Here is a 57,671-nt window from a genome sequence, read left to right on the forward strand (position 1 = left end):
CCTCATGGGATTGGCAAAGGTCATGTTCAACCTCCTCATGGGAGATTGAACATGACCTCTTCACATTCGAGAATTTGAGCCCAAACCAGCCTTTGAACAATGATCATGATTGCCGGCGGCAGGCCCTGGATGGCGGGCGGGCAGGCCCGCATGACGGTGCCCGAGGCTTTCCTGCGGGTGTTGAAGCCGGCGGCTTCACCTTTCCGTAACCCCCGGTCATGCCGAAGGATGACCGGGGGAGGGGTGCCCGCCACCCATCCGTCGACCCTGGAGGGGTCGTCCACCATCATCACGGCTGTCTTTGGGCGACCCTTCCAGGGTCGACACATCCCACCACAAACGTAAAAAGACCAAGACCTTCGGCCTAGATATCTCCACCGCCGACCAGGCAGGGTAGCTCGCTGCGCTCGCAACCCTGCTCTCCAAAAAAACCAACCGCCAAGGCGGTAGCAGGCGCAAGACAGGCAGTTGCAGGCAAAATATAGGCGGTAGCAAGCGAAATACAGCGCGGTTACATGCAAAATACAGGCGGTTGCATGAGCAAGACAGCGCAACAGCATGAGCAAGACCGGCGGTTTCCTGCGCAAGCCGCCATGCCCATGTTCCCATGAACCGATTTGGGTTGAAAAATCGGCGTGGAAAAGATTCAGAATATTCTTTACAAACACCCTCGAAAAACTGCCGTTATTTGAAAAAAGAAAAACGTTGGGCGCAAATAACGCCATTTTTCGCGCATTTCACAATGCGCTGATATCCAATAAATTGCGAAGACAAACGCAACATCCGGCCTCTTGCGGACGCCAACCGCCATGCTTTTGCGACACAAGAGCTGGCCTTTTACAACGCAACCCGCCTGCTTTCACAGCCCAATCCATGTGCACTTGAAGGCCCAAAGCCATGCTTCGAGGGGCGGAAAAGGGCGTTGTGGAAGCCCCAAAGGGCTGGAAACGAAGCGAAAGAGCGGATGAACACACCGTTTCAAGAGCTGTTTGCACGGCTGCGCAAGACCGTTTTTGAGTGAAAGAAAATTGACAAAACACACACCTTTGTCGAGCCCGTGAAGACGACAGGGCCACCATGTCCTCAAAAAAGCGGGCAAAGGTAGTAGGCCGGAAGCCCCGTGAACAGGCCGAAGGCCCACCATGCCCCCAAAGAAGCGGGCAAAGGGGAGCGACATCCGCCTTTCGGACCGTCGTTGAAGACAATCCGTTATGATTCGATAGTTATTTTTGTACTTTCAAAAAAATAATTAACAAAACACTTGCAAGTTTCGTTTATTTTAATCATATTTGCAAAGTGAAGACACCGTCAGCCTGCTTCCACCGCATTACGGAGCCCCACAGACCTTGCAAAACATACCATTTGACATCCCATTCAAACATCCTATAACTCATAAAAACACGCTTATGAAAAGACACGTTGCGCTGATAGGAGCGCTATTGCTATCATGCGGAGTATCAGGAAGTTACGCTTCTGTACCCCCCCCCACAGATTGTAACGGACAGCAAGACCACCGTTGCGGTTAAAGGAACGATTGTCGACGAGAACGGCGACCCCATCATGGGCGCCAGCATTGCCGAAATAGGTACAACCCGCGGCACAGTGTCGGACGCAAAAGGCAGTTTTGAACTGAAAACGGCCAACAACGCCAAACTCCGCATCTCTTTCCTGGGCTACAAGACCGTTGAATTGAAAGCCAAAAGCGGCATGCACGTCCAGATGACGCCCGACAACGCCCTGCTCGACGAGGTGGTTGTCGTGGGCTACGGCCAGCAGAAGAAGGTGAATCTCACCGGCGCCGTGGCCAACGTGGACATCGACAAGACGCTCGGGAGCCGACCGGAGCAGGACGTCAGCAAGGCCCTGCAAGGCGCGGTGCCCGGTCTGACGGTGCTCAGCAACAACGGCGACCTCAACGCCACGCCCTCCCTCTCCATCCGCGGCTTGGGCACGTTGTCCAACAAGCAGAAGTCCTCGCCGCTCATCGTCGTCGACGGCGTGCCCACCGACAACCTCACGATGATCAACGGCAACGACATCGCCTCCATCTCCGTGCTGAAAGACGCCGCGTCGTCGGCCGTCTACGGAGCCAGGGCGGCCTTCGGCGTGATTCTCATCACCACGAAGCAGGCCAAGAAGGGTGACCGCGTGACGGTGAAGTACAACGGCCAGCTGGCTTGGGACCAGGCCACGGTGCTGCCCGACTTCCCTACGGTGCCCGAACAGCTTGAGGCCGGACTCATCGGCAAGAAGCGGGCAGGCGAATCCACGCCCGAACTCTTCGGCATGTACTTCGACAAGTTGCTGCCGCTGGCCCAGGATTGGGAAAAACAATACGGCGGAAAGAAGGGCTACAGCCTGATGAGACCGTGGAAAAGCGACCAGGAAGTGGGCGACTACTCCTTCGAAGGCAGCCCCATGTACTATGCCAACTACGACATCCGCAAGATATGGTACGACAACGCCGCACCCTCGCAGACGCACGACGTCAGCATCTCGGGCTCGTCGGGCCGCACCACGTTCTACACGTCGCTCGGCTATGACTACAAGCAGGACATCATGAAGTTCAACCCGGCCAAGCGCAACCGCCACAACGCCACGGTGAACCTGCAGACCGACATCACCGACTGGCTCACGGCAGGCGTTCGGTTCAACTACACGCGCCGCCACTTCAGCAGGGCGGACACCTGGACCGACATCCACCAGTATCTGTGGCGATGGGGTTCCTACTTCATTCCGTCGGGAATCTACAAGGACGCCGACGGCACCGAGTACGACTACCGCATGATCGCCATGCAGAAGCAGGCCAGCCGCTACGTCATCGCGCACGACGTGCTGCGCATGAACGCCTTCGTGAAGGCCAACATCACCAAGGAGCTGACCCTCAACGCCGACTACACGTATCAGATAGACAACTTCAACTCGAAGACGGCCGACCACAGCGTACAAGGCATGAACTGGAGCGGCAAGAAGCCGACCTACTTCGTTACGTCGAGCAACACCAGCACCAACCGTTGGAACCGCAAGAACAACCGCTGGACGGCCAACGCCTACCTGAACTACGCCCACTCGTTCAACGACGAGCACAACCTCAACGTGATGGCCGGCGTCAACGGCGAGAGCTTCACGTCCGATTACTTCGGCGCCACCCGCAAACTGCTCTACGATGAGAATTATCCGGAGCTGAACCTGGCCTATGGCGAAATGAAGGACGCCACCATCGAGTCGGAGACCGCCGACCGCGCCTCGGCCGGCTACTTCGGACGAATCAACTACGACTACAAGGGCATTTACCTGCTCGAACTCAACGGCCGCTACGACGGTTCCAGCCGCTTCCGCAGCGGCGACCGCTGGGCCTTCTTCCCCAGCTTCTCATTGGGCTATCGCTTCAGTGAAGAGGCCTACTGGAAGAACTACCGCCACATCGTCTCCAACGGTAAGCTGCGCTTCTCCTACGGCGAAATCGGCAACGAGGCCATCGGCGACAACATGTTCCTCTCCACAATGACACCCTATCAGGTAGAACCCAACAGCAAGTTCATCTGGCTCAACGGCAGCGGCGCCAAGGTCAACGGCTTCACCATGCCCACATGGGTGAACCCATCACTCACCTGGGAGCGCATCCAGACGAAGAACCTGGGCCTCGACCTCGGCTTCCTCAACGACGAGTTCACGCTGACCGCCGAGGTTTATGAGCGCCTCACCAAGGACATGCTCGCGCCGGGCAACGCCATTCCGTCGGCCGTCGGTGCCGGAGCACCCTACACCAACGGCGGAGAACTCCAGGCACGAGGCTGGGAATTGTCGGTGGCATGGCGCAAACAGTTCAGCAAAGACTTCGGCCTCTACGCCAACTTCAGCATTGGCGACTCGAAAATCAAGGTGAAGAAGTGGAACAACGCCAACAAGATCATCGGCCACACCAACGACGTTTCCTACGCCTACGAAGGCCAGACATGGGGCGACATCTGGGGTTTCGAGACCGACCGCTACTTCACGGAGGACGACTTCGAGAGCCGCAATGCCGACGGAAGCTGGGTATATAAGAAAGGAATAGCCGACCAGACGGGCATTCAGACAGGCAACTTCGTCTACGGCCCCGGCGACATCAAGTTCAAAGACCTCAACCACGACGGAAAGATCGACGGCGGAAAGGGCACCTTGGAAGACCATGGCGACCTGAAAGTCATCGGCAACACGCTGCCCCGCTACGAATACAGCTTCCACATCGGCGGCACTTTCAAGGGCTTCGACCTCGACCTCTTCTTCCAAGGTGTGGGCAAACGCGACGTCTGGACGATATCGGCATTCAACTTCCCGCTCATGAGAAACGCCGACCTGACCCTCTACAAGCACCAGACGAAATACAATGTCTACACGTGGGACGCCGATCCGGATAAGAAAGTGGTGAACATCAAGCAGAGCAACGACTATCCGTGCCTGTGGCCTGGCAACGAGGCAGCCGGCAACGTGTCGGCATTGTCGGCATCCAAGGGCAGCCACAACTACTATCCGCAGAGCAGATACCTCACCCGCATGTCCTATTTGCGCCTGAAAAACATCACGTTGGGTTATACCTTGCCGAAAGAACTGACACGCAAGGCCTATATCCAGAACCTCAGGGTCTACGTCAGTGCCAACAACCTCTTCTTGCTCCACAAGGGCAACGGCGATTTGCCGGTCGATCCGGAAATCAACGAAGGCCAAGGTATCAAGTTTGGCGGTTGGGGACGCACGCAACCCATCACCCGCACCTTTGCCGTAGGCGTACAGGTTACACTATAAGCGACATCTAAACATCAAGCATCATGAAAAAGTCAATTCTATATATCCTTGCGACTGCAGCCCTGACACTAACGGGTTGCAACGATTTGCTGGACAAGAATCCGCGCGACACGTTCGTCAACGCTCCGGCGTTTTGGAGCAATGTCAACGAGGTGGAAAGCTACAGCAACGGTTTCTACTCCTTCTACGGCAGCGCCAGCAGCTTCTATTTCAACACCTTGAACGACGACCAGGCCAATCCTTCGTTCGCCAACTGGACTTACCGCACGATTCCCAACAAGGCCGCCGCGTGGTCGGGACGCTTCACCAAGATACGCCGGGTCAACTACATGCTCGACGGAATCAAGACTTCGAGCCTCTCCGACGCGCAGAAGGCCAGGTACGAAGCCATCGGCCGCCTCAACAGGGCATGGGTCTACTACGAGCTGGTGCAGATGTACGGTGACGTACAGTGGGAGGACAAGGTGATAGGCGACCCCAACGACGAGGCTGTCTATGGCCCGCGCGACGACCGCGACCAAGTGATGGACAAGGTGTTGGCCGACCTGGACTTTGCTATCGCCAATCTGCCCAGCAACACTTCCGACAAGACGACGTGGGGCAAGGAGATGGCGCTGGCCGCCAAAAGCGACATCTGCCTCTACGAAGGCACCTTCTGCAAGTATCGCACGCTGGCCGACAACGGCAAGGCACCCGACGGCGCCCGCGCCAAGAAATACTTGGAAGAATGCGTGAAAGCCTCGGAGGCACTGATGGACGGCAAGTTCGTGCTCAACGAGTGGACGCCCGGAGCAGGCGGCAAGATATACACGGTGTACAATTCGCTGAACCTGTCAAACAACAAAGAGGTCATCTTCTACGACAACTATGAGAAGGATGTCAAGGCACATGGCCTTTGCGACTACACCTCTGGCTCTACAACACAGAGCGGACTCACCAAGGACGCCATCGACGCCTTCCTTTTCAAGGACGGAAAGCCGTTGGCGACGACGACACTCGACAAGAACGACGCGGCGGCGGCCAATGCCAAAGGCGACTACTCCATCAGCCACCTGCTGGCCGTGAAGGACAAACGCCTCAGTTTGCTCGTCGACTCCATCATCTGTTTCAAGAGTCACGGCTGGATCCGCAACGAACCGTCGCCCGACGGACCGCTGCCGGCCGAGATGACAGCGGCAACGGGCTACACAATCTACAAGTATGACAACCCGCAGCTGGCGCTTCACTACCGCACCAATACGAATACCAACTACACCGACATCCCCTTGTTCTGGTATTCTGTCATCCTGCTGAACGAAGCGGAGGCCAAAGCAGAGTTGGGAACGCTGACCCAAGCCGATCTCGATAAGACTGTCAACTTGCTGCAAAAGCGTGCCGAGTTGCCCAATATGACACTCAATCCCGCCGCCGACCCCGCCAACAACATGGGCGTGAGCAACCTGTTGTGGGAGATACGCCGCGTGCGCCGCTGCGAACTGATGTGCGACATGGACTACCGCTACTGGGATCTCGTGCGCTGGCACCAGCTTGACAAGCTCGACAGCAACAAGTACACCGCCATCAACCGTGGAGCCAACATCGCCAACTTGCCCGACAAGAAGGGACAGAACGTCGACGGCAACTATCTCGTTGGAACGACGGCCACCCGTAAGTATGAAGCGAAATACTATCTGTACCCCGTTCCGAGCAACGAAATAGACCTGAACGCCGAAAAGGTGAAGCAGAATCCGGGCTGGTAACGATTCATGCCCATGCAACGAACAGACATAAATCGCTTGCATCATCCACTACCGGGACCTGTACACGCAGGCCCCGGTAGTTTAGTATATTTGTTATGAAAAGACTTTTTGCCTTATCCCTGGGGCTGGGGCTGTCCTTTTGCACGACAGCCCTCGGGCAAGGGACGGACGCCGTCGAACGCGTTCTGAACCAATTCACCGCCGGCGTCAACACCGGTCGTGTAAGCGTGGACTCCATCAAGGCCGACAGCGGCCGAACCCTCGTCTACGCGAGCACCAACTTCTCATACGTTTCCTTCAATCCCGATAAATGTCGGGACATCATCAGCCGCGTCAAGGCCGTTCTACCAGCCAATGACGCCGACAACGAGGTGCATGTCATCACGGGCGGCGTAGACATCCGCGACCTGATTCCCCGCCATCTGCGGCCGAAAGCCGACAAACCGGCCGTCTTCACGCAGGACAAGACGGTGCCGTTGGTGCGCAACCTGAGCCGTCCCTACACCCCGACGCGAGGACTTGAGGGCCGACATATCGCCATGTGGCAGAGCCATGGCCTCTACTTCGAGCCGGGACGGCAACGCTGGCAGTGGCAACGGGGGCGCATGTTCCAGACCGTCGAGGACAAGTACACGCAACAGTATGTGCTGCCCTACCTCATCCCCATGCTCGAAAAGGCGGGTGCCTATGTGCTGACACCCCGCGAACGCGACGCCAATCCTCATGAAGTAATCGTCGACAACGATGGCCAACTGGCCTCATCGCCCTACACGGAGACCGACGGCGACAAGCCCTGGACGACCGGCGACGGCCCCGGCTTCGCCTACATGCGGCAGGAATACAAGGAGTTTGAGAATCCTTTCCACGACGGCACCTACCGCATGGCGGAGACGACGACCAACAGCGGGCGTGCCGGCGAAATCAAGTGGAGTCCCCGGATAGCCGTCAGCCGCCCCTACGCGGTCTACGTGGCCTACCAGTCGCTGCCCAACAGCACCACGCAGGCACTCTACACGGTGCGTCACAAGGGCGGCAGCACCCGCTTCTCGGTCAACCAGCAGATGGGTGGCGGCACGTGGATCTACCTTGGCACCTTCGACTTTGACGCGGGAACGCAGGGCTGTGTCACGCTCACCAACTATTCAAAAGAGAAAGGAACCGTCGTGACGGCCGACGTCGTGCGCTTCGGTGGCGGCATGGGCAACATCGCCCGACGGGCCGACGGCGACAGTATCGCCTTCAACGGAAAGACCGACCGCCAGTCGGGTTACCATCCCCGCAACGCCTGGCAGCCCCGAATGGACTACCCATACGAGGTCAGCGGCTATCCCCGCTACCTGGAAGGAGCACGCTACTACATGCAGTGGGCCGGCATTCCCGACAGCGTTTACTCGCCTTCACACGGCAAGGACGACTACCGCGACGACTACAAGAACCGCGGGCCATGGGTCAACTACCTATTGGGAGGCACCAAAGCCTGGCCCGAAGGCAAGGGGCTCCGCATTCCCATCGACCTCTCCTTCGCCTTCCACAGCGACGCCGGCACGGTCTATGGCGATTCCATCATCGGCACCTTGGGCATTTACATGGTCAACCGCTACGGCGGCAAGTTCGCCGACGGCACCAGCCGGCAGATCAACCACGACCTTTGCGACCTCGTCCAGTCGCAGATCGTGAACGACATCCGCACCCTCTACGAACCCAAATGGACGCGGCGTGGCATGTGGAACCAGTCTTATTTCGAAGCATGGACGCCCCGTGTGCCGGCCATGTTGCTCGAACTGCTCTCGCATGAGAACTTCGCCGACATGCGCTACGGGGCCGACCCGCGCTTCCAGTTCACCGTTTCGCGCGCCATCTACAAGGGCATGCTCCGCTTCCTGTCCGACAACTACGGCACCGACTATGTGGTTCAGCCGCTGCCTGTCAAGGATTTTGCGCTCCAACTGGCCAAGGGCGACAAGGTGCTGCTCACGTGGCAACCGGTCGACGACCCGCTGGAAGCGACGGCCAAGGCCGAGAAATACATCGTCTACACGCGTCAGGGCGACGGCGATTGGGACAATGGCGTGGTGGTGAAGAAGCCGCAACACACAGTCACGATAGCCCCCGACCAGGTGGTGAGCTTCAAGGTGTGCGCCCTGAACAAGGGCGGCGAGAGCTTCCCGTCCGAAATATTGAGCGCGGGCATAGCCTCTGCGGCCACGGCCAAGCCCGTCCTGGTGGTCAACGGCTTCGACCGCATCAGCGCGCCCGACGACTTCCGCAGTGCCGACGACGAGCAGGCGGGCTTCCTGGCCGACGACGACAACGGCGTGCCCTATCGGGAAATGATCTCCTACACGGGCAAGATGAAAGAGTTCAGGCGGGCCATCCCCTGGACGGACGATGACGCTTCGGGCTACGGCGACAGCCAGAGCAACTACGAACGGATTGTGGTGAAGGGCAATACTTTCGACTACCCTGCGCTCCACGGGCGGTCTCTCCTGAAGGCAGGCTACAGCTTTGTGTCGGCCGGTCGTGACGCGGCCCTCGCCCTCCGGCTCTTCGACAGCGAACGTTTCTGTGCCGTCGACCTCATTCTGGGCAAGAACAAACAGACCAAGATGGGGCGAATCGGGGCTGTAAAGGGACTCGACTTCAAGACTTTCCCAAAACCGTTACAACAGGCCATCACGACCTATTGCCAAGCAGGCGGCCGCATCTTTGTCTCCGGTTCCTACGTGGGCACCGACCTTTGGCAGAACCCCATCGCCAAGGCCGACAAGGAAGACATCGCCTTCGCACGTAAAATACTGAAATACCAGTGGCGCAACGACAAGGCGTCGACCGAGGGTGAGATTACGACCGTGGTGTCGCCGCTGACCGACAGGCGGCTGCGGATGGAATATTTCAACCGCCCCAACGAGCAATCTTACGTCGTGGAGTCGCCCGACGCCATCGACCCGGCCGACCCCTGCGCCTACACGGCCTTCCGCTATCCCGAAAACAACAAAAGCGCGGGCGTCGTCTTCGGCGGCAACGAGACCGACCGATGGCGCACGGTGGTGCTCGGCTTCCCCTTCGAAGCGGTGAAGGGAGAGGCGCAACGCGATGAGTTGATGAAGATGGTGATGGAGTATTTGAGGAATAAAGAGTAGAAAATGCGCACGAATCACGTTATTTTAATATCTTTGCATCATGATATAGGAAAGGTAAAACTAAGATGAAGCATTTCATAACGAAACCTAAACAATGGTATCTACAAGCCGCCATCCTGTGGGCGCTTCTCCGCGTCTGCATGCCGGCACAGGCCGGTGAGCCTTTCCGCTTTGCCCTCCTCACCGACATCCACATCGACATCAACGCTCCGGGGCCCACACAAGACCTCCGCAACTCGGTCGACCAAATCAACGCGTCGGACTCCATCGACTTCATCCTCGTCACCGGAGACATCGCCGACAAAGGGGACGGGGCCTCGCTGCGGCTGGCCAAGCAGGAACTCGACCGACTGCAACGCCCCTACTACATTGTCCAAGGCAACCACGACCAGAAGTGGAGCGAGAGCGGATGTATGGATTTCAAGCGGATTTTCGGCTATGAACGTTTCAAGTTCGAGCACCGCGGCTACCTGTTCCTGGGCTTCCCGAGCGGCCCGCTCATGCGCATGGCCCTGGGACACGTGGCTCCCGAAGACATCGAATGGCTGAAAGAGGAGCTGAGGCACAACGGATTCGACAAGCCCGTGTTCCTTGTGAGCCACATGCCCATGCTCCCTGAAGACGTCGACAATTGTTTCGACGTGACCGACGCCGTGCGTCCCTACCCTGTCCAGGCCTTTCTCTGCGGCCATTACCACCACAACCTCTTCACGACATACGATGGCTTGCCGGGGTTCGTCAACATCACCAACCTCAGACAGAAAGGCCACACGGCCGGACAATACAACGAATATGACGTGACGGCCGACTCAATCATCGCCTATACTCATCCCTTCGGCTTGCCCCGCCACCGCTGGGCCGCCGTCGCGCTCGGCCAATCCCACGGCCCGGGTGCAGCGGCCACGTCGCCCTTGCGCCCCGACTTCAGCGTCAACCGGGACTATCCCATGGTGAAAGCTGCGTGGCAGGTAGCCTTGCGGGCCGGAATCTATTCGTCGCCGGCCATCGACAGGCGTCGAATCGTGGTGGCCGACAACCTCGGACGCGTTACCAGCTTCGACCATCAAGGCCGCCGGCAGTGGCAATACGCCACGGGTGCCCGCATCATCGGCACGCCCGCCATCGGCCGTGGCGTGGTGGTGGCCGGCTCGGCCGACGGTTTTATCTACGGCATTGACGCCCATAAGGGCACGTTGCGGTGGAAGGTGCGGACGCAAAGGCCCGTCGTGAGTGCCGTGACCATCCGTGGCGGCATAGCCTACGTGGGCAGCGGCGACCATATCTTCCGTGCCATCCGCGTCAAGGACGGCACCATCCGTTGGAGTCAGCAGGGCATTCGGGGCTACGTGGAGACCCGCCCGCTCGTCAACCGCCGCATGGTGGTATTCGGCGACTGGGCCAACACGCTCTACGCCCTGCGCCGCAAGGACGGCATACCCTTGTGGCAATGGACCACCGGACGTCAGGACATGCACTATTCGCCTTCCGGCGTGTGGCCCGTCACGGCCCACGGCAAGGTGTTCGTGGCCGATCCGCGCCGCGTGCTGACCGCCATCGACGCCCACGACGGCCATGAGGTCTACGCCACCAAGCAGAGTGTGGTGCGCGAATCCATCGGCATTTCCAAAGACCGGCGGCGCGTTTATGCCAAGACCATGCGCGACAGCGTGGTCTGCTACTCGGCTTTGGACAATCATCCACGGCAACTCTGGGCCTGCAACGTGGGCTTCGGCTACGAGCACGCCACCGTCATGCTGCCCGAAAAGGACGGCGTGGTCTTCTCTTCCACCAAGAATGGCCTCATCTTTGCCATCGAAGCGAAGACGGGACGCCTGCTTTGGAAGCACAAGGTGGGCAACACGCTCGTCAACACCGTGGTTCCCTTGAGCCGAGACGCCGTGCTCTACACCGACGAGGACGGCTATTTGGGAAAACTATCCATCGACAAATCATCACTGAAAATATAACAATCATGAAGAAAATGGTAGATTGCTTCCTACCCATGGCAGGGCGGGAAGAATTGAAAAGAACGCTCGAAGGCCTGCAAGGCCAGGACATCGTGAACCGTGTCATCATCCTCCAAGCCGGCGAACCGACGACCGTGGAAGGCGTCGACGGCGTTTTGGCCATCGACACGCTGAAGAGCAGCGACACCATGCGCAAGGTGGCCGAGGCTGCCGAGGCTCCTTACACCTTATTATATATGAAGGAGCAATATATGGAAATAGGCCTCTACGCGCTCGAACGCATGGTCGGCATTGCCCAATGCACCCATGCCGGCATGGTGTATGCCGACCATTACAAGATATCGGCCGAGGGAATACGCTCCGAGGCACCCGTCATCGACTACCAGAAAGGCAGCTTGCGCGACGACTTCGACTTCGGTTCGGTGCTCTTTTTCCGCACCGACGCCCTCAAGACGGCGGCCGGCAAGACGACCGCCCACTATCAGGCAGCAGGCTTCTACGACCTCCGACTGAAACTGTCGCAGTGCGAGGAACTCGTCCACATCAACGAAAACCTCTACAGCGAGGTGGAACTCGACAACCGAAAGACGGGCGAGAAGCTCTTCGACTACGTAGATCCACGCAACCGGGCCTCACAGATTGAGATGGAACAGGCCTGCACCGAGCACCTGAAAGCTATCGGCGGTTACCTTGCTCCGCAGTTCGAGTCGGTCGACTTCAACCAAGAAGCGTTCGAATACGAGGCCACCATCATGATACCTGTGCGCAATCGCATCCGCACCATTCGTGACGCAATCGACAGCGCGTTGAGCCAGAAGACCGATTTCAAGTACAATGTATTCGTTGTCGAGAACGGTCCGGAGTTCCATTCCACCGACGGCACCACCGAAGCCATTGAGGAATACAAGGCCGACGAGCGGCTGGTGCACCTCATCCCGACCCGCCGCGACATCGGCGTAGGTGGCGCCTGGAACATGGCCGCCCACCATCCCAAGTGCGGCCGCTTCATCGTTCAGCTCGACAGCGACGACGTCTATTCCGACGAAAACACGCTCCAGAAGTTTGTAGACGCCTTCCATGAGCAGCAATGCGCCATGGTCATCGGCTCCTACATGCTGACAGACATTGACAAGAACATGCTTCCCCCGGGCAAGATAGACCACCGCGAGTGGACACCCGACAACGGACGCAACAACGCTTTGCGCATCAATGGACTCGGCGCGCCGCGCGGTTTCTTCACGCCCGTGGTGCGGGCCATCAACCTGCCCAACGTAAACTACGGCGAAGACTACGCCTTGGGCCTGGCCATCTCACGTCGTTATCAGATCGGTCGCATCTATGACGTGCTGTATTGCTGCCGCCGTTGGGACGACAACTCCGACGCCGCGCTCAGCATTGAGAAGGAAAATCGCAACAACACGTACAAGGATCGCGTCCGCACATGGGAGCTGCAGGCCCGCATCGCCATGAACAAATAACGACCATCGCTGTCAACAATACGCTAAAAATCAATGAAAAGCAACATAAAATCTCCATGGCTGTGGGTGCCTACGCTGTATTTTGCCGAGGGTGTGCCCTATTTTGTCGTGAATAACATCTCTGTTATGATGTTCACAAAGATGGGTGTACCCAACGGCGATATGGCTTTCTTCACGACACTGCTGTATTTTCCGTGGCTGCTCAAGGGCCTGTGGAGCCCTTTGGTGGACGTCATCAAGACCAAACGCTGGTGGATCGTGGCCATGCAGATAATCATGACCGCGTTTCTGGTGCTGCTGACACTCACGCTGCCCAGTCCTTCGCCGGCCGTCATCGCCGGCGGACAGACCCCCATCAGCATGTTCACGCTGACACTCATCCTGTTCATCATCGCCGCTTTCGCCTCGGCCACGCACGACATCGCCGCCGACGGCTACTATATGCTGGCCCACGGGCCGAGCAGTCAGGCCGCCTTCATCGGCATTCGCAGCACCTTCTACCGCATCGCCTCGGTGTTCGGCCAAGGTGTACTGGTCTTCATTGCCGGCAGTATCGAGAATGAAACGGGCAACATCCCCCATTCCTGGAAGGTAACCCTGGGCGTGAGTGCGGTTGTCTTCTTCCTCATCACGCTCTACCACACCTTCTTCCTGCCCCATTCGGCCGAAGACAAGCCGCGTGTCGACGACAGTGTCGACGACAAGGAGGCCGCCAATTTGAAGCGGAAGGAACTCGTCAACTCGTTCGTCACGTTCCTCAAGAAGCCGCATGTGCTCTGGGCCATCGCCTTCATGCTGCTCTATCGGCTGCCCGAAGGTTTCCTCATCAAGATGTGCCAGCCCTTCCTCGTCCACAGCACGGCCAGCGGCGGCCTGGGACTGAGCACCGACATGGTCGGCCTCATCTATGGAACCTTCGGTGTGATGGCCCTCTTGGGCGGTGGCATCGTGGGCGGAATCTTCGCCTCGCGCATCGGTCTGAAGCGGTCGCTGTGGCTCATGGCCGGCTTCATGACGCTACCCTGCCTCACCTTCGTCTACCTGGCCGTCTACCAACCCACCGACATCACCGTCATCAGCATAGCCCTCTGCATCGAACAGTTCGGCTACGGCTTCGGCTTCACGGCCTACATGCTCTACATGATGTACTTCTCCGAAGGCGAGTTCAAGACCTCTCACTACGCCATCTGCACCGCCTTCATGGCCCTGAGCATGATGCTCCCGGGCTTCGTGGCGGGCTATATCCAGGAAGCCATCGGCTACGTGAACTTCTTCTGGATGGTCATGCTGTGCTGCGTGGCCACCGTCGGCGTGACGTTTGTCATCAGAAAACAGATTGACGAGAACTATGGACGCAAATAAACACGATGCAATGAAAAGATTAGCGATAATCTGCTGCGCCCTGGGACTTGTCTTCGGCAGTGTCGCGGCACAGAAAGTGAAGACGGGCATAGAGGTTTTGAAGAAGCAGAACTTCAAGATGTTGGAAGGCTTGCGGGTCGGTCTGGTCACCAACCCTACGGGCGTGGACAACGACCTGCGGTCGGACGTCGACATTCTGCACGCCGCCAAGAACGTGAATCTCGTGGCCTTGTTCGGTCCGGAGCACGGTGTCAGGGGCAACGCGCATGCCGGCGACGCCGTGACCGACGACTCCGATCCGGCTACGGGATTGCCCGTTTATTCGCTCTATGGCAAATATCGCACGCCTTCTGACGAGATGTTGAAGAATATCGATGTGCTCGTCTACGACATTCAGGACATCGGTTGCCGCTCGTTCACTTACATCAGCACCTTGGCCAACATCATGAAAGCCGCTGCCCGCAACCATATCAAAGTGGTGGTGCTCGATCGTCCCCAATCCGTTGGGCGGCCAAAAGGTGGAAGGCTGCGTCACGGAAGACGACTGCATCTCGTTCGTCAGCCAGTTCAAAGTGCCCTATGTCTACGGCCTGACGCCCGGCGAACTGGCCCGACTGCTCAACGACGAGGGCCTGCTGGGCGCGAAATGCGACCTGGAAGTAGTGAAGATGAAAGGCTGGCGCCGCTCGATGACCTACGCCGACACGGGCCTGAAGTGGGTGCTTTCGTCGCCCCACATCCCCGAAGCCTCGTCGGCGCCGTTCTATGCCGTGTCGGGCATCGTGGGCGAACTCGACAGCATCAACATCGGCGTGGGCTACACGGTGCCTTTCCAGACCTTCGCCGCGCCTTGGATTGAAGCGACCGAACTGGCCGGGCGCATGAACGCGCTGCAACTGCCGGGCTATACGTTCCGCCCCATCTACTATTCGCCCTTCTACAGCAAGTACAAGGGCCGGCAACTGCAAGGCGTCCAGGTGTATTTCACGGACTATCGCAAGGCCCGCCTGTGCGACGTGCAGTTCTATCTCTTGCAAGAACTCCACCAACTCTACCCCGACCACGACATCCTGGCCGAAGCGGGACAGCGCGCCGGCATGTTCGACAAGGTATGCGGAAGCAAGAAAATACGGGAGCTTTTCCTACGACGACACCGCTGGAGCGACGCCAAGGCCTATTGGGACAAGGACGTCGACAAGTTCAAAAGGCTGTCCCGACAATATCATCTCTACAAATAAGTTTTATGACAGAAGTAAAAAGCAGCCGCATCCAGGCCATCGACATCCTGCGCGGCATGACCATCGCCGGCATGATCCTGGTCAACAACCCCGGCGGCGAACCCGTTTATACGCCTTTGGAACATGCCGAATGGCTGGGACTGACGCCCACCGACCTGGTGTTTCCTTTCTTTATGTTCATCATGGGAATCACGACCTACCTCTCATTGCGCAAGTTCAACTTTGAATGGTCATGGCCCTGTGCCCGCAAAATCCTGAAGAGAGCCGTCCTGCTCTATGTCATCGGCCTTGCCATCGGCTGGCTCATGAAGTTCTGCTACGGCATGGTGAGCGCCGACAACGCCTCCCTTCCCTTCCTCGAACGGGTGCTGGCGTCGGCCAACAGCTTTGCCGAACTCCGCCTGGTAGGCGTCTTGCCACGCCTCGGCATTTGCTACGGACTGGCCGCCTGCGTTGCGCTCAGCCTGAAACACAAGTACATTCCCTGGCTCATCGCCCTCATCTTCATCGGCTATTTCATCCTTTTGGAGACCGGCAACGGCTGGGCCCACGACGCCACCAACATCCTGGCGGTGTTCGACAACGGCGTTCTCGGCCCGAACCACCTCTACAAATGGGACACGCCCGACCCCGAAGGACTCCTCAGCACGCTGCCCTCGCTGGCCCACGTGCTCATCGGCTTCTGCGTGGGACGCGTCCTGACCAACCTGAAAGACCTCAACGACAAGATTGAAAGGCTCTTCATCATCGGCGCCCTGCTCACGTTCGCGGGCTTTCTGCTCAGCTACGGCTGTCCCATCAGCAAGAAACTGTGGACGCCGACCTTCGCCATGGTGACGTGCGGACTGGGCGCCACGCTCCTGGCCCTGCTCTCCTGGGTTGTCGACAAACGCCGATGCGGCGGCGGCTTCAACCGTTTCTTCATGGTCTTCGGCGTCAATCCGCTGGCCCTCTACGTCCTGGCCGACCTCATCCTCATCCCGTTGTCCATCATTCCGATAGGCGGACAAACCGTGCAAAGCCTCTTCTTCAAGGACATCATGCAGCCCCTTGTCGGCACGCAGGCCGCGTCGCTGGCGTGGGCCTTGCTCTTCGTCCTCATCGTATGGGGCTTCGGCTGTTATCTTTATAAGAAAAAAATCTTTATCAAACTATGATATTATTAGCAGATAGTGGGTCTACCAAAACCGATTGGTGTGTGGTAGACAACGGTCAGGCCGTTCTGACCATCAAGACAAAAGGCACAAATCCCTTCTTCCAGACCGAAGAAGAAATCGCGCAGGAAATCAATAGCGCGCTCGTTCCCGAACTTCCATCGACCGACATCGAAGACGTATTCTTCTATGGTGCCGGTTGCACGCCCGAAAAGCTGCCTATTCTGGAGGCCGCACTCCGAAAGCACCTCCACATCACGGGTCGGTGCGAGGTTGCCACCGATATGTTGGCGGCAGCCCGCAGCCTTTGTGGCCACCGACCGGGCATTGCCTGCATCCTCGGTACGGGCAGTAACTCTTGTGCTTACGACGGAGAGAAGATTATCAAGAACGTTTCTCCGCTCGGATTTATTCTTGGAGATGAAGGCAGTGGTGCCGTTTTGGGCAAGACATTGGTGGGCGACGTGCTCAAGAACCAGTTGCCGCAAGACATCGTAAAGGCTTTCCACGACGAGTATCAGCTGACCAATGCCGACATCATCGACCGTGTTTACCGCCAGAAACTGCCCAACCGCTTCCTCGCCGGCTTTGTTCCTTTCCTCGCGAAGCATATCGACAACGCGGCTGTTCGCCAATTGGTGGTCGATGGTTTCCGCCGTTTCCTCGTGCGCAATGTCAAGCAATACGACCATTGGGACCAACTACCCATCGGCTTTAACGGCTCCATTGCCTACTACTTCAGGCAACCGCTCGAAGAAGCGCTCAAGGCTGAAGGCATGACATTGGGCAAAATCATCCAAGCTCCCATGGAAGGGCTCATCGCTTATCACACCAATCAGGAGTAAGCTATGGCATTCGTCAAAATATCGGAGCAGCCGTCGCTCTACGACGACCTCGAAAAGAAAAGCGTTCACGACCTTCTGGTCGACATTAATCGTGAAGACCAGAAGGTGGCCCTGGCCGTAGAGCAGGCCATTCCACAGATAGAGAAACTCGTAACGCTACTCGTGCCGCGCATGAAAAAGGGTGGACGCATCTTCTATATGGGTGCCGGCACGAGCGGAAGACTGGGCGTTCTCGACGCGTCAGAGATTCCGCCGACCTTCGGAGTGCCCCCAACCCACATCATCGGACTCATTGCCGGCGGCGACACCGCGCTGCGCAACGCCGTCGAAAACGCTGAAGACGACGAGCAACGGGGCTGGCAGGAACTGCTGGAGCACCACATCAACGAGCACGACGCCGTTATCGGTATCGCCGCTTCGGGCACAACGCCCTATGTCATCGGCGCACTGCGCGAGGCACGGGCCCACGGCATCCTCACCGGTTGCATCACCAGCAACCCCGATAGTCCCATGGCAGCCGAAGCCGACGTACCCATCGAGATGATTGTAGGCCCCGAATTTGTCACCGGCAGCAGCCGTATGAAATCGGGAACGGGCCAGAAAATGATTCTCAACATGATTTCTACATCAGTCATGATACAACTGGGACGCGTCAAAGGCAATCGCATGGTCAACATGCAACTCACCAACAAGAAACTCATCGACCGAGGCACACGCATGATTGTAGACGAACTGGGACTCGACTATGAACACGCCAAACGCCTGTTGCTGATGCATGGCTCGGTCAAGAAAGCAATAGAAAACAGTAAAGGATAATCCATGACAAAGAAAGAACTGCCTGTCTTGCTGCTCACCGGCTATCTCGGAAGCGGCAAGACCACACTACTCAATCGTATTCTCACCAACGAGCGCGGCATTAAATTTGCCGTCATCGTCAACGACATCGGCGAAGTGAACATCGACGCGAGCCTCATCGAGAAGGGCGGCGTCGTGGGACAGAAGGACGACAGCCTCGTGGCGTTGCAGAACGGCTGCATCTGCTGCACGCTCAAGATGGACCTCGTGGAGCAGATTCACGACATCACGACCATGCAGAAGTTTGACTATATCGTCATCGAAGCCAGCGGAATATGCGAACCCGCGCCCATCGCGCAAACCATTTCCAGCATTCCGACGCTCGGGCCGAAATACATCAAGGACGGCATCGTGCGCCTCGACTGCATCACGACCGTAGTAGACGCGCTCCGCATGCGCGACGAATTTGGCAACGGCGACCGGCTCGTGCGCGACAACATCGACGAGGAAGACATCGAAAACCTCGTCATCCAGCAAATGGAGTTCTGCAACATCATCCTGCTGAACAAGGCTGCGGAAGTGACGCCCGACGAACTGGCCCGCATCCGGCACATCATCCGCGCCATCCAGCCCAAGGCCGAAATCATCGAGTGCAACTACGGCGACGTCGAACTGGGCAAGTTGCTCGACACCCACCTCTTCGACTTCGACGCCACGGCCACTTCGGCCGCCTGGATAGACGAAATCGAGCACCACCACGGCGACGAACACGAGGACGGGCATGACGACGACGAGCACGAGCACCACCACGGCCATCACCACCACCATCACCACGACGAAGGCGAGGCCGAGGAATACGGTATCGGCACGTTCGTTTATTATCGCCGCCGTCCGTTCGACCTGGCGTGGTTCGACGACTTCGTCGCCCGCAAGTTCCCGAAGAACGTCATCCGCTGCAAGGGTATCTGCTGGTTCAAGGACGAGCCCGACACCTGCTACATCTTCGAGCAGGCAGGCAGGCAAGTGGGCCTGCGCAACGCCGGCCGGTGGTACGCCACCATGCCCGAGAAGGAGCTCGAAGCGCTCAAGACCGTGCAGCCCGGGTTGCGCCGCGACTGGGACGAGAAGTACGGCGACCGGATGCAAAAGCTCGTCTTCATCGGCCAGAAGCTCGACAAGGAGGCCATCACGGCCGCCCTCGACAAGTGTCTGCTCGACTGAGCCACCCCCTGCCATCAAGCGAAAGGACCGTGCCCGTGGGCAGGGTCCTTTCTTGTTTTCAGCCCTTGAGCGGCTTGCGGCCAAGAACCTTGCTACGGAAATGACCAACTACAATGTAGAGAACAAAAACCTGCATGGAGAACTACCCATTACGCGCGAACACATACAGAACAACCAAAGTGTGCGTGACATGTTGGGGGCAGCGTGGCATCAAACCTGAAGAGCTTCCACCCGCAGAAGATATCAAGAAACCGGAACGCAAGGTTGCCCGAGACGAAAAGAAGATTGAACAAGCCTCACAAAAACAAAGTTTGCCGAAGCTCAATTGTCAACGCCGCTTTAACATTGACGTTTGCCGAAGCTCAATTGTCAACGCCGCTTTAACATTGACGTTTGCCGAAGCTCAATTGTCAACGCCGCTTTAACATTGACGTTTTCCCCAGTCGCGCTGTTAACTTTTCCTTTGTTTTGACGTTTTCCCCAGCCGCGCCGTTAACTTTTCTTTTGTTTTGACGATTTCTCCAGCCGCGCTGTTAACTTTTCTTTTGTTTTGACGATTTCTCCAGTCGCGCCGTTAACTTTTCTTTTGTTTTGACGATTTCTCCAGCCGCGCAAACCTGCCGTCGTTTGCCGAGACGTTTGCTCAACGTGGGCAGGCTTGCCAATGATTCGGGGCGAACATCCGTCTTGCTTGTTCCGGTTCTCCGTCGCTTGCTTTCAAGGCCAACGGCGTCGGGCAACAGCCCGATGCGACAAATACCTATTAAAAGGTATTGGGCCGAATCACTTTTTTTAGTATTTTTGCAGCTCAAGACCGCTGCTTCTTGCGGCTCCACAAAAACATCAAACGCAAATACGAATCAACATTTCTTTTATCCAAATGACAAATTTGAAGCAACTTTTCAGACCTTTCCTGTGTCTGTTGTTCATATCGGTAGCCATGAACGGTTATGCCCAGCAGGCGGTAAAAATCAGCGGAGCGGTCTACGAAGCCGGCAAACAACCCCTGATTGGCGCCACTGTTTCGGTGACCGACTTTAAGTTTGGTGCCGTGACCGACATCAACGGTCGCTACCAACTCAACCATGTGCCACAGGGAAAAGTGAGGCTTGTCGTCAGATATCTGGGCAAGCAGGAGATTGACACCGTTGTTACGATCACCGGAAGTCGGCAACTCGACTTCTATATGAAGGACGAAAACTTTCGCCTAAACGATGTTGTGGTCGTGGCACAGACCAAGGCCGGCGGCACTTCTACCGCGTCCTACGTCAACCGCAACGCCATCGACCACTTGCAGGCAACCAGTCTGACCGACATCTTAGCTTTGGCACCGGGCGCCATTTCGTCCAACCAAACGCTGAATAAGGCGGGACTGGTGACCATTCGAGGTGTTGATAACAATAGACTAAACGAGCTTAACTCTTTCGGCGCGACGCTTATACAGGATGGCGCGCCCCTTTCAAACAACGCCAACTTGAGCGCGCTCAACCCATCTGTCAACGGAAGCACGGCTGCCATGGCCGGAGGAGCGTCGGCCAATACGGGTGTCGACGCCCGCGGCATATCGGCCGAGAACATAGAGTCGGTTGAAATCGTGCGTGGTATTCCTTCGGTAGAATACGGCGACCTCACTTCGGGAGCGGTTATTCTGCACACCAAGGCCGGTCGCGAGCCTCTCCGCGTCAGTGCCAAGGCCAATCCCAACATCTATCAGGGTAGCGTCGGCACGGGATTCGAGTTGGGACGCAGAGCCGGCGCGCTCAATCTGAGCGGCGACTATGCTTACAGTAATAACAAGGTAACAGCCTCTTACCTCACCTATCAGCGCGTAAACCTTCGGGCCATTTACTCCAATGCGTTCTTCGGAAATCGTCTGCGCACCAACACTTCGCTCTCGCTTAACTACGCCAAGAATCACGAGGATGACAATCCCGACCTGCCTCGCGACATCAGTCGTGGCGAAGACACGGGGCTGCGCTTCAATACCAACGGACTATGGCAGTTTGATAAAGGCTGGTTGCGCAACATCCGCTACGTCGTTCAGGGCAGTTATACGTCTAAACAGAGCATGACCGAGCGGGATGAAACATCTGCCAATGCCGTGTATTCGGGCACAATGACCGATGGAACCACGTTGAGCAATCGCCCGGGACGCCGTGTTTATGACGCCGATGGCAAGGAACTGACCCACTTCAGCGACGCCGACGTTCGCGCAGGTTACTACGCTCACTACCTGCCCAACGCCTATACAAGTCATAACGAGATTGACAGTCGTGAGGTAAACTTCTTCGCTAAGCTGACGGCTAACTTCTTTCAGTCGTTCGGTAAGTTCAATAACGGATTGCTTTTAGGTAGCGAGGTTAAGCTCGATGGCAACGAAGGCGAGGGCACTAAGTGGAGTATGGCGAATCCTCCTTTCCGTTCGGTCAGAGATTACGACAGTAGTTACCGCCCACGGAGCTATAAAGACATTCCTTATATCAAGATGTTGAGCTTCTTTGCCGAAGATAACGCCGAACTGACGCTGGGCCGTCACACGCTCAATCTGCAGGCCGGTCTGCGCTACGATCGGGTTTCGGTGGTCGGTGGCACGTTCTGTCCGCGCGTCAATGTGGCTTTCGACCTGGTTCCCGATGTCCTGACGCTGCGCGGTGGCTATGGTATTACGGCCAAAATGCCGACCCTTACCTATCTCTATCCGCAGAAAGCGTACTATGAGTACATTCATATCAACGAGTTGCCGCTGGAGAATATTCCCGCCGAAGAGCGAGTGCTGCTCACCACGACACGCGTTGTCGACACGCAGAACAAAGCGTTGAAGGTGGCCAAGAACTACAAGAGCGAGGTGGGTCTTGATTTGAAGTTGGGCAAGACCCGCTTGAGCGTCACCGCTTTCAACGAGCATCTGCGCAATGGTTATAGCTTGGGCAGCACGCTGGGTAGCTTCCTGCCTTTCAACTACACCATTTACGGTCGTAACAGCGACAATAAAATCGTGACCAAAGGCACGTATCCCATCCTCACACCTTATTATACTGCGCTCAACAGTCAGGATATGCGCACCCGCGGACTTGAGTTTGAGTTCTATACGGGTCGTATCGAAGCCATCCGCACGGCCTTCCAGCTTAGCGGCGCTTGGATGGAGTCGAAATACGCGTCGCACAAATACCACTTCTACGATAACTCCAACGGCGCTCCCGCCAGTCGTACCGACATCGCCATCTATGATCCAAAGGATCAGGACGACTACCAAAAGCAGTTCGTTACAACCCTTCGGGCCACCCATAATATTCCTCGCATCGGCTTTGTCGTTACGTTGACGGCTCAAGCGGTATGGAATGAGAGCGACTGGACAACCTTCCACAACGACTCTATCCCCATCGGCTACCTGTCGTTGAAGGACGGTAAGCCCCATTATTTCGAGCCCGGACGATTCAAGACCGTAGACGACGTGAAGGCGGCAGGCTACGACTATCTGCTACAAAACGTCAGTCATGCCAAAGCAATCAAGGAAACGGTAAGCCCGTATTTCCAATTCAACCTCAACCTAACGAAGGAAATCGGCGACGTGGCTCGCATTTCATTCTTCGCCAATAACTTCTTCCGTAGCTATCCCATTAAGAAAAGTCACCGCTATCCCGGCACGTTCGATAGGAAAAACAGCGACTTCTTCTTCGGCATGGAACTCACGCTAAAACTCTAAAAGTACGTATTCAAGATGAAAAATATCATTTATGGGCTATTCGTAGCCATCGCTTTGGGCACCGTTTCCTGCACGGGCTTCGACGAAGCAGCCAAGTCGGAAAAGGTGACACCGCTGCAAGTGAGTGTTAATCTGACCGTTTCTGTGGAAAAATTGGCCTCGGTTAAGAACCTTACACTCAAACTCGACAATTATACCGACGGCTATCATTATAGTAAGAAGCTCAACGATACCCAAGCCAGTATCGACGGCGTGGTGCCCGGTATCTATACGGTCAGCGTGTCAGGCACGGCCTACGATGCCGACGGAGCCGAGTTCTACGTAAACGGCAATGCCGTCAATAAGGCGCTTTATGCAGGGGTAGCCTCTGTTCAAATCACAATGAGAGGACTAAAGGTAAGTCCGCTCGTATTCAAGGAAATCTATTTCGCGGGCAGTAAGCCTCTGAAGGGAACTTCTTATTTCCGCGATCAGTTCTACGAAGTTTACAACAACTCTGCTGAAGTGCAGTATCTGGATGGCGTTTACTTCGCCCAACTCGCGCCCAACGTCGCCACTCGTAAGCTGCCGGTGTGGGATGGTGGCTTGGACGAAAACGTTTGCTATGGCGAACGCGTCTGGCGGTTCCCCGGAACGGGCACGGAATATCCGCTACAACCCGGCGAGAGCGCTGTCATCGCGCAGTTTGCCGCCAACCACAAACAGGAAATATACAATCCTAATTCACCCGTCGATTGTTCGCACGCGGAGTTTGAGTTCTTCCCGTTCAATAATCGCTTGCCCGATATGCCTGCCATCAACATGGAACACGTATTTTACGACGGCAAAAGCGCATTCGGAAAGATACCGCAGTTCCTTACCTCGGTCTTTGGAGGAGCATTCGCAATCTTCAAAGTGCCCGCGGGAGTTGACTGGGATCCTGTTAAAAACACGGCTTTTCAGGCGCATGAGGTGAACAAAAAAGACCTCAAGGCAAAGATACCGCTTCAATATGTGCTCGACGCCGTGGAGTGTATCAACAACGAAACCTACGCCGACGCCAAGCGTATCCCTGCCGCCATCGACGCCGGCATGACATGGGTGGGCTCAACGTACTGCGGATTGGGAGTTGTTCGTAAGCTTATGATCGAAAACGGTGACACGCTGAAGCGCGAGAATGGCGCACTGATCTTCCAAGATACCAACAACAGCACCGATGATTTCGAACGAGGTGTTGTGCCCGTGCTGCATCGCTATCATACCGGGGTGCCTTCATGGAACAAAACCTATTGATATCACTTCGTTCAACAGAGTTTTTCATATTTTAAACAGATTGCAATGAAAAAATCAAACATACGTTTCTATCAATTTATCATGTTGTTTTTAGCCTTCGGCAGCGGTACCGCAACGATGGCACAGACGGTCGACGAGGGACTCTCCGTGGCCGGACAGTCGCTGCTGAAGGGCCAAAGACTGTGGCTTCAGACAGGCAACGCGGCAGGAACGGCTCATGATAATACCCGAAACTACTCACGCCTGCAAGTCAATTACGATGTTCAGTCGGGCGACTTCCACCGCGTTTACACCGGAAAAACGGTGCGCGACGCCAATATTTACACTGAAGGTTTTGTCAATTTGGGCAAAGCTTACGTGTGGGGAGAGTTCAAGTTTACGCACGAGAATGTGGGCAATGCCCGCTTCAATGCCTCTATCAATGACCCATATCGTGGACAACCCTACTTCGTTGTTGACTCAGGAGTTCAAAGTAAATGGCGTAATCAGAACTATCACCTGCGATTCCGGGCAGCGACGCCTGTGCTTTTCCGTAGCTGGACCTTTGGTTTGGAAGGCACTTATAAGGCCCAGTTGGCAGCCAAACAGCGCGACCCACGTGTCGACGCACGCTTTTTTATGCTGCAACTCATGCCCGGTGTCACCTATTCGCCTACATACAACGACGTGATTGGTGTCAACCTGCGCTATGCCAGTGTCAAAGAAGAGTCGAATATGGAGCTTGAAAACTATCAAGTAAAGCCTCATTACTTTGAACTTTACGGCCTTGGAACCGCTCATCGGGGCATTGGCACGGGCCGGGAAACCAACTATTTCGGCAACCGTTGGGGCTTCGGACTGCAATACGAACACCACATGAAGAGCTGGGAGCTATTGGCCGAACTCACCGCCGACAAGTATGTGGAGAATAATGAGATTAGTTTCACTACCCCCAAGAAGGATAGTCAGCTTGAAGAAAAGAACCTCGGAGCCAACATTCAGGCCATGCTGTGGGGACGTTCGCTGACCCATCAGGTTCGCATAGGCTTCAACCGCCGTGCTGTCAATGGCATTATGTATCTCTCGCAGAATGACAATACGCAGGAAAAGGCGGGTTGGAAAGTGCTTCATCAGGACATCCGCTCCACCTATAAGACTACTGATCTGAGCGCGGCTTACACGCTGTTGCGCCCCAGAGATACCGAATACAGCTGGCGAAGCGACCTGAGCGTCGCTTATCAGAAGCTGGATGACAAGTATCTGCTGCCGCTTTCGGTTAAGAATAGTGAGAATATCTATCTTCGCCTTAACCTTGAAAGGAACATCATCGTAGGTCGGTCGATGAACCGCCGCTTGCTGCTGGCTGTCGGTGGCATGTGGAAAGATGCCTTGCGAGGCGAATATCGTTATACCGGAGCCAATGCCAACCTCGTCACCGTGCGCGAAATGGAACCGCTGGATCAGGCCTATCTGACGGCCGACGCATGGGGAGCAAATGGCGCAATCACCTATTCGCAATTGCTGAAAAGCCAGTCTAAGGTCAATGGTTTTGCCCAACTGGCTTTCGACTACGCCCATACCAACGCCGCGATGTTCAACCATCGCAGTCGCGTCAACGTGACTTTGGGCGTGAATTTCTAACTTCACTTTGGGCGCAAGCCCTATTTTCCAACATACAAAGACTATGAGAAAAGGAGTATTACTTATCCTCGGACTGATATTGTACGTAGCCGCAATGGCCCAAACCATCATCCGTCCGAGCGTGAAGACGCCTACCAACTTTGCCATCATCATCGATCGGCAGAGCTACAATAAAGCAAAGACGGCCGTTGAGGCCTATCGCAATAGCATAGAAGCTGACCATCTGGGTACCTATATCGCCATCGACGACTGGCAAAAGCCCGAAGATATCCGACAACTGCTACAAAAATGGCACGCCGACAAGCAGCAACCCTTGGAGGGAGTGGTCTTTGTGGGCGATATTCCCATACCAATGATACGTGACGCGCAGTACCTTACCTCCGCGTTTAAGATGAATCAGGGGAACGATTGGAAAGTTTCAAGCGTACCCAGTGACCGCTTTTACGATGACTTCGGGCTGCGTTTCAGTTTCTTAAAGCAAGATAAGGAGAAGCCTCTTTACTTCTATTACAGTCTGACGGCTGACAGTAAACCTTATCTTTCGCCCGATATCTACAGCGGACGCATCAAACCGCTTGAACTGAAAGGCCACGATAAGTACAAAATGCTGGCCGATTACCTCAACAAGGTCGCCCGACTGAAACGGCAGGAAGCCCACAACGTACTCGACAACCTGACCATGGCCCGTGGTCATTCTTACAATTCAGAGGATCCATTGGCCTGGGCCGGCGAGCAGATAGCCTTGCGGGAACAAATGCCCCAGCTCTTCCGACGTGGTCATACCGTGAAGTTTTATGACTTCAACATGATGTATCCGGTCAAGAATCTGTATCTCAACGAGGTGATGAATCCAGATCTTGACGTGCTCTTGTTTCACCATCATGGTGCCACAGATACGCAATATCTCAATGGTTATCCCGAAGTGTCGGGGGTGGAGGCCAGCATTGCCAACATCAAACGCTATCTGCACGGCAAGGTTTTAGACCGTTCGAAGAAGACGGGGCGTGACAGTGCCGTCACTTACTACGCTCAAAGGCTCGACGTTCCTGAACATTGGTGCCGCGAAGCCTTTGATCCGGCGGTGCAAAAGGCTGATTCTCTGGCCGACGCGGCTCAAGATATCTACACCGTCGACCTGCGACGACTCAAGACCAATGCCCGTTTTGTACTTTTCGACGCATGCTTCAACGGCTCATTCCATGTAGATGACAATGTTGCCGGAGCCTATATCTTCAACGATGGCATGACGTTGGCTACCATTGGCGGCACCGTCAACGCCTTGCAAGACAAGTGGCCCGACGAGTTTATCGGTCTTTTGTCGGCCGGAATGCGTGTGGGGCAGTTCAATCGCTTCGGCGGTTACTTGGAAAGTCATGTCATTGGCGACCCCACGCTGCGCTTTCAAGACAATAGCAATTTAGGTTTCGATATCAATCAGGGGCTTACTCGCCACTACCGCGACGCCAAATTCTGGCGCAAAATACTCCGTTCTCCTGTTCCGGATGCCCAAGCCATGGCCCTGCGCCAGCTGCATTTAGCCGGTGAAAAGGATATGTCCGCGTTGCTGAAACATACTTATGAAACGTCAGATAACTTCGTTGTGCGCATGGAAGCCGTGAAACTGCTCAGTCTTTATTATCCTGACGCCGGCGTCGAGGTGCTGAAAGAATCGCTCAATGATAGTTACGAGCTCGTTCGGCGCTTGTCCGCGATTTACGCCGAGCGCAACGGTTCGCCCCAACTGATACCCGCCATCGTCGCTACCTTCTTGAAACGAGGGCACGAACCCCGTTTAAGTTTCCAGCTGTTAAACAACATTGAGGCTTTCGACAGCCCAACTATGCTGCACGAACTCGACCAACAACAGAGTCGTTACACGCTTTATAGCGACGCCATCGTGAATAAGTTGCGCACGGCTTTGCGCCAAGAACCTTTGCGTTACAAGGAAATCATGGACGAAATCAATGACTTGGGCAGTAAGCCTACACGTCGAAAGAACACCATTTTGCGCTTCCGCAACATGCCACGGGGCAAGATGATTGAGACGATTCTACAATCAGCGGCCAACGAAAAGGAAGATATGGACGTCAGAATCGCGGCCATTCACACGCTCGGGTGGTATGATACCCACTACCAGCGTGACATGATTGCACGCCGGTTGCGGCAAATCGAAAGCGATAATCCTGCCTTGAAAGCGGAGATTGAACGCTCGGTGAATCGACTGACGTGCCACGCACGATAACCCATACGCCCCATGGAAAAGCGATTCCACGGGCTTATTTAATATGATCTATATGGAAAAGAACGAACAACTCCGCCAAGCCTGGGACTTCGTGGAGCATACCGGAAAGAGCATTTTCCTGACGGGAAAGGCCGGAACAGGTAAGACTACCTTCCTCAAAGCCGTCTGCCGCCACAGCACCAAACGCATGGTGATTGTGGCACCGACAGGCGTTGCTGCCATCAACGCGGGCGGAGTCACCATTCATAGCTTCTTTCAACTGCCACTTTCGCCCTTCGTTCCGGGCGTGAAGATGGAGAGTCGATACGACTTCAGCGAAGAGAAGCGCAAGATTATCCGCACGCTCGACCTGCTGATTATCGACGAAATCAGTATGGTACGTAGCGACTTGCTCGACGCTGTCGACTCGGTGCTGCGCCGCTATCGCGACCATAACCGGCCGTTTGGTGGCGTGCAGTTGCTCATGATTGGCGACTTGCAACAGCTGACGCCCGTGGTGACGGCCGAAGACGAACGTCTGCTGGCCGATTATTACGCTACTCCCTACTTCTTTGGCTCCAAAGCACTGGCCATGACCGACTATGTGACCATTGAACTGCGCCACGTCTACCGCCAGCAAGATGAGACTTTCATCCGCCTGCTCAACCATATCCGCGACAATCAGGTGAGCGATGAGGATTTGGCGTTGCTCAATCAGCGCCATATTCCCGACTTTCACCCACAGGCAGAGGAAGGTTACATCCGGCTGACGACCCACAATGCCATGGCCAATCGCTACAATACGCAGGAGCTGAAACGCTTGGAGAGCCGGTCGCATACCTATTTGGCCGATGTGGAAGGCGACTTTCCCGAATCTACTTATCCCACCGACGACCGGCTGGAGCTGAAAGTGGGCGCGCAGGTGATGTTCGTTCGCAACGATCCTTCGCCCGAACACCTTTATTATAATGGCCGTATTGGCCACGTAGTCTACCTCGACGATGAGCGGGTGCAGGTGCTTTGTCCGGGTGACGACAAAGAAATCGACGTTGAACCGGCCCAATGGGAGAACACGAAATATAAAATCAACACCAAGACAAAGTCTATCGACGCCGTCGTAGAAGGTACTTTCCGTCAGCTGCCACTGCGACTGGCGTGGGCCATTACCATCCATAAGAGCCAGGGATTGACCTTCGAGCACGCCATTATCGACGCCCAGTTGTCGTTTGCCGCAGGGCAGGTGTATGTGGCGTTGAGCCGTTGCAAGACGCTCGAAGGGCTGGTTCTCTCGTCTCCCATCGGTCAACATGCCATCATCGGCGACCATCGGGTGGACGATTACATCAACCATCAGGCCGAGGCCGCACGCCAAAGCATAGCCCAACTGCCATCGCTGAAGGATGAATACTACCGAGAACTGCTCCTCGATGCCTTTAATTTCAACGACTTAGCTACGCTTGAGAGTCAGCTTTTCCGTGTGTTGCAGGAGTATTGCTACAAGTTTCCAAAGGTACAGCAGCTCCATCGTGTGCTCATGAAGAAGCTCGACACCGAGATCGTGTTGGTAAGCCGCAAGTGGATGGGCCTTATCGCGAGCATGACCATCGACGAACTGCACGGCGAAACGTTTCTCGACCGCGTCAACAATAGCGCTTCGTACTTTGCCAAACAGCTCTCCGCCATCTTCGATCCGCTCATTACGGCCACCGAAGGCGTGTCGAGCGACAACAAGACGGGTGCCAAACGACTGGAACAGCTCTTCTCCGACCTCCAAATGGCTTATAAAGCACGCCGCTATCTGCTGGAAGACTTGAGCGACGAAGCCTTTACGACCACCACGTATCTCACCCATAAGCAGGAAGCTTACTTGGCTGCGATGGATCGGAAGCCCCGTCGCCGGAAGTCGAAGGAAAAGAAAGAGAAGAAAGAACCGAAGCCCGACACGCGCCGGGTGACGCTGGCCATGTACCGCCAGGGCCTGAAACCCGACCTCATCGCGCGCGAACGCAAGCTCACCGAGACCACCGTGATAAACCATCTCATCCATTTCGTCGCCCGCGGCGTGCTGAAGCCCGACGGACTGATGGACCTCGACAAGCTGCCGGCCATCTACGACGTGATGCACCGCATGCCTCCCATGTCGCCGAAGTCGGACATTAAGGCCGCCTGTCCCCCCGAAATCACCTACAACGACATCGCCGTCGCCCTCGCGCTGCTGGCCGCCAAGAAGCTGGCCGGACAGCGATAGTTCGGCTGCCGTCGGCCCCTTCATTCTCCACCCTTCACCCTTTGCTTTCCCAAAGCAGCCCTTTCAGCCTGCAACCGCTGTGCCCTTGCGTTGCAACCGCTGCCCTTTCGCACGGCAACCGCTGTGCTTTCAGCAGCTGAAAGGGCTGCTTTTGGAAAGCGGTTGCCGTGCGCGTGTTTTTTTGCGGCGTTCTTTCGACAGATTCATATTATTTTGTTTACCTTTGCAGCGACCGGCCGCTTCGGCGTGTCCGCGGCCCATTTTCCAAACAAAAACATAACTGAAATATTCAAATCTATCATTTTCACAACCTTATGAACATCTTATTGACTCTCCTTTCCGTGCTCCAAATCGTTCCGTTTTGGCAGGACGTGAACGTCACCAGCGTCAATGCGGTGAGTCCCCGCACCGACTTCATGACCTATGAGTCGAGGGACAACGCGCTCACCCTGCGCTACGAAAACAGCCGACGCTACCAGTCGCTCAACGGAACGTGGAAGTTTCTCTACGTCGACAGCTACAAGCAGCAGCCCGAAGGCGTGACCGACGCCGGCTACAACACCGCGGGATGGAAGAACATCACCGTTCCCGGCAACTGGGAAGTGCAGGGATTCGGCACCGCCATCTATACGAACCAGCCCTACGACTTCGCCCCGTCCAACCCGCAGCCGCCGCAGTTGCCCGAGAAAAACCCCGTGGGCGTCTACAGCCGCACCTTCACCGTGCCCCAGGCGTGGGCCGACAAGGAGGTCTATCTGGCCCTCGACGGCGCCAAGTCGGGCGTCTACGTCTACGTGAACGGCCGCGAGGTGGGCTACAGCGAGGACTCGAAGTCGAAGGTGGAGTACCTCATCAACCCCTATCTGCGCCAGGGCGACAACACGCTGACGCTGAAAATATTCCGCTACAGCACCGGTTCCTACCTCGAATGCCAGGACTTCTGGCGCATGAGCGGCATTGAACGCGACGTCTATCTGTGGGCGCAGGACAAGGTGTCGCTGCGCGACTTCCACGTGAAGTCGACCCTCGACGACAGCTATCGCAACGGCATTTTCCGCCTGCAGACGCAGTTGCAGAACCTCACGGGCAAGAAACAGAAGGCCCAAGTGAGCTACACCTTGTTGAACAAAGAGGGCCGCGAGGTGGCCGGCGGCCGCCAAGAGATTCTCATGAAGGACGCTTCGGCCACGGTGGACTTCGACGCCACGCTGCCCGACGTGCTGACCTGGACGTCGGAAAAGCCCAACCTCTACACGCTGCTGATGACCGTCACGAGCGGCAAGAGCAGCGAGACGGTGCCCTACCACGTGGGATTCCGCCGCATCGAGATGAAGGAGGTGACCAACCTGTCGCCCGACGGACGCCCCGACGTGTGCCTCTTCGTCAACGGCCAGCCCATCAAGTTCAAGGGCGTGAACATCCACGAGCACAATCCGCTGACCGGCCATTACGTGACCGAGGAGCTGATGCGCCGCGACTTCGAGCTGATGAAGCAGAACAACCTCAACGCCGTGCGCCTCTGCCACTATCCGCAGGGCCACCGCTTCTATGAACTTTGCGACGAATACGGCCTCTACGTCTACGACGAAGCCAACATCGAGAGCCACGGCATGCACTACAACCTGCGCAAGGGAGGCACTTTGGGCAACAATCCGGAGTGGCTTCGGAAGCATCTCTCTCGAACGGAGAACATGTACGAGCAGGACAAGAACCACCCGTGCGTGACCTTCTGGTCGCTCGGAAACGAAGCCGGCAACGGCTACAACTTCTACCAGACCTACCTGTGGCTCAAGGACAAGGATAAGGAATGGATGAACCGACCCGTCAACTACGAGCGGGCGCAGTGGGAATGGAACACCGACATGTTCGTACCGCAGTATCCGGGAGCCGACTGGCTCGAATCGATTGGCAAGCAAGGCAGCGATCGCCCCGTCATGCCGTCGGAATACGCCCACGCCATGGGCAACTCCACGGGCAACCTCCTGGGTCAGTGGGACGCCATCTACAAGTATCCCAACCTGCAGGGCGGCTTCATCTGGGACTGGGTGGACCAGGGATTGCTCGTCGACGGCAAGACAACAGGACTCGTCGCCAACCATACGGCACCCAACAACAGCACCCAATCTCCCTTCTATGCCTACGGCGGCGACTTCGGAACCGACGAACCGAGCGACGGAAACTTCCTTTGCAACGGACTGGTGAACCCCGACCGCACGCCCCATCCAGCCATGGCCGAGGTGAAATACGTGCATCAGGACATGAAGTTCGAGGCCAAAGACCTCAAGAAAGGGGACTTCCGCGTGTTCAACCGCTTCTATTTCACCAACCTGAAGGACTACGACTTCTATTATGAAGTGAAGCGGCTGAGCGACGAGCCGGCCGTTCTGGCACAGGGAAAACTCGACATCGAGGCCGCGCCGCAGCAGTGGGCATCGTTCCACATCGGCTATCCCGACATGCTGGACCGTGAAGAGACTGTCGTCGTCAACTTCTTTGCCAAGACTCGCGAGGACGTCTTGGGCCTGCCCAAGGGACACGAGATTGCACGGGAGCAGTTTGCCTACGAGACCGAACCTTATCTCCCACTCGACAATACCATGCCGACCATCGTAAAAACGGTGGCGAAGGACGGCAAGATCACTGTCAGCGATGAGCGTTTCCACTTCGTCTTCAACAAGCAGAAAGGCATTGTCGAGAGCTATCGGGTGGATGGTCAGGAGTATGCCTACGATGGTTTCGGCCTGCAACCCAACTTCTGGCGTGCTCCGACAGACAACGACTACGGCAACGGACTGCCCGCCCGCGGACACGTTTGGAAAGAGGCCAGCCACCAATTCAAGGTTTCTTCGGCCCAAGTGATTAAGACAAATGGCGGTAGCGTGCTGCGCGTGGTGTATGACCTGCCCGCCGGCAATCGCTATTTAGTGGACTACGTCTTCATGGGCGACGGCGTTATCAAGGTCAATGTCACCTTCACACCGACCAAGGAAGGTCTGGCCGAAGTACCAAGAGTGGGCATGCGCATGCGCCTTCCAGGCTCGTTCAACAACGTTTCCTACGAAGGTCGCGGCCCGCAGGAGAACTACATCGACCGCAACCACGGCACTTTCCGTGACGTTTACAAAGCCAAGGTCGACCAACTCTACTTCCCCTACGTGCGTCCACAGGAAAACGGACACCACACCGACACGCGATGGATTGAGCTGACCGACGCTTCGGGCCGAGGACTGAGTTTCTACACCGATAGTCTGATGGAGTTCAACGCCCTGCGCAACAGCATAGAGGACTTCGACAGCGAAGAGGCGACGTCCCATCCGTACCAGTGGAACAACTTCAGCGCGGAGGACATAGCCAACCGCAACGAGGCGAATGCCAAGAACCGCCTGCGTCGCCAGCACCACATCGACGATATCTGGTCCCGCAATTACGTAGAGCTGTGCCTCGACTGGCGCATGCAGGGCGTGGGAGGTTACGACAGTTGGGGGTCACGGCCTGAGAAACGCTTCCAGATCGCGCCCAACCGGCAGTATCGCTGGGCGTTCACGATCATGCCGACCCAGTTCGACAAGTAAGCAGAAGCCGAACTTTCATCATCACAGCGCATGCCGGCAACTGGGCCGGCATGCTGCTTTTCTTTAACTGAAACCAACTTTCATCACGCCGAAAGGGGACTTTCCCTTTTCCCAAAACCAACTATTCAACTCATCCGAATGAAGAAATTTACATGTTTTCTCGCCGTGCTCTGCCTCACGTTGTCGGCCGACGCCGCGAAGAAGAAAACGTTCCCGTACCAAGACAAGAGCCTTCCCGTGGAGCAACGCGTCGGCGACCTGCTCGCCCGCATGACCCTCGAAGAGAAGGTCGGACAACTGCGCTGCACGCTGGCGTGGAACTACTACGACATACAGGGCCGCAACGTGGTGCCCAGCGACCAGTTCAAACAGGACATCAAGCAGGGCAACATCGGCATGCTGTGGGCCACTTATCGCGCCGACCCATGGACCCGGAAGTCGCTCGACAATGGGCTGAACCCCGAACTGGCGGCCAAATGCGGCAACGCCTTGCAAAAGTACGTGAAGGAAAACACACGTCTGGGCATTCCACTCTTCCTCGCCGAGGAGGCACCGCACGGGCACATGGCCATCGGAACAACCGTTTTCCCCACAGGGTTGGGTATGGCGGCCACGTGGAATCCCACTCTGATAGAGCAGGCAGGACGCGTCATTGCCAAGGAAATACGCCTTCAAGGAGGGCATATCAGCTACGGGCCCGTGTTGGATGTCAGTCGTGACCCACGATGGAGCCGCGTGGAGGAATCGTATGGCGAAGACCCCACGCTCACGAGCTACATGGGCGAGGCCATGGTGCGTGGACTGGGTGCGGGCAAGCTAAGCGATCCTTACGCCACACTGGCCACGTTGAAGCATTTCATCGGCTACGGCACCACCGAAGGCGGGCAAAACGGCAACCCGACATTCCTCGGCATGCGCGAGATACACGAGAACTTTCTGCCTCCTTTCAAACGAGCCATCGATGCCGGTGCCCTTTCGGTCATGACATCGTACAACTCACTCGACGGCATTCCCAGCACGGCCAACGGCTATTTCCTGACCGACGTGCTGCGCAAGGACTGGAACTTCGGCGGATTCGTGGTCTCCGACCTCTATAGTATCGACGGAATCTGGCAGACCCACCACATCGCCGCCACCCGCCCGCAGGCCGGTGTGATGGCACTCCATGCCGGTGTGGACGCCGACCTGGGCGCGCTGGCCTACGAAGGGTTGGCCGATGCCGTGAGGAAAGGGGAGGTTAGTGAGGCCAAAATCGACACGGCCTGTGCACGCATCCTGCGCATGAAGTTCGAAATGGGCCTGTTCGAGAACCCATACGTCGACCCGAAGGCGGCGCGCGATGTGCGCAACGGCGACGACATCATGGTGGCACGGCGCGCGGCGCAGGAGCTGGTTACGCTGCTGGAGAACAGGAACCACACGCTGCCGCTGCGCAAGGACATGCGGGTGGCGGTCGTCGGACCCAACGCCGACAACGTCTACAACCTGTTGGGCGACTACACCGCGCCGCAACCGAGGGGCAACGTGAAGACGATTCTGGACGGTGTGAAGACCAAACTGCCGGCCGCCAATATAGAATATGTGAAAGGTTGTGCCGTGAGAGACACCAACGACTGCAACATCGGTGAAGCGGTGGCTGCGGCCCGACGGGCCGACGTGGTCATCGTGGCGGTGGGAGGGTCGAGTGCCCGCGACTTCAAGACGAGCTACAAGGAGACCGGTGCCGCCGTGAGCGACAACAAGAGCCTGGCCGACATGGACTGCGGGGAAGGCTTCGACCGTGCCACGCTCACGCTCTTGGGTCGCCAGCAGGAACTGCTCGAAGCCCTAAAGCGGACGGGCAAGCCCCTGGTGGTGGTCTATATTGAAGGCCGCCCGCTCGAAAAGACCTGGGCCGCCGAGCATGCCGACGCCCTCCTGACGGCCTACTACCCCGGAGAACAGGGCGGACAGGCCATCGCCGACGTGGTCTTCGGCGACTACAATCCTGCCGGACGCCTGCCCGTGAGCGTGGCCCGCCACATCGGACAGTTGCCGGTGTACTACAACAAGAAGGCTCCGGCCGCCCACAACTACGTTGAAATGAGCGCCAAACCGCTCTATAGCTTCGGTTACGGACTGAGTTATACGACCTTCACATACACCAATCTACAGATAACGAAGAAAGATAAATACACGTTCGATGTCAGTTTCGACGTAACCAACACAGGTGACCGTGACGGCGATGAGGTGGCCCAGCTCTACCTGCACGACGAACTGGCCTCAACGGTGCAGCCGCTCTTGCAGTTGAAGCACTTCGAAAGGGCTCCAATCAAACGTGGCGAGACCCACCGCTTCTCCTTCACGCTGACAGCCGACGACCTGTCCATCGTCAATGGCGAGCTAAAACGTGTGGTGGAACCCGGCGATTTCACCGTCATGGTGGGACCGAGTTCGGACAACATCAAACTCAACGGCAAGCTGACGGTGGGGGAATGACCGCCGTATCAGCGCTCAAAACAGAGTCGGCACAAGACTCTTCAATATGAAATATTTCTTAAACAGCCCTCTTTTGGTAACCAAAACGGCCACCATCTCCTTTTTTTGCTTATCTTTGCAATGAAGATAAAAGCATAATGATATGATGATTGTCAGCACAAGGGATTTTCGTTCCAATCAAACGAAATACCTGAACATGGTTAAAGCAGGGGTAAACGTCGTTCTCCGGTCAAGGGAAGGCAGCTTCAAAATCACCCCGGTGACCGAAGTGGACACGCTTGTCAACAAAGACGAGTTTGCTTCGAGGTTGCGCAATGCGCTTCAAGAAGTGATTGACGCGAAAGCCGGTAAATCGGAATTGAAGTCAGCAGAGGCCTTGCTCCGTGAGCTTTAAGATTAGTACAACCTCCGATTTCGAGAGAGAAGCCAAACGACTTGCAAAGAAATACGCCAGCTTCAAGGCCGACTTTGCGAAGTTTTGCGAAGCCATACAGAAGAATCCGCTCCAGGGTGACGAACTGTATCCGGGCATTCGCAAGATACGTATGGCCATCAAGTCGAAGGGAAAGGGGAAATCCGGCGGCACAAGGGTCATCACCTACAACATTCTGTTGAGCAATGATGATGGCGAAGTCATCTTCCTACTGATGTATGACAAGGAAGAATACGCCACGGTAGACCTTCAAGTAATCAAGAAAATCGTTCAAGAAATGGGAATTATTTAGCTGTTGCAACTTTTTCATCGATAAATAAGACCCATTTCCTGCTTTTTCAATATTCTTCACCTGCTTTTTTTTGACCCACTCGCTCAATCCTTAGGCGGGTTTGTCAGCTTCATCGGAGCCTTTCACCTGCTGCCACAACCGAACGGCCAGGTTGCGGGCATACTCGTTGTCGTAACCTACGGGCAGACGGAGCGTCTCCTCCTCGGTGAAAACGAGCAGTTGGTATTCACCTATATAATAAGGTGTCGCGCTGTTGACAACACTGATGTCGCGGATGGACGCAAAAGGATAGACCCGTCCCTGCACGACCAGCCGGCGGGCGTCGGCATAGACGAGGATGACGCCGTTGAGTTCGTTGCCCAACGTGGCGTTGAGCGTGATCGTATCGGTGGGTTCTCCCAAGGCCTGCACGGCCTCGTCCAACGACCGATAGACCGTCTGCACCGGCATTTCCTTCGCCTTCCGCCTCTCTTTCCTGCGCAAGACGACGTAAGCCAGTGGGAAAACCAGTATCAAAAGGGCTACAAAACCGAGAAACTCCACCAACAGCAAGGCGGCAACGGCTGCCAAGATCCAACTTCGTTTGTTCATCATAACCTGTCTATTTAGTACTCAATAAAACCTTACCTCTCCACAAATATACATCATTTATCGCAAGGGCTGCGTTAAAAAGGCGAATATTCGCACCGCATATCGGTATTTTCACTATATTTGCGATAATCAACAGCATGTCGAACGGTCTGTCACCACCCTCCATTACCTATACACCTATGCGAAAAAACAGCTTTTTCTTCCTTTTGTTCCTTGGCACCATGCTCCCGGTGAAAGCCCAAACAACCGCCAAGAAAGATTCCACGGCCCTGAAAATAGGCTACATCAAAGGCATAGCCGGCCTCGTCACAGGCTCTGTAGACCAAGTGACGGAACGCCAAATCAACAAAGGCCTGACCATCAACGCGCTGAGTGCGCTGAACGGTCAGGCCGCGGGTGTGAGCGTATCGACAGGCCCCAATCAGGAAGCCATGCTCAATGCGGTGCGCGTGCGTGGTACAACGTCGCTCACGGGAGGCAACGATCCGCTTGTCATTATCGACGGCGTGTCGTCCGATTTGGCCACCTTGAGCACCATCTATCCCGCTGATATCGAGCGTTTCACCATCTTGAAAGACGCTTCTGAAACGGCGCAATACGGTTCGCGCGGCGCTTCGGGCGTCATTGAGGTGACCACCAAGAAGGGAAAGGGCGAACGATTCCACATCAGTTACGACGGTAACGTAGGGTGGGAGGCCGTCTACAAGCGCATCGGAATGCTTTCGGGCAGCGAGTTTCGCCAAGCGGCGGCCAATCTGGGCATGACGATCGCGGACCATGGTGGCGATACCGACTTCAGGCGATCCATCGAACGCACGGGATGGGTGCAGAATCACCACATCGCCTTTGGCGGAGGAAGCGACCAAAGCAACTATCGGGCGTCTGTCGGCGTGATGGATCACCGCATGGTGGTGAAGGAAAACGAATACCGCAACTACATCGCCAAGCTCGACATCAGCCAGAAAGCCTTCGACGAAAGGCTCTCCGTAGACCTCGGAATCTTTGGAAGCGTGCAGAAGAGTAAGCCGATTCCGTTTCCATGGAGACTCTTCTACTCGGCTGCCACGTTCAATCCGACGTTCAGCAATGGGCTCAACGCCGCCGGCGGATGGGATCAGGTGCCTGAAGCGTCGTGGATTACCAACCCCAACTCGCTGCTCAAGATGGAGAACGACAAGGATGACGGCCACTTCAATGCCCATCTGCGTATGAGCATGGACTTAGGACGAGGGCTCAGCGTGACCGCTTTCGGTTCTTATTCCTACAACACGGGCAACCTCTCACACTACTATCCCACCTTTGTATGGTCGCACGGCGAGGCTTATCGGGGTGATGACAAGAGCGAAGATATGCTTGCCAACCTGTCGATAAACTACCGAACCGGCCGAGGAGCGCACCAATTGGAGCTGCTGGGACTGGCGGAAGTGCAGCATAGCGTAGCAAAGGGTTTCCATACGCAGGTGAGCAACTTCACGACCGACGCCTTCGGCTATCACAATCTGGCCGCGGGAGCCGTCCGTCTGTGGGAAGGCACGGGGTCGTATTACCAAGATTCTCACATGGAATCGTTTCTGGCACACGCCCAGTACGTGTTGGCCAACCGTTATATCCTGTCGCTCAACGCGCGTGCCGATGGTTCTTCCAAGGTGGGACGCAACAATCGGTGGGGCTTCTTCCCTTCGGTGTCGGGCGCATGGGTCATCGATAAGGAACCATGGATGCAGCCGCTGCGACAGATCAGCAAGCTGAAGCTGCGCGCGGGCTATGGTGTGTCGGGCAATCTGGGCGGTATCGACGCCTACATCTCGCAACAGTCGGTCATGCCCAACGGCGTAGTGTCGGTGGGCGGCACACCGACGACGACGTTGGGAATCATTCGCAACGCCAATCCCGACCTGAAGTGGGAAATCAAACGCACGTTTAACGTCGGACTCGACCTGGGCTTCTGGAACAACCGCGTGGTGCTGACGGCCGACTACTACACGTCGCGCACGTCGGACATGCTCTATCTCTACGACGCCAGCGTGCCGCCCTTCATCTATGACAAGGTGCTGGCCAACCTCGGTTCGATGCGCAACAGCGGTCTGGAAATAGGCTTCGGAATCACCCCGCTGCGTACGAAGGACATGGAATTGAGCCTCAACATGAACATGGCCTTCGCACGCGACAAACTCGTTTCGCTCAACGGCTACTTCAACGGAGAGTACCTCACAACGCCCGACATCAAGGGAATAGCCTCGCTCGGCGGCGCGGGCTTCCACGGAGCGAGCGACGCCGTGTTCCAGATGGTGGGCCAGCCGCTGGGCGTCTTCTACCTGCCCCACTGCAAAGGACTCGTCAGCAACGGCGACGGAAGCTACCGCTACGACGTGACGAAGGAGAAATACATCTGCGGACAGGCCACGCCCAAGGCCACACTGGGCTCGAACATCGCCTTCAGATACAAGGACTTCGACGTGACCATGCAGACCAACGGCGCCTTCGGGCACAAGATCTACAACGGAACGGCCCTCTCCTACATGAACATGCTGTCGCTCCCGAACTACAATGTCATGAAGGGCGCGCCCCAAAAGAACATCCACGACCAGACCATCAGCGACTACTGGCTGGAACGCGGCGACTATCTCAACATCGACTACCTGACCTTCGGCTGGACGGTTCCCGTGAAATCAGCCTATATCCGCAACCTCCGGCTCTCGCTGTCGGTCAACAACCTGGCCACCATCACGGGCTACAGCGGACTCACACCCATGATCAACTCCTCCGTCGTCGACGGCACGCTAGGCCTGGACGACAAGCGCAACTACCCCGTCTACCGCTCTTATGCCTTCGGATTAAGCATTCAATTCTAAACCACCGGCTGCCTATGAAACGTTTTCTCCTCCCTTTCCTGCTGGCGACAGTGCTGGTTTCGTGCTCGCTCAACGAGCATCCGAAAGACCAGATACCCGAAGAACAGGCCTACGCCTCGGCCCGACAACTGTATCGGAACACCGTGGCGACACTCTATAATTATATAGGTGGCGACGCCGACGGTCAGGGACTGCAGGGTACTTGTCGTGGAGTCTACGACCTGAACACCTTCGGTAGCGACGAGGCCATGTTGCCCACGCGCGGCGGCGACTGGTATGACGGCGGCCTCTGGCAGGCCATGTACAAGCATTCGTGGGCTCCCGGCCACGACCTTTGCAAGAACGCGTGGCTCTATCTCTACAAGGTCATCACGCTCTGCAACCGTTCGCTCGAAACATTGCAGGCCCACGGCAACCTTGTCGACGCGGCTACGCTACGCGGTTATCAAGCCGAGGTGCGTGCCTGTCGTGCGATGTACTACTGGTATCTGATGGATCTCTTCGGCAACGTGCCGCTCATCACGTCGTCAGACGTGTCGATGAGTCAGGTGACGCAGGAAAAGCGCAGTGTCACCTTTGCCTTTATCGTCAAGGAATTGCAGACCGTGCTGCCCGATTTGGCCGACGAGAACAGCGTGAAATCGGGCGATTACTATGGTCGGGTGACGCGTCCTGTGGCCTATTTTATACTGGCCAAGCTCATGCTTAATGCCGAAGTGTACGGCGATGATGACTGGACCGACGGGCAACGACCCGACGGCAGCCGGATGAAGTTCAGCGTCGACGGACAAACGATGAACGCCTGGCAGGCAACCGTGTACTATTGCGACAAGCTCGATGCCTCCTTCGCGCTCATGCCGAACTATCGTGACAATTTCTTGGTGCACAACGAGACGTCAACGGAAAACATCTTCGTCATTCCCATGGACAAAAACCTCTATCGTCAGCAACAACAGAACCTCTTCCGGTCGTACCATTACCGCCACGCGGCGGCCTATGGCTTTACCGGTGAGAACGGATCGTGCGCCACGCGTAAGGTTTTAGAGGTGTTTGGCTATGCTACAAAGGCAGAGGATCCACGCTTCGGGGAAAACTATTTTGCCGGTCCGGTGGTCGATCTCAACGGCAATGCCGTGGCGGATCGCGGCGGAAAGCAGCTCGTCTATTATCCCACAGCCGTCGAAATGAATCTGAGCGGCAGCCCGTATGTAGAAACGGCAGGGGCTAGAATGCGCAAGTATGAGATAGACAAGAAAGCTCTGAAAGACGGAAAGCTGATGGACAACGACATCGTTTTGTTCCGTCTGGCCGACATTTTGCTCATGCGGGCCGAGGCAAAGGTGAGGATGGGGCTGTCGGGACAGCAGGACTTCGACCTCGTGCGCGGCCGTTCCACCACCGTCCATCGAGAGGCGACGCTACCGAACATCCTCGACGAGCGGCTCCTGGAGCTGGCTTGGGAGGGCTGGCGCCGTCAGGATCTTATCCGGTTTGGTCTCTTCTGTTCGTTGTATGATGGCAGCGACCGCGTGAAAGAGGACGACGGCCACACCACCGTCTATCCCATTCCGGCCGATATCAAAGCCATGAACGGCAAACTGGTGCAGAACAAGGGCTATTGAGCATTCCTAAGTTTTTTACATAACGCTGCGTCCGTTTCCAAATATATTGCGTATCTTTGCAGCACTACTGCAATATCGAAACACATACGATAAACAATGAAAATGAACAAAGCCTTCTACGGGGCCGTCATTCTCGTGACGCTGCTCTGCGCAACCTCTTGCAACAACAAGCAATTCCACGTAAACGGAACGATTTCCGAAGCCAAGGACTCCATCCTTTACCTTGAGAACATGTCGCTGAACGGCCCCCAGGTGGTCGACTCCGTGAAGCTGGGTGAAGACGGAACCTTCGCTTTCGGCGAGCAAAGCATTGCCGACAACCCCGAATTTTACCGACTGAGAATCGCCAACCAGATTATCAACGTGAGCATAGACTCGACCGAGACCGTCACATTCAAGGCCTCCTATCCCACCATGGCTTCCGCTTACGAGGTGTCGGGGTCGGACAACTGCGCCAAGATCAAGGAGCTGGCACTCCTGCAACAGGGGCTCCAGGCACGGGTGAACGCCATCGCCGGCAGTCCCAGCCTGGGCGTCGACGCCGTGGAAGACAGCATAGACAAGGTGCTGACGGCCTACAAGGACAACGTGAAACGCAACTACATCTTCAAGGAACCCATGAAGGCCTACAGCTATTTCGCCCTCTTCCAGACGGTAGCCCTGGGCAACCGGCAGGCTCTTATCTTCAATCCACGCAGCAACGAAGCCGACATCAAGGTCTACGCCGCTGTGGCAACGAGCTGGGATACCTACTATCCGAACGCCGAACGGGGCAAGAACCTCCACAACATCGCCATCGAAGGAATGAAGGACATGCGCATCGTGAGGGCGCGACAGCAGCAGCAATACATCGACGCCGACAAGGTTCAGTCGGCCGGAATCATCGACATCGCCCTGCCGGACAACAGAGGCAACGTGCGCAAACTGTCTTCGCTGCGGGGCAAGGTGGTGCTGCTCGACTTCCATCTCTTCGCCGCCGACCACAGCACCGAGCGAATCATGATGTTGCGCGGCCTCTACAACAAGTACCACGCGCAGGGATTGGAAATCTACCAGGTGTCGGTCGACCCCAACGAGCACTTCTGGAAGACGCAGACGGCGGCCCTGCCATGGGTGAGCGTGCGCGACGCAAACGGCCCCGACAGCCCGCTGATGGGCACATACAACATCCAGCGGATTCCCACCTACTTCCTCATAGACCGCAACAACACGCTCGTGAAGCGCGACGCGCAGGTGAAGGACATCGACCAAGACATCAAGGCGCTGCTCGCCCGATAAGCGATGCCGACGCCAAAGCACGACCATGTATCGCCCACGGACGCACGATACATGGTCTTTCACACGCAAATTCAACATCCTTGCGCCACGCAAGGGCAATCATCATCAATTACCAACCACTACAATCCTAACTTAATCATGAAGAAATTCATCGTTTACATGGCCTTGTTCTGCAGCTCCGCCTTGTCCTCCATGGGACAGGAGGTGGCGTTCAACTGGCCTTATCAAGTGAAAGACGGCACCATCGTGACCGAAGTTCCCCAACGGCCGGCCGGCCAACAGTCGGCCCTCGGCCTCACGGCACCCAAGATGAAGACCGTAAGGGTGGGCTTCGTGGGCCTCGGCATGCGCGGACCGGGCGCCGTCTTCCGTTGGACCCACATCAACGGCACCGAGATCAAGGCGCTCTGCGACTACGAAGCCAAGCGCGCCGAAGCTTGCAACAAATACCTACACGACGCCAGCATGCCGCCGGCCGACATCTACAGCGGCGAAGAAGGCTACAAGAAGCTCTGCGAACGCAAGGACATCGACCTCGTCTACATAGCCACCGACTGGCTCCACCACTTCGTCGTGGCCAAATATGCCCTCGAACACGGCAAGCACGTGGCCATCGAAGTACCATCGGCCATGAGCATGAGCGAGATATGGTCGCTCATCAACCTCTCCGAAAGCAAGCGGCTGCACTGCATGATGCTTGAGAACTGCTGCTACGACTTCTTCGAACTCAACTCACTCAACATGGCACAGCACGGCGTTTTCGGTGAAGTGCTCTACGCGGCAGGGGCCTATCGCCACGACCTCTCCGACTTCTGGGACGCCTATTGGAAGAAAGACGCCGACGACAAGCTGGGCTGGCGCCTCGACTACAACAAGAAATTCCGCGGCGACGTCTATGCCACACACGGCCTCGGGCCCATCGCCCAGGCGCTGGACATCCACCGCGGCGACCGCATGACCACGCTCGTGGCCATGGACACCAAGTCGGTGAACGGCAAGATGTGGGCCGAAAAGCTGTCGGGCAAGGCCTGCACGGACTTCGCCAACGGCGACCACACCGTCACACTCATCCGCACCGAGGAGGGAAAAATGCTGGAAATACACCACAACACGATGACGCCGCAGCCCTACAGCCGCATGTATCAGCTGGTGGGAACGACCGGCTTCGCCAACAAATACCCCATGGAGGGCTACGCTCTGTCGGGCGCGGAGATGAAGAAAGCGGGCGTCACGCCGTCGGCCGACGACCTTTCGGGCCACAGCTACATGAGCGCCGCCGACCGCAAGGCCCTCGAGAAGAAGTACGAAAGCCCCATCATCGCCCGCTATGAGGCCAAGGCCAAGGAAGTGGGAGGCCACGGCGGCATGGACTTCATCATGGACAGCCGTCTGGTCTACTGTCTCCAGCACGGCCTTCCCCTCGACATGGACGTCTACGACCTGGCCGAATGGTGCTGTCTGGCCGAGCTCGGCAGCGTCTCCATGAACCACGGCTGCATGCCCGTGGCCGTTCCCGACTTTACACGTGGCCACTGGAACACCGTGAAAGGCTACCGTCACGCATTCGCCACACCCGAAGAGGAGGCCGAAGTGGACAAGGCCAGTGCCGAATTTACGGCCAAGCTGAAGGAGAAAGGCGCCAAGTACTGGAAGAAAGCGAAGAAGTAGACGCGCCGTCTATTGACGACTCGGCGGCTTCGCCATCCCTTTCATTTCCAAGCACTTAGCCGACACATTACAAAAGTGGCCCTTTGAGCGTGTGAAAGCAGTGCTTTCACACGCCAAAAGCGGCCCTTTCGCACACCCGAAGCAGCCCTTTCGCAAGCCGAAAGGGCTGCTTTTCCTTTCCAACCGCACTTCTCCGGCCTTCCCCCCGCACGCCGTCCGTCACGCCGCCGTCAGACGGCACAGGCGGCACGACTGCTTAATAAAAGTTAAAGAAGGTGCTTTTTCCACGGCGGCATGTCCATAAAACGGCTGTTGCGTTGTCCTTTGACAAACGACAGACCCAATGGAAACAGCACATCATCCTTCCTTCAAAACCTATCTGGACTTCCTTCTGCTTGAGGACGGCCGGTTCGTGATGTGGCGACTGACCCGCAGCCCAGAACTTGAAGACTATTGGCGGCGGTTCATCACCACGCATCCGGAACTGAAAGACGAGTTCGAGAAAGCCATCCGCGTATGCGACAGCGTGCGCCTCAACGACAGCCCATACGCCGGACAGCAGGCCTTGCTCGACAGAATCAAAGCCAGCGTGGCCCGACGGAAAGCCCGTCGCAGGCTGCACGTCCGCCGCATGGTGGCTGCCGCGGCCGTCCTGCTGCTGCTGGCAAGCCCCCTGACCTATCTCGCCATGCGCGAGTGGGGCGGCCGCGACGAGCCGAACAGGGTGCTGGTTGGTGAGATTTTCCGGTCGAAGGACATCGTGCTGACGGTCGACGGGCGCAACGTGCCGCTTCCGCAGTCGGTCGGCATGATGGTCAAAGACGGCCGTGTCTACTACGGAAGCGAAGGGGTGGCCGCGCTGAAAGGCCGCAAATGCCGCATCACGGTGCCGCCCGGCAAGCACGCTTCGCTGACGCTGGCCGACCGCTCGCAGCTCTGGATCAACGCCGGAACTACGGTGGAACTGCCCACAAGCTTCGACAAAGGCACGCGCGACATCAGCGTCGACGGCGAAATCTTCATCGATGTGGCCCGTCGTCCGGCGCAACCTTTCATCGTACATACCGACCGGATGGACGTCACCGTTCATGGAACGAGCTTCGACGTGTCGGCCTACAAGGACGACGCCGAGCCGTCCGTGGTGCTCGTCCGTGGCAAGGTTGCAGTGACGACGCCCCACCATGGCAGCATTATGATGCGACCCGACGAGCGCGTGGCCTTGACCGACAGCAGGCTGGAGAGGCGGAAAGTGAACGTGGCCGACTATGTGAGTTGGAAAGACAACTACCTTTCCTTCAACAACACGCCCATTGAGAAGGTGCTCAAACAGGTGGGCAAATACTACAACATCCGATTCGCCACGACCGACACGCTGCTCTCCGGCAAGCTGGTTTCGGGCAAACTCTACCTCTCCGGACGGATGGACGACGTGCTGAACTCCATCGCACTCATGACATCGACCGACTACAAACGAGACAAGAACATCGTCAAATTCATGGAAAAAGAAAGGAGATGAAGCCTATGACCCAAACGCACTGACACCCATCTTGCAGCCGTCGCCCGGCCGCGCGCCGCAGAGGACTGCCGATATCACAGAAAACCATCGTTTCCTACTACCTAAACAGAACACAAATGCAACCATTGAAAACAAAACACCATGAGCGCTCGCCACGCCGCCGCATGACGATGGTCAAGGCCGTGGCCCTCTCTATGCTGCTCTCGATGACGACACAGAGCGCCGGGGCCACCGCGATGAGCGCGCAAAACCTGAAAGTGACCCTGAATGTCACCAACACGACGGTGAAGGGAGCCATCGACAGGATTGAAAAGACCGAGGGCTACGTCTTCGTCTACACCAGCGACCTCCTGCCCGAACTCAACGCGCAGGTTTCGTTGCAGGCCTCCAACCGCAACATCGACGAGGTGTTGGAACGGTTGTTCGCCAAGACGAACATCGCCTACAAGCGTTCGGGCAAGCAAATCACTTTGTTCAAGAAAAACGACAAGCCCGCGCACGGCGGCCGAAACACCGCCCCCGCACCCACAAAAACACAGCAGACGGACAAGCATATCGTCAAGGGGAAGGTCGTGGACGGCCGCGGCGAGCCTGTCATCGGGGCCACCGTGCGTGTGAACGGCAGGGCCGTAGCCACCGTGACCGACGTTGACGGCAACTTCTCGATCGACATGGAGGACGGCAAAGACCTGGAAATATCCTATATCGGCTATCGAACACAGGTCATCAAGTCGCCCGGCCGACAGGTCACCGTCAACCTGCGCGAAGACAGCGAGGCGCTCGAAGAAGTCGTCGTGGTGGGCTACGGCACCAAGAAAAAGGCCAACCTGCTCGGTGCCGTGAGCACCGTGACGGCCGCCGAACTCAAGGACCGCCCCGTCGGCAGCGTGGGCCAGATGTTGCAGGGACAAGTTCCGAACCTCAACATCACGTTCTCTTCAGGCACGCCGGGCGAAAGAACCCGGATGAACATTCGTGGAGCGACGTCCATTGTGAACTCGGGCGCGCCGCTGGTGTTGATCGATGGCGTCGAAGGCGACCTGGACTTGATCAATCCGAACGACATAGAGTCGATCTCGGTGTTGAAAGACGCGGCCTCGGCCGCCATCTATGGAGCGCGTGCCGGCTTTGGCGTGATTCTCATCACGACGAAGTCCAACAACGACGGAGAGGTTCACATCACCTACAACGGTCGATACAGCTTTTCGGCTCCAACGCGCAAGACCAGCTTCATGACCAGCGGTTACGACGTGGCCAAGCTGGTGGACGAGTTCAACATGGCCACCCACAACAGCAGTTACACCAACTTCACCCAAGCCGACTACGACGAATTGAAGGCCCGCCGCGACGACACGACCGAGAATCCGGCACGTCCCTGGGTCGTGACCGGCGCGGACGGCAGGTATCATTACTATGGAAACTTCGACTGGTATGACTACTTGTTCGACTACAGCCAGCCCACTTGGAACAACAATCTGAACATCACGGGCGGCAACAAGAAGTTCAACTACGTGGTCAGCGGCAGCGCCAACGACCGCAAAGGCATTTACGCCGTCAGCACCGACAAGTACCACACCCGCACGCTGATGGCCAAATTCAACGCCGAAGCAAACCCGTGGCTGGACATTTCGGCCAGCGCCTCGCTCTTCAAGTCGAAATACAAACAGCCGGGATACGACTATGAGGACGGCGGAAACATCGGCAACCTCACGTTCCATGCCATGCCCTGGATCAGTCCGACCAACCCCGACGGCACGAATGTCTACACCTTGCCCAACTCCGGCAACCGCCCGGCCGACGGATTCACGGCCATGCTCCGCACGGGCAACGGCTTTACGGGCGTGCACAAGACGCAACAGACCTACGCCCTGGGGGCCACCATCCACATTCTGCCGGGCTTGGACCTGATCGGAAAGTACACGTATCGCTCCTATATCAAAGACAAGCAGTTCAGATCGGCCGGCTTCGAATACTCGGAGCGGCCCGGACAGGTTCTGACCGCCAACTCGGGATTCTTCGCCAACCGCCTGAAAGAAATCCGAACGACCGACGACGTCTCCGACTACGACCTGTTCGCGACCTACACCAAGACCTTCGACAACGCCCACAACCTGAACGTTGTCGTGGGAACAAACTACGAAACGGAGCATTACAAGAACGTGGAGGCTTCGTCCTACAACATCCAGTCGGAGGTGTTGAACGACCTGGCGCTGGGCACCGGCAACAAAGGCGCGAAGGGAGGACAGCACGAATACGCGCTGTTGGGCTACTTCGGCCGCCTCAGCTATGACTACTTGGGCAAGTATCTGGCCGAGGTGAACATGCGCTACGACGGTTCTTCACGCTTCCGCGAGGGCGACCGATGGGGCTTCTTCCCCTCCGTATCGCTCGGCTGGCGCATGAGCGACGAGAAGTTCTTCGAGCCGCTGAGGGCCGTTGTCAGCAACTTCAAGGTCAGAGGCTCCGTAGGGTCGCTGGGAAACCAGGTGACCGACGGCTATGCCAACGCCTACTATCCCTACATCCGCCGTGCCTCCATCGTCAACACGACGACCATCGGCTACATCTTCGACAACGCGCAGGCTTCCTACATCAGGCTCGACGCGCCCGTGTCGGGCAGCCTCACCTGGGAGACGATCGTCACCAAGAACCTCGGAATCGACCTTGGATTCTTCAACAACCGCCTTTCGGCCACCTTCGACATCTATCGGCGTGACACGAAAGACATGCTGGCCGCCTCTCTGACGCTGCCCAACGTGTACGGCTACAATGCCCCGTTGGAGAACAACGGACAATTGCGCACCAATGGTTATGAAATCGTGTTGAGCTGGAATAATCGCTTCAACCTGGCCGGACACCCGTTCTCATACGGCATTTCCGCATCGCTGGCCGACAGCAAGTCGAAACTCGTGAAGTTTGCCGGCAATGAGACCAAGACTTTGGGTAGCAACTACGAAGGCATGGAATGGGGAGAAATCTGGGGTTACCATATCGAAGGAATCTATAAGACTGACGAAGAGGCCGCAAACCGTCACATTGACCAAACATTCTTGGGCGGTAACCGCTTCACTTCCAATGCGGGGGACTTGATATTCGCCGACCTCGACGACTCGAAGAAGATCGACAACGGCAAGGGAACGCTGGAAGACCACGGCGATCTGAAGAAGATTGGCAACCGCCAGCCGCGCTATCACTACAGCTTCTCCGCCAACCTGGCGTGGAACGGCTTCGACTTCTCGATGTTCTGGCAAGGAATCGGCAAGCAGAATCTGTACCCGGGCGACAACAACATGCTGTTCTGGGGGCCTTACGCTCGCACCTACAGCTCGTTCATCCCGTCAGACTTCGCGGACAAAGTGTGGAAACCGACCAACACGGACGCCTATTTCCCAAGGGCGGGAGCCGACCAGGCCCGCTTCTTCGCCATGCGACGACCGAACGACCGCTATCTTCAGAACCTGGCCTACTGCCGCTTGAAGAACCTTACCGTCGGCTATACGCTGCCTTCTTCCTTGACCCGGAAAATCAGTCTGAGCAGAGTCCGCTTCTATTTCAGTGGCGAAAACCTCTTCATCACGACCAAGTTGAAGAATGATTATCTGGATCCCGAGCAGATGACGACCGACGCCAACGGCCGCGTTTACCCATTCTCGAAGACTTATTCCTTTGGTATTGACATTTCATTTTAGCAAAAGCAGAATCCTATGAAAAAGCTATATTACCTACCGATGGCCTTGGCGGCGCTCGCCTTGTCGAGCTGTTCGTTGGACAAAGAGCCTCTGGACACGCTGGCGGCTGAGAACTATTTCAACAACCGGGCCGAACTGCAGACCTTCACGAATGGCTTCTACGCTGATTTTCCTACAGCGGAAGGAATCTATGGCGAAACGGCCGACGCCATCATCCCTACCGGTTTGACCACAGAAGTGATGGGAACACGCACCGTTCCCGAATCAGGTGGAGGATGGTCGTGGAGCAGTCTGGCCAACATCAACACCTACTTGCAGCGCTCCTCTCGCTGTTCCGACGAGGCCGCACGCAAGGAATACGACGGAGTGGCCCGCTTCTTCCGCGCCTACTTCTACTATAATAAGGTGAAACGCTTCGGCGAAGTGCCTTGGTTCGACGCCCCGCTCGGCTCCACCGACGACAAGTTGTACGAGCCGCGGACCGACCGCAACACGCTCATGGCCAACATTTTGGCCGATGTCGACTACGCCATCGAGAACCTGCCGACGGCCTCCAGCCTCTACCGCGTGACCAAATGGACGGCCCTGGCCTTGAAATCGAGAATCTTCCTGTACGAGGGTACCTACAGGAAATACCACGGAATGGACGGCAGCGAGGCCTATCTGAAGGCGGCCGCGGGGGCTGCCGAGGACTTCATCGCCAACAGTCCGTACAAGATTTACACGGCCACCGCCGAGCCTTACCGCAGACTTTTCGTCGCCGACAACGCGCTGAAAGACGAAGTTGTCTTGGCGCGCAACTACAATTTGGGCCTCAACATCGTCCACAGCGTCAATCAACACTTCCTCACGGGAGGCTCCAAGCCCGGCATGAACAAGAAGATTGTCGACAGTTATCTCATGAAAGACGGCTCACGTTTCACCGACCTGGCAGGCTGGCAGACGATGACTTACTACGCCGAAATGCAAAACCGTGACCCTCGTCTGGCCCAAACTATCGTAGCACCGGGCCACAAGCGCATCGGCTCAAACAACGTTGTCTCGCCCAATTTCTCATCGACGACCACCGGTTATCAGATCGCCAAGTGGGTGACCGACGCGGGACAGGACAGCTACAACAAGTCGCACAACGACATGATACTCTTCCGTGCGGCCGAGGTCTACCTGAATTTGGCCGAAGCCAAGGCCGAGTTGGGCACGCTGTCGCAGGCCGATCTCGACAAGACGGTTGCGAAGATACGGGCCAGAGTGGGCATGCCGCCGCTCAACATGGCTGCGGCCAACGCCAATCCCGACCCTTATCTGTCCGCTGCCGAGACGGGATATCCCAATGTCAGCGGCGCCAACAAAGGCGTCATCTTGGAGATTCGCCGCGAACGGACAATCGAATTGTTCGACGAAGGCTTCCGCTACGACGACCTGATGCGATGGAAAGAGGGCAAAGCCTTCGAGAAACAGTTCAAGGGAATGTATGTCCCCGCCCTCGATTCCACGAAGAAGTTCGCCATCTTGGACCTCAACGGCAACGGAACCGGTGACGCGCAAGACGTCTGCATCTATGATGGAGCGACCGCACCGACCGTCGCCGGCCATCCCGAACTGGGCAAAATAGCCATCTTCCTCAAGCTGGGCGACAACCTTTCGTTGGAAAACGGCGTGAATGGGGGCCACATCATCGTGCACGACATCAAGGCAAAGCAACGCTCGTGGAACGAAAGCAGAGACTATCTCTACCCGATTCCGCAGGACCAGATCACGCTCTATGGCGGCAAAATCAGCCAGAATCCGAATTGGTAAGCAACATTGAATCGGTCAACGTCCATTGCGCCATCCGTCAGAGGGGCGCAATGGACTTCAAAAACCTGTCACATGAAGAATCAGACAATACGCGCTTATATGTTGATTGAAATGCTTTTGCCGCTGGCAATCGTGGGTTGCGGCGGCGGTGGCGGCCATCCCAACAACGGGGGTAACGGTGACGACACGCCGCCGATTGTCGTCGAGGACTACAAATACACGAAAGCCGAGGGCGACATCCGCCTGATGACCTACAATTCCTTTTACTGCAAGGGCAACGGCGCGACGCAATCGTTTTCCGACGAACACACCAAGGACTTCGCCGACGTCATCAAGGCGCTGTCACCCGACGTCATTGCTATCCAGGAACTGGACAGTTTCTGCACCCACCGCAGCCAAAGATACCTGCTGGAGGACATCAGGAAGGCCACGGGAATCGACTATCGGATCTTCTTCGGGTCGGCAGCCGACTACGACGGCGGCCGTATCGGCTGCGGACTGATGGTGAAGAAGACGCTGGAGGTGAAGAAGGCGGAAATCATTCCCTTGCCGGGCAACGAGCGTCGGGCCCTGATCAAGGTGCAACTGCCCCGGTTCTCCTTCCTCGCCACCCATCTCGACCTGAACACCTTGGCCCGCAAGAGCAGCGCGGACATCATCAACAAGGAGGCCAAAGCGGCGTCACAACCCGTGTTTCTGGCCGGCGACCTGAACGATTCGCCTGCTTGGGCGGCCGACCAGTCGGCCTTCCCCACGCTCCAACAGGCCTTCACCATCGTCAGCGAGACGGCGGGCAGTCTGCCCGGACAGCCCAATACCACCATCGACTACATCCTCTTGGATACGCCCCATGCCTCAAATGTAACCATCAAGAAGGCCAAAGTGGTCAAGAGACTTTCGATTGCGGGCGACCAGAAAGACATTTCCACCGTGTCAGACCACTACCCCGTTTTCGTAGACATCCAAGTAAAGTAACGCCATCCATGCCTTCTTCCGTCTCCAGAACCATCTTTCTGTCGGCCGCGCTCGCCCTGACACTGTCCTGTCAGGCCCAGGATTTCAGCGGCGTAAGCGAACTCGTGAAGCGCAGAATACCCTCGCTTCATCGGCACATCGTGTTCAAACCGCTGCCGAAAGCCGCAGAAGAAACTTTCATTTTGTCCACTCGGAATGGGAATCTGGTTATCCAAGCCAACACGGTGTCTGCGGCTTCGACGGCCGTGAACCATTACTTGAACCACGTCTGCCACGCCAGCATATCGCATTCTGCCGACAACCTGCCCTCCACCGTCAAGGTGGTTCCCCTCAAGCGGCCCATCCGCGTGTCGACACCGTTCCGCTATCGCTACGCGCTCAACTACTGCACGTACAGCTACAGTTACGCTTTCTACCAGTGGGAAGACTTCGAACGCGAACTCGACTGGCTTTCGCTCAACGGCATCAACCTCATGCTGGCACCCTTGGGAACCGAGATTGTCTGGCAGCAGACGCTGCGGTCTCTGGGCTTCAGCGACGCTTCCATCGCCCGTTTCATCCCCGGTCCGGCCTACACGGCATGGTGGCTGATGGGCAATCTCGAAGGATGGGGCGGCCCGATGAGCCAACCGATGATCGAGAAACGCCACCGGCTGCAAGTCAGAATCCTGGAAAGGATGCGCCAACTGGGTATAGAGCCGGTGCTACAGGGCTTCCCCGGTATCGTGCCGTCGTTCTTCAAGGACAGGTTCCCCGACGCGCCGGTCGTTCCGCAAGGCCTTTGGGGCGCGTTCCAACGCCCTTATATCCTGCTGCCGGGCAACGAAACGTTCAATCGGGTGGCCGACCTCTACTACCGGAACATCAAGAAATACTACGGTTCCGACATCCGATTCCTCGGCGGCGACTTGTTTCATGAGGGTGGAAACGCCCAAGGTGTAGACCTCGCCGCTACGGCTTCGCTCGTGCAACGGCGCATGCTGGCCCACTTCCCGCAGGCCCGATGGGTGCTGCAAGGATGGAACGACAATCCTCCACCCTCACTGTTGGCTGGCTTGGACAAGCGCCACGTGCTGCTCATCAACCTGTCCGGAGAGATTGCCACGTCGTGGGAGAAGTCGCAGGAGTTCGGCCGGACGCCCTGGATTTGGGGCAGTGTGAACCATTTCGGCGGCAAGACCGACATGGGCGGGCAGCTTCCCGTGCTGGTGAACGAACCGCATCGGGCCTTCCGCAACTCCAAGAACCACGTGATGAAGGGTATCGGCATTCTGCCCGAAGGCATTCTCACCAACCCCATTGTCTACGATTTCGCGCTGAAGACGGCGTGGAACGACCACGCGCCCGACCTCGACCCAATGCTCCGCCAATATGTCCTCTACCGCTACGGGCGGTGGGACGACCGGCTCTACAAGGCGTGGCTGCTGCTCAGCCGGTCGGTGTTCGGCGAATTTGAGTTCAAGGGCGAAGGCACGTTCGAGTCCATCTTCTGCGCCCGCCCCTCGACGAATGTCACGAGTGTCTCCACCTGGGGGCCGAAGCGGATGCAATACGACCCGGCCCTGCTCGAACAGGCGCTGACGCTCTTCAGGCAAGCGGCCGACCATCTGGCGGCTTCGGCCACCTATCGGTACGACCTCGTCGACCTGACCCGCCAGGTGATGGCCAACCATGGACGCACGGTCTACCGCCAAGCCATGGATGCCTACCGGACCAAAGACACGCTACGGCTGGCCGAGGCGTCACGGCGGTTCGTCAGCCTCGTGCTCCTACAGGACAGCCTCCTCGCCACCGACCGCCACTTCCTGCTGGGCAACTGGCTGAAGGCCGCCCAAGCCTACGGCGACAACGAAGCCGATCGGCGGCTGTCGCTCGAAAACGCACGCACGCAAATCACCTACTGGGGGCCCGACGACCCGACGACGCGCGTCCACGACTACGCCAACAAGGAATGGTCAGGGCTGTTGCGCGACTTCTACGCGCCGCGATGGACGGCCTTCTTCGACGGCCTGAACCGCCAGCTGCGCGGCCGGGAGACGCCCGAAACCGACTTCTTCGCCATGGAACGGGCATGGGCCAAGGCTGACAACGCCTATCCCACCGAACCTCAGGGCGACTGTCTCAAGATGGTCGACCGCGCCATGGCGGCCGTCGGCTTGCCGCGCGTTTTCTGAAAGCACAGCTTCCGCCCCGCAACCGCTGCCCTTTCACAAGCTGAAAGCAGTGCTTTTGGCGGCCAACCGCTGCCCTTTCACAAAATGAAAGCAGTGCTTCCGGCCCGCAAAAGGACTGCTTTGGAAATGAAAACGACAGGCTTTCTTCTTTTCACGAACACAAAACATGAACATATACACAATGAGATTCCTACACAAGACGGCGGCCATCGCCTGCCTGCTCGCAAGTTTCGGCGCGCCCTCCAACGCGCAGGACTTTCCTTTCAGAGACGCAAACCTCTCGCCCGAAGCGCGCGTCAACGACCTGATCGGCCGCATGACGCTGCCCGAAAAGATAGACATGCTCCAGAGCGACTTCTTCTTTCGGGGCTGCGAAAGGCTGGGGGTGCCGCGCTTCGAGACGGCCGACGGCCCGCTGGGCATAGCGTCATGGGGGCTGAAGGGGCGCGCCACAGCCTTCCCCAGCCAACTGTCGCTGGCCGCTTCGTGGAACAGGAGCCTGGCCCGGCGCCTCGGCGCCATCTACGCGCAGGAGTGGCGGTCGCGCGGCATTCATGTCTTCTACGGCCCGGGGGTCAACATCTACCGCTCGTCGAAGGACTCGCGCAACTTCGAATACATGGGAGAAGACCCTTGCTTGGCCGCCGAGATGGCCGTGCCGTTCATCCAAAGCCTACAGGCGGGCGGCGTCATGGCCACCGTCAAGCACTTCGTGGCCAACGACCAGGAGTTCGACCGCTACAAAGTGAGCAGCGAAGTGTCGGAAAGGACGCTGCATGAAATCTACTATCCGCCCTTCAAGGCGGCCATACAGCGGGGCGGTGTCCACGCCGTGATGATGGGCTACAACTTGGTGAACGGCGTCTACTGCGCCCAGAACAGACTTCTGATGACCGACATGCTGCGCAACGCCTGGAGCTTCAGGGGCAACATCATGTCGGACTGGGGGGCCACGCACAGCACATGGGCGTCGGTCGAGGCCGGACTCGACATGGAACTGGGCACCTTCGACCATCTCAACCGCCAGCAACTGCTGCCGCTGGTCGAGTCGGGGAAGCTGAAAGAAAGCCGAATCGACGACATGGTGCGCCACATTCTCCAACCTTGCTTCGCCTTGGGATTCTTCGACCGCCCCACGGCGAAGGACCTTTCCATCCCCACTTACAATGAAGCGGCCAACCGAATGGCCTACGACGAGGCCTGCGAAGGAATCATCCTGCTGAAGAACGAACGGCAAATCCTGCCGCTGCGGTCGCCCAGGACGATTGCGGTCATCGGCCCGAATGCCAACCCAAACGTCGTCGACGACAACACGTTCGACGTCAAAGGCTGTTCATTCGGTGGCGGAGGAAGTTCCAAAGTCAACCCCTGGTACGTGGTGAACGACATGGAGGGCATTCGCAAAGCATTCCCCGACGCCCGCATTCTCTACGCAGAAGGGGTGTCGAACGCCTACAAGCGCAGACTGTTCAAGCAGAGCGCGTTCAGGACAAAGGATGGAAAACGGGGGCTGGAAGCCCGCTGCTACGCGCTCGACGAGCAGGAAAACAGGATGGACGACGAGCCGAAGATGAGCCGCATAGACCCAAACGTGGACTTCAGATGGGCGGAAGGAGCGTCGGCCGTGCAGGCTTTGGGCCACGATTATCTGATGGAATGGGAAGGCACGGTGGCGTCGGAAGAGAACGATTCCATCCTGTTCTTCGTCGACGCGCAGGGCGGTTGCCGGCTGACCGTCGACGGAAGGGTCGTCATCGACGAGCGAATGTCGCAGTCGTTTGCCAACCGTCATGTGAAGATAGCCTCACAAAGGGGGCGCAGGCATGCCGTCCGGCTGGAATATTGGAACCGCCACTGCAGCCCCGCCGAGATACGGATGGGCTGGGACTACGCCACGGGCGTGGACTATTCCGAAGCCGTCCGGCTGGCCCGACAGGCCGACTGCG

At 56.9% G+C, this 57,671-nt stretch carries 32 protein-coding genes and 3 pseudogenes (1 of these 35 running past the window's edge); 33 read left to right on the forward strand and 2 right to left on the reverse strand.

All coding sequences use genetic code 11. The features are described from left to right. From K334_RS15200 to K334_RS14645, 14 genes and pseudogenes are all read left to right on the forward strand, one after another. Positions 1 to 209 (forward strand): hypothetical protein (locus K334_RS15200; RefSeq protein ID WP_211225446.1); only part of this gene is annotated, 209 nt, incomplete at its 5' end. 349 nt (positions 210 to 558) lie between these two features. Continuing rightward, complete coding sequence (locus K334_RS15205) at positions 559 to 885, forward strand: hypothetical protein (protein ID WP_154655627.1); 327 nt, start codon at positions 559 to 561, stop codon at positions 883 to 885. Between the two features lie 521 nt (positions 886 to 1,406). Further along, positions 1,407 to 4,785, forward strand: a pseudogene (locus K334_RS14120) (SusC/RagA family TonB-linked outer membrane protein). A gap of 23 nt (positions 4,786 to 4,808) precedes the next feature. Next, entirely contained in the window at positions 4,809 to 6,524 is a 1,716-nt protein-coding gene (locus K334_RS0112905) for a RagB/SusD family nutrient uptake outer membrane protein (RefSeq protein WP_027445073.1), read from the forward strand. Positions 6,525 to 6,619: 95 nt separating this feature from the next. Next, positions 6,620 to 9,664 carry a golvesin C-terminal-like domain-containing protein gene (locus tag K334_RS0112910; RefSeq protein WP_027445074.1) on the forward strand — a complete coding sequence of 1,015 codons (3,045 nt, stop codon included), beginning with the start codon at positions 6,620 to 6,622 and terminating at the stop codon, positions 9,662 to 9,664. Between the two features lie 65 nt (positions 9,665 to 9,729). Next, positions 9,730 to 11,631, forward strand: coding sequence for an outer membrane protein assembly factor BamB family protein (locus K334_RS0112915; RefSeq protein ID WP_051218768.1), 1,902 nt, complete (start codon positions 9,730 to 9,732; stop codon positions 11,629 to 11,631). A gap of 5 nt (positions 11,632 to 11,636) precedes the next feature. Then, positions 11,637 to 13,109 (forward strand): glycosyltransferase family 2 protein, encoded by a 1,473-nt coding sequence (locus tag K334_RS0112920; protein WP_027445076.1) that lies wholly within the window; start codon positions 11,637 to 11,639, stop codon positions 13,107 to 13,109. A 33-nt stretch (positions 13,110 to 13,142) separates the two neighbouring features. Beyond that, positions 13,143 to 14,471 carry an MFS transporter gene (locus K334_RS0112925; protein WP_027445077.1) on the forward strand — a complete coding sequence of 443 codons (1,329 nt, stop codon included), beginning with the start codon at positions 13,143 to 13,145 and terminating at the stop codon, positions 14,469 to 14,471. A 10-nt stretch (positions 14,472 to 14,481) separates the two neighbouring features. After that, positions 14,482 to 15,709, forward strand: a pseudogene (locus tag K334_RS14125) (exo-beta-N-acetylmuramidase NamZ family protein). A gap of 5 nt (positions 15,710 to 15,714) precedes the next feature. Then, positions 15,715 to 16,866 (forward strand): acyltransferase family protein, encoded by a 1,152-nt coding sequence (locus K334_RS0112935; RefSeq protein WP_025880913.1) that lies wholly within the window; start codon positions 15,715 to 15,717, stop codon positions 16,864 to 16,866. Continuing rightward, positions 16,863 to 17,708: a BadF/BadG/BcrA/BcrD ATPase family protein gene (locus tag K334_RS0112940; RefSeq protein WP_025880914.1), complete on the forward strand. Its 846-nt coding sequence runs from the start codon at positions 16,863 to 16,865 to the stop codon at positions 17,706 to 17,708. Before K334_RS0112935 ends, K334_RS0112940 begins: the two co-directional genes overlap by 4 nt. 3 nt (positions 17,709 to 17,711) lie before the next feature. Then, positions 17,712 to 18,524: an N-acetylmuramic acid 6-phosphate etherase gene (murQ, locus tag K334_RS0112945; protein WP_025880917.1), complete on the forward strand. Its 813-nt coding sequence runs from the start codon at positions 17,712 to 17,714 to the stop codon at positions 18,522 to 18,524. A 3-nt stretch (positions 18,525 to 18,527) separates the two neighbouring features. Then, entirely contained in the window at positions 18,528 to 19,724 is a 1,197-nt protein-coding gene (locus K334_RS0112950) for a CobW family GTP-binding protein (RefSeq protein ID WP_025880919.1), read from the forward strand. A gap of 73 nt (positions 19,725 to 19,797) precedes the next feature. Continuing rightward, positions 19,798 to 20,044, forward strand: a pseudogene (locus K334_RS14645) (DNA damage-inducible protein D); the annotation flags it as partial. Between the two features lie 213 nt (positions 20,045 to 20,257). Here K334_RS14645 and K334_RS14980 read toward each other — a convergent pair. Then, positions 20,258 to 20,536, reverse strand: coding sequence for a hypothetical protein (locus tag K334_RS14980; RefSeq protein ID WP_154655628.1), 279 nt, complete (start codon positions 20,534 to 20,536; stop codon positions 20,258 to 20,260). 68 nt (positions 20,537 to 20,604) lie between these two features. On the opposite strand from K334_RS14980, the gene K334_RS0112960 reads away from it, so the two are divergent. The 9 genes from K334_RS0112960 (at position 20,605) to K334_RS0113005 (ending at position 37,563) form a co-directional block, all read left to right on the forward strand. Next, positions 20,605 to 23,427 carry a TonB-dependent receptor gene (locus K334_RS0112960; RefSeq protein WP_027445078.1) on the forward strand — a complete coding sequence of 941 codons (2,823 nt, stop codon included), beginning with the start codon at positions 20,605 to 20,607 and terminating at the stop codon, positions 23,425 to 23,427. Between the two features lie 15 nt (positions 23,428 to 23,442). Further along, entirely contained in the window at positions 23,443 to 24,699 is a 1,257-nt protein-coding gene (locus tag K334_RS0112965; protein ID WP_027445079.1) for a DUF4876 domain-containing protein, read from the forward strand. A gap of 45 nt (positions 24,700 to 24,744) precedes the next feature. Then, positions 24,745 to 26,319, forward strand: a complete 1,575-nt coding sequence (locus tag K334_RS0112970) for a DUF6850 family outer membrane beta-barrel protein (protein ID WP_025880920.1) — start codon at positions 24,745 to 24,747, stop codon at positions 26,317 to 26,319. Between the two features lie 43 nt (positions 26,320 to 26,362). Then, positions 26,363 to 28,561 (forward strand): HEAT repeat domain-containing protein, encoded by a 2,199-nt coding sequence (locus tag K334_RS0112975; protein ID WP_027445080.1) that lies wholly within the window; start codon positions 26,363 to 26,365, stop codon positions 28,559 to 28,561. 52 nt (positions 28,562 to 28,613) lie between these two features. Next, the gene (locus K334_RS0112980) at positions 28,614 to 30,788 is read left to right on the forward strand and encodes an AAA family ATPase (protein WP_025880921.1); all 2,175 of its coding nucleotides are present in this window, start codon (positions 28,614 to 28,616) and stop codon (positions 30,786 to 30,788) included. A 314-nt stretch (positions 30,789 to 31,102) separates the two neighbouring features. Continuing rightward, positions 31,103 to 34,360 (forward strand): glycoside hydrolase family 2 TIM barrel-domain containing protein, encoded by a 3,258-nt coding sequence (locus K334_RS0112990; RefSeq protein WP_027445081.1) that lies wholly within the window; start codon positions 31,103 to 31,105, stop codon positions 34,358 to 34,360. Between the two features lie 138 nt (positions 34,361 to 34,498). Beyond that, the gene (locus K334_RS0112995) at positions 34,499 to 36,838 is read left to right on the forward strand and encodes a glycoside hydrolase family 3 N-terminal domain-containing protein (RefSeq protein ID WP_027445082.1); all 2,340 of its coding nucleotides are present in this window, start codon (positions 34,499 to 34,501) and stop codon (positions 36,836 to 36,838) included. A gap of 142 nt (positions 36,839 to 36,980) precedes the next feature. Then, complete coding sequence (locus tag K334_RS0113000) at positions 36,981 to 37,232, forward strand: hypothetical protein (RefSeq protein WP_025880925.1); 252 nt, start codon at positions 36,981 to 36,983, stop codon at positions 37,230 to 37,232. Further along, positions 37,222 to 37,563 carry a hypothetical protein gene (locus K334_RS0113005; RefSeq protein WP_027445083.1) on the forward strand — a complete coding sequence of 114 codons (342 nt, stop codon included), beginning with the start codon at positions 37,222 to 37,224 and terminating at the stop codon, positions 37,561 to 37,563. Before K334_RS0113000 ends, K334_RS0113005 begins: the two co-directional genes overlap by 11 nt. A gap of 90 nt (positions 37,564 to 37,653) precedes the next feature. On the opposite strand, the gene K334_RS0113010 is transcribed toward K334_RS0113005, so the two are convergent. After that, positions 37,654 to 38,157 carry a hypothetical protein gene (locus K334_RS0113010; RefSeq protein WP_025880927.1) on the reverse strand — a complete coding sequence of 168 codons (504 nt, stop codon included), beginning with the start codon at positions 38,155 to 38,157 and terminating at the stop codon, positions 37,654 to 37,656. A gap of 176 nt (positions 38,158 to 38,333) precedes the next feature. Here K334_RS0113010 and K334_RS0113020 point away from each other — a divergent pair, with 176 nt between their 5' ends. The 10 genes from K334_RS0113020 to K334_RS0113065 all read left to right on the forward strand — a co-directional run. Continuing rightward, the gene (locus K334_RS0113020) at positions 38,334 to 41,006 is read left to right on the forward strand and encodes a SusC/RagA family TonB-linked outer membrane protein (RefSeq protein WP_027445084.1); all 2,673 of its coding nucleotides are present in this window, start codon (positions 38,334 to 38,336) and stop codon (positions 41,004 to 41,006) included. Positions 41,007 to 41,020: 14 nt separating this feature from the next. Continuing rightward, positions 41,021 to 42,628, forward strand: coding sequence for a RagB/SusD family nutrient uptake outer membrane protein (locus K334_RS0113025; protein WP_025880929.1), 1,608 nt, complete (start codon positions 41,021 to 41,023; stop codon positions 42,626 to 42,628). A 96-nt stretch (positions 42,629 to 42,724) separates the two neighbouring features. Beyond that, on the forward strand, positions 42,725 to 43,906 hold the full coding sequence (locus tag K334_RS0113030; protein ID WP_027445085.1) for a TlpA disulfide reductase family protein: 1,182 nt from the start codon (positions 42,725 to 42,727) through the stop codon (positions 43,904 to 43,906). Positions 43,907 to 44,065: 159 nt separating this feature from the next. Further along, positions 44,066 to 45,574, forward strand: coding sequence for a Gfo/Idh/MocA family protein (locus K334_RS0113035; protein WP_051218772.1), 1,509 nt, complete (start codon positions 44,066 to 44,068; stop codon positions 45,572 to 45,574). Positions 45,575 to 45,917: 343 nt separating this feature from the next. Further along, the gene (locus tag K334_RS0113040) at positions 45,918 to 47,090 is read left to right on the forward strand and encodes a FecR family protein (protein WP_025880930.1); all 1,173 of its coding nucleotides are present in this window, start codon (positions 45,918 to 45,920) and stop codon (positions 47,088 to 47,090) included. A 116-nt stretch (positions 47,091 to 47,206) separates the two neighbouring features. After that, on the forward strand, positions 47,207 to 50,779 hold the full coding sequence (locus tag K334_RS0113045; RefSeq protein WP_154655629.1) for a TonB-dependent receptor: 3,573 nt from the start codon (positions 47,207 to 47,209) through the stop codon (positions 50,777 to 50,779). A 15-nt stretch (positions 50,780 to 50,794) separates the two neighbouring features. Continuing rightward, positions 50,795 to 52,576, forward strand: coding sequence for a RagB/SusD family nutrient uptake outer membrane protein (locus K334_RS0113050; protein ID WP_027445088.1), 1,782 nt, complete (start codon positions 50,795 to 50,797; stop codon positions 52,574 to 52,576). Positions 52,577 to 52,648: 72 nt separating this feature from the next. Then, a complete protein-coding gene (locus tag K334_RS0113055; protein WP_025880931.1) occupies positions 52,649 to 53,551 on the forward strand; it encodes an endonuclease/exonuclease/phosphatase family protein in 903 nt (300 codons plus the stop codon). 8 nt (positions 53,552 to 53,559) lie between these two features. Further along, complete coding sequence (locus K334_RS14130) at positions 53,560 to 55,725, forward strand: alpha-N-acetylglucosaminidase (RefSeq protein WP_025880933.1); 2,166 nt, start codon at positions 53,560 to 53,562, stop codon at positions 55,723 to 55,725. A gap of 181 nt (positions 55,726 to 55,906) precedes the next feature. Next, positions 55,907 to 57,671 carry the 5' portion of a beta-glucosidase gene (locus K334_RS0113065; RefSeq protein ID WP_027445089.1) on the forward strand. It continues 791 nt past the right edge of the window, so 1,765 of the gene's 2,556 nt are visible here — the first part of the coding sequence; the start codon lies at positions 55,907 to 55,909; the stop codon falls past the right edge of the window.

The organism is Segatella baroniae DSM 16972 = JCM 13447 (assembly GCF_000426585.1).
In the GTDB taxonomy this organism is placed as follows: domain Bacteria; phylum Bacteroidota; class Bacteroidia; order Bacteroidales; family Bacteroidaceae; genus Prevotella; species Prevotella baroniae.

Excerpts from the sequence above, each read along its gene's own strand:
- K334_RS0113050 (WP_027445088.1), top strand. The coding sequence starts at position 50,795 with ATGAAAAAGCTATATTACCTACCGATGGCCTTGGCGGCGCTCGCCTTG.
- K334_RS0112980 (WP_025880921.1), top strand. The coding sequence starts at position 28,614 with ATGGAAAAGAACGAACAACTCCGCCAAGCCTGGGACTTCGTGGAGCAT.
- K334_RS0113045 (WP_154655629.1), top strand. The coding sequence starts at position 47,207 with ATGCAACCATTGAAAACAAAACACCATGAGCGCTCGCCACGCCGCCGC.
- K334_RS0113025 (WP_025880929.1), top strand. The coding sequence starts at position 41,021 with ATGAAACGTTTTCTCCTCCCTTTCCTGCTGGCGACAGTGCTGGTTTCG.
- murQ (WP_025880917.1), top strand. The coding sequence starts at position 17,712 with ATGGCATTCGTCAAAATATCGGAGCAGCCGTCGCTCTACGACGACCTC.
- K334_RS0112910 (WP_027445074.1), top strand. The coding sequence starts at position 6,620 with ATGAAAAGACTTTTTGCCTTATCCCTGGGGCTGGGGCTGTCCTTTTGC.
- K334_RS0112905 (WP_027445073.1), top strand. The coding sequence starts at position 4,809 with ATGAAAAAGTCAATTCTATATATCCTTGCGACTGCAGCCCTGACACTA.
- K334_RS0113030 (WP_027445085.1), top strand. The coding sequence starts at position 42,725 with ATGAAAATGAACAAAGCCTTCTACGGGGCCGTCATTCTCGTGACGCTG.
- K334_RS0112915 (WP_051218768.1), top strand. The coding sequence starts at position 9,730 with ATGAAGCATTTCATAACGAAACCTAAACAATGGTATCTACAAGCCGCC.
- K334_RS0112970 (WP_025880920.1), top strand. The coding sequence starts at position 24,745 with ATGAAAAAATCAAACATACGTTTCTATCAATTTATCATGTTGTTTTTA.
- K334_RS0112935 (WP_025880913.1), top strand. The coding sequence starts at position 15,715 with ATGACAGAAGTAAAAAGCAGCCGCATCCAGGCCATCGACATCCTGCGC.
- K334_RS0113035 (WP_051218772.1), top strand. The coding sequence starts at position 44,066 with ATGGCCTTGTTCTGCAGCTCCGCCTTGTCCTCCATGGGACAGGAGGTG.
- K334_RS0112990 (WP_027445081.1), top strand. The coding sequence starts at position 31,103 with ATGAACATCTTATTGACTCTCCTTTCCGTGCTCCAAATCGTTCCGTTT.
- K334_RS0112950 (WP_025880919.1), top strand. The coding sequence starts at position 18,528 with ATGACAAAGAAAGAACTGCCTGTCTTGCTGCTCACCGGCTATCTCGGA.
- K334_RS0112940 (WP_025880914.1), top strand. The coding sequence starts at position 16,863 with ATGATATTATTAGCAGATAGTGGGTCTACCAAAACCGATTGGTGTGTG.
- K334_RS0113040 (WP_025880930.1), top strand. The coding sequence starts at position 45,918 with ATGGAAACAGCACATCATCCTTCCTTCAAAACCTATCTGGACTTCCTT.
- K334_RS15205 (WP_154655627.1), top strand. The coding sequence starts at position 559 with ATGAGCAAGACCGGCGGTTTCCTGCGCAAGCCGCCATGCCCATGTTCC.
- K334_RS0112995 (WP_027445082.1), top strand. The coding sequence starts at position 34,499 with ATGAAGAAATTTACATGTTTTCTCGCCGTGCTCTGCCTCACGTTGTCG.
- K334_RS0113055 (WP_025880931.1), top strand. The coding sequence starts at position 52,649 with ATGAAGAATCAGACAATACGCGCTTATATGTTGATTGAAATGCTTTTG.
- K334_RS0113020 (WP_027445084.1), top strand. The coding sequence starts at position 38,334 with ATGCGAAAAAACAGCTTTTTCTTCCTTTTGTTCCTTGGCACCATGCTC.
- K334_RS0112960 (WP_027445078.1), top strand. The coding sequence starts at position 20,605 with ATGACAAATTTGAAGCAACTTTTCAGACCTTTCCTGTGTCTGTTGTTC.
- K334_RS0112925 (WP_027445077.1), top strand. The coding sequence starts at position 13,143 with ATGAAAAGCAACATAAAATCTCCATGGCTGTGGGTGCCTACGCTGTAT.
- K334_RS14130 (WP_025880933.1), top strand. The coding sequence starts at position 53,560 with ATGCCTTCTTCCGTCTCCAGAACCATCTTTCTGTCGGCCGCGCTCGCC.
- K334_RS0112975 (WP_027445080.1), top strand. The coding sequence starts at position 26,363 with ATGAGAAAAGGAGTATTACTTATCCTCGGACTGATATTGTACGTAGCC.
- K334_RS0112920 (WP_027445076.1), top strand. The coding sequence starts at position 11,637 with ATGAAGAAAATGGTAGATTGCTTCCTACCCATGGCAGGGCGGGAAGAA.
- K334_RS0112965 (WP_027445079.1), top strand. The coding sequence starts at position 23,443 with ATGAAAAATATCATTTATGGGCTATTCGTAGCCATCGCTTTGGGCACC.
- K334_RS0113000 (WP_025880925.1), top strand. The coding sequence starts at position 36,981 with ATGATGATTGTCAGCACAAGGGATTTTCGTTCCAATCAAACGAAATAC.
- K334_RS0113010 (WP_025880927.1), bottom strand. The coding sequence starts at position 38,157 with ATGATGAACAAACGAAGTTGGATCTTGGCAGCCGTTGCCGCCTTGCTG.